Annotated in this window: 52 protein-coding genes (1 of these 52 running past the window's edge); 47 read left to right on the plus strand and 5 right to left on the minus strand. The window is 70.7% G+C overall.

What is annotated here, in order from left to right; genetic code table 11:
* From VGB24_RS24055 to VGB24_RS24270, 44 genes are all read left to right on the plus strand, one after another.
* Positions 1–416: adenylyl-sulfate kinase (locus VGB24_RS24055; RefSeq protein WP_331075476.1), on the plus strand; the 416-nt coding region annotated here is incomplete at its 5' end.
* A 157-nt stretch (positions 417–573) separates the two neighbouring features.
* A complete protein-coding gene (gene cysD, locus VGB24_RS24060; RefSeq protein ID WP_349263951.1) occupies positions 574–1,422 on the plus strand; it encodes a sulfate adenylyltransferase subunit CysD in 849 nt (282 codons plus the stop codon).
* Entirely contained in the window at positions 1,419–3,404 is a 1,986-nt protein-coding gene (cysN, locus tag VGB24_RS24065; protein ID WP_331075478.1) for a sulfate adenylyltransferase subunit CysN, read from the plus strand. The genes cysD and cysN overlap by 4 nt, the downstream gene beginning before the upstream one ends.
* Positions 3,405–3,707: 303 nt before the next feature.
* On the plus strand, positions 3,708–4,784 hold the full coding sequence (locus VGB24_RS24070) for an SDR family oxidoreductase (RefSeq protein ID WP_331075479.1): 1,077 nt from the start codon (positions 3,708–3,710) through the stop codon (positions 4,782–4,784).
* A gap of 26 nt (positions 4,785–4,810) precedes the next feature.
* Positions 4,811–5,788 (plus strand): GDP-mannose 4,6-dehydratase, encoded by a 978-nt coding sequence (locus VGB24_RS24075; protein ID WP_331075480.1) that lies wholly within the window; start codon positions 4,811–4,813, stop codon positions 5,786–5,788.
* 16 nt (positions 5,789–5,804) lie between these two features.
* A complete protein-coding gene (locus VGB24_RS24080) occupies positions 5,805–7,673 on the plus strand; it encodes a hypothetical protein (protein ID WP_331075481.1) in 1,869 nt (622 codons plus the stop codon).
* Between the two features lie 82 nt (positions 7,674–7,755).
* Positions 7,756–9,162: an alkaline phosphatase family protein gene (locus VGB24_RS24085; protein ID WP_331075482.1), complete on the plus strand. Its 1,407-nt coding sequence runs from the start codon at positions 7,756–7,758 to the stop codon at positions 9,160–9,162.
* Positions 9,159–10,136 carry a Gfo/Idh/MocA family oxidoreductase gene (locus VGB24_RS24090; RefSeq protein WP_331075483.1) on the plus strand — a complete coding sequence of 326 codons (978 nt, stop codon included), beginning with the start codon at positions 9,159–9,161 and terminating at the stop codon, positions 10,134–10,136. The genes VGB24_RS24085 and VGB24_RS24090 overlap by 4 nt, the downstream gene beginning before the upstream one ends.
* On the plus strand, positions 10,133–11,227 hold the full coding sequence (locus tag VGB24_RS24095; RefSeq protein WP_331075484.1) for an FAD-dependent oxidoreductase: 1,095 nt from the start codon (positions 10,133–10,135) through the stop codon (positions 11,225–11,227). The genes VGB24_RS24090 and VGB24_RS24095 overlap by 4 nt, the downstream gene beginning before the upstream one ends.
* Before the next feature lie 29 nt (positions 11,228–11,256).
* Positions 11,257–12,435 carry a glycosyltransferase family 4 protein gene (locus tag VGB24_RS24100; protein ID WP_331075485.1) on the plus strand — a complete coding sequence of 393 codons (1,179 nt, stop codon included), beginning with the start codon at positions 11,257–11,259 and terminating at the stop codon, positions 12,433–12,435.
* 150 nt (positions 12,436–12,585) lie between these two features.
* Entirely contained in the window at positions 12,586–12,828 is a 243-nt protein-coding gene (locus VGB24_RS24105; protein WP_331075486.1) for a hypothetical protein, read from the plus strand.
* Positions 12,825–14,378 carry a flippase gene (locus VGB24_RS24110; protein WP_331075487.1) on the plus strand — a complete coding sequence of 518 codons (1,554 nt, stop codon included), beginning with the start codon at positions 12,825–12,827 and terminating at the stop codon, positions 14,376–14,378. Before VGB24_RS24105 ends, VGB24_RS24110 begins: the two co-directional genes overlap by 4 nt.
* Positions 14,375–15,910, plus strand: a complete 1,536-nt coding sequence (locus VGB24_RS24115; RefSeq protein ID WP_331075488.1) for an alkaline phosphatase family protein — start codon at positions 14,375–14,377, stop codon at positions 15,908–15,910. Before VGB24_RS24110 ends, VGB24_RS24115 begins: the two co-directional genes overlap by 4 nt.
* A 100-nt stretch (positions 15,911–16,010) precedes the next feature.
* Positions 16,011–16,793, plus strand: a complete 783-nt coding sequence (locus VGB24_RS24120; RefSeq protein WP_331075489.1) for a class I SAM-dependent methyltransferase — start codon at positions 16,011–16,013, stop codon at positions 16,791–16,793.
* Positions 16,777–17,994, plus strand: coding sequence for a glycosyltransferase family 4 protein (locus VGB24_RS24125; RefSeq protein WP_331075490.1), 1,218 nt, complete (start codon positions 16,777–16,779; stop codon positions 17,992–17,994). The genes VGB24_RS24120 and VGB24_RS24125 overlap by 17 nt, the downstream gene beginning before the upstream one ends.
* A gap of 70 nt (positions 17,995–18,064) precedes the next feature.
* Positions 18,065–19,378 carry a glycosyltransferase family 39 protein gene (locus VGB24_RS24130; protein WP_331075491.1) on the plus strand — a complete coding sequence of 438 codons (1,314 nt, stop codon included), beginning with the start codon at positions 18,065–18,067 and terminating at the stop codon, positions 19,376–19,378.
* A 64-nt stretch (positions 19,379–19,442) separates the two neighbouring features.
* Entirely contained in the window at positions 19,443–20,600 is a 1,158-nt protein-coding gene (locus VGB24_RS24135) for a glycosyltransferase family 4 protein (RefSeq protein WP_331075492.1), read from the plus strand.
* A gap of 1 nt (position 20,601) precedes the next feature.
* Positions 20,602–21,687: a methyltransferase domain-containing protein gene (locus tag VGB24_RS24140; protein WP_331075493.1), complete on the plus strand. Its 1,086-nt coding sequence runs from the start codon at positions 20,602–20,604 to the stop codon at positions 21,685–21,687.
* Positions 21,688–23,598: an asparagine synthase (glutamine-hydrolyzing) gene (asnB, locus tag VGB24_RS24145; RefSeq protein ID WP_331075494.1), complete on the plus strand. Its 1,911-nt coding sequence runs from the start codon at positions 21,688–21,690 to the stop codon at positions 23,596–23,598.
* A 10-nt stretch (positions 23,599–23,608) separates the two neighbouring features.
* Entirely contained in the window at positions 23,609–24,730 is a 1,122-nt protein-coding gene (locus VGB24_RS24150; RefSeq protein WP_331075495.1) for a glycosyltransferase family 4 protein, read from the plus strand.
* A 3-nt stretch (positions 24,731–24,733) separates the two neighbouring features.
* On the plus strand, positions 24,734–25,363 hold the full coding sequence (locus VGB24_RS24155) for a class I SAM-dependent methyltransferase (protein WP_331075496.1): 630 nt from the start codon (positions 24,734–24,736) through the stop codon (positions 25,361–25,363).
* 199 nt (positions 25,364–25,562) lie between these two features.
* Complete coding sequence (locus VGB24_RS24160) at positions 25,563–26,216, plus strand: class I SAM-dependent methyltransferase (protein ID WP_331075497.1); 654 nt, start codon at positions 25,563–25,565, stop codon at positions 26,214–26,216.
* A 79-nt stretch (positions 26,217–26,295) separates the two neighbouring features.
* A complete protein-coding gene (locus VGB24_RS24165) occupies positions 26,296–27,084 on the plus strand; it encodes a class I SAM-dependent methyltransferase (RefSeq protein WP_331075498.1) in 789 nt (262 codons plus the stop codon).
* Between the two features lie 46 nt (positions 27,085–27,130).
* On the plus strand, positions 27,131–28,246 hold the full coding sequence (locus tag VGB24_RS24170; protein ID WP_331075552.1) for a glycosyltransferase: 1,116 nt from the start codon (positions 27,131–27,133) through the stop codon (positions 28,244–28,246).
* Complete coding sequence (locus tag VGB24_RS24175; protein ID WP_331075499.1) at positions 28,243–29,082, plus strand: class I SAM-dependent methyltransferase; 840 nt, start codon at positions 28,243–28,245, stop codon at positions 29,080–29,082. Before VGB24_RS24170 ends, VGB24_RS24175 begins: the two co-directional genes overlap by 4 nt.
* Positions 29,079–29,936 carry a DUF3473 domain-containing protein gene (locus tag VGB24_RS24180; RefSeq protein WP_331075500.1) on the plus strand — a complete coding sequence of 286 codons (858 nt, stop codon included), beginning with the start codon at positions 29,079–29,081 and terminating at the stop codon, positions 29,934–29,936. Before VGB24_RS24175 ends, VGB24_RS24180 begins: the two co-directional genes overlap by 4 nt.
* Positions 29,899–30,552, plus strand: a complete 654-nt coding sequence (locus VGB24_RS24185) for a class I SAM-dependent methyltransferase (RefSeq protein ID WP_331075501.1) — start codon at positions 29,899–29,901, stop codon at positions 30,550–30,552. Before VGB24_RS24180 ends, VGB24_RS24185 begins: the two co-directional genes overlap by 38 nt.
* Positions 30,539–31,774, plus strand: coding sequence for a glycosyltransferase family 4 protein (locus VGB24_RS24190; RefSeq protein ID WP_331075502.1), 1,236 nt, complete (start codon positions 30,539–30,541; stop codon positions 31,772–31,774). The genes VGB24_RS24185 and VGB24_RS24190 overlap by 14 nt, the downstream gene beginning before the upstream one ends.
* A 6-nt stretch (positions 31,775–31,780) precedes the next feature.
* Positions 31,781–33,685, plus strand: coding sequence for an asparagine synthase (glutamine-hydrolyzing) (gene asnB, locus VGB24_RS24195; protein WP_331075503.1), 1,905 nt, complete (start codon positions 31,781–31,783; stop codon positions 33,683–33,685).
* Between the two features lie 59 nt (positions 33,686–33,744).
* Positions 33,745–34,566, plus strand: coding sequence for a hypothetical protein (locus VGB24_RS24200; protein WP_331075504.1), 822 nt, complete (start codon positions 33,745–33,747; stop codon positions 34,564–34,566).
* A gap of 265 nt (positions 34,567–34,831) precedes the next feature.
* A complete protein-coding gene (locus VGB24_RS24205; protein WP_331075505.1) occupies positions 34,832–35,467 on the plus strand; it encodes a polysaccharide biosynthesis/export family protein in 636 nt (211 codons plus the stop codon).
* A gap of 35 nt (positions 35,468–35,502) precedes the next feature.
* Positions 35,503–37,956, plus strand: coding sequence for a polysaccharide biosynthesis tyrosine autokinase (locus VGB24_RS24210; RefSeq protein ID WP_331075506.1), 2,454 nt, complete (start codon positions 35,503–35,505; stop codon positions 37,954–37,956).
* A gap of 4 nt (positions 37,957–37,960) precedes the next feature.
* The gene (locus tag VGB24_RS24215; RefSeq protein WP_331075507.1) at positions 37,961–39,103 is read left to right on the plus strand and encodes a nucleotidyltransferase family protein; all 1,143 of its coding nucleotides are present in this window, start codon (positions 37,961–37,963) and stop codon (positions 39,101–39,103) included.
* A gap of 98 nt (positions 39,104–39,201) precedes the next feature.
* The gene (locus VGB24_RS24220) at positions 39,202–39,930 is read left to right on the plus strand and encodes a tetratricopeptide repeat protein (protein WP_331075508.1); all 729 of its coding nucleotides are present in this window, start codon (positions 39,202–39,204) and stop codon (positions 39,928–39,930) included.
* Positions 39,927–40,742 carry an outer membrane protein assembly factor BamD gene (locus VGB24_RS24225; protein ID WP_331075509.1) on the plus strand — a complete coding sequence of 272 codons (816 nt, stop codon included), beginning with the start codon at positions 39,927–39,929 and terminating at the stop codon, positions 40,740–40,742. The genes VGB24_RS24220 and VGB24_RS24225 overlap by 4 nt, the downstream gene beginning before the upstream one ends.
* Before the next feature lie 8 nt (positions 40,743–40,750).
* Positions 40,751–41,332: a nicotinate-nucleotide adenylyltransferase gene (nadD, locus tag VGB24_RS24230; RefSeq protein ID WP_331075510.1), complete on the plus strand. Its 582-nt coding sequence runs from the start codon at positions 40,751–40,753 to the stop codon at positions 41,330–41,332.
* Between the two features lie 19 nt (positions 41,333–41,351).
* Entirely contained in the window at positions 41,352–44,618 is a 3,267-nt protein-coding gene (secA, locus tag VGB24_RS24235; protein ID WP_331075511.1) for a preprotein translocase subunit SecA, read from the plus strand.
* Positions 44,619–44,854: 236 nt separating this feature from the next.
* Complete coding sequence (radC, locus tag VGB24_RS24240) at positions 44,855–45,610, plus strand: RadC family protein (RefSeq protein WP_331075512.1); 756 nt, start codon at positions 44,855–44,857, stop codon at positions 45,608–45,610.
* 141 nt (positions 45,611–45,751) lie between these two features.
* Entirely contained in the window at positions 45,752–47,983 is a 2,232-nt protein-coding gene (locus VGB24_RS24245) for a bifunctional (p)ppGpp synthetase/guanosine-3',5'-bis(diphosphate) 3'-pyrophosphohydrolase (RefSeq protein WP_331075513.1), read from the plus strand.
* A gap of 26 nt (positions 47,984–48,009) precedes the next feature.
* A complete protein-coding gene (gene uvrB, locus VGB24_RS24250; protein ID WP_331075514.1) occupies positions 48,010–50,058 on the plus strand; it encodes an excinuclease ABC subunit UvrB in 2,049 nt (682 codons plus the stop codon).
* Positions 50,055–50,507 (plus strand): tRNA (adenosine(37)-N6)-threonylcarbamoyltransferase complex ATPase subunit type 1 TsaE, encoded by a 453-nt coding sequence (tsaE, locus tag VGB24_RS24255; protein WP_331075515.1) that lies wholly within the window; start codon positions 50,055–50,057, stop codon positions 50,505–50,507. The genes uvrB and tsaE overlap by 4 nt, the downstream gene beginning before the upstream one ends.
* Positions 50,504–51,214: a tRNA (adenosine(37)-N6)-threonylcarbamoyltransferase complex dimerization subunit type 1 TsaB gene (tsaB, locus tag VGB24_RS24260; RefSeq protein WP_331075516.1), complete on the plus strand. Its 711-nt coding sequence runs from the start codon at positions 50,504–50,506 to the stop codon at positions 51,212–51,214. Before tsaE ends, tsaB begins: the two co-directional genes overlap by 4 nt.
* Entirely contained in the window at positions 51,214–51,705 is a 492-nt protein-coding gene (gene rimI, locus VGB24_RS24265; RefSeq protein WP_331075517.1) for a ribosomal protein S18-alanine N-acetyltransferase, read from the plus strand. The genes tsaB and rimI overlap by 1 nt, the downstream gene beginning before the upstream one ends.
* 73 nt (positions 51,706–51,778) lie before the next feature.
* Entirely contained in the window at positions 51,779–52,375 is a 597-nt protein-coding gene (locus VGB24_RS24270) for a single-stranded DNA-binding protein (protein WP_331075518.1), read from the plus strand.
* A gap of 170 nt (positions 52,376–52,545) precedes the next feature.
* Here VGB24_RS24270 and VGB24_RS24275 read toward each other — a convergent pair whose 3' ends face one another.
* From VGB24_RS24275 to VGB24_RS24285, 3 genes are all read right to left on the minus strand, one after another.
* Positions 52,546–52,878: a hypothetical protein gene (locus VGB24_RS24275; RefSeq protein ID WP_331075519.1), complete on the minus strand. Its 333-nt coding sequence runs from the start codon at positions 52,876–52,878 to the stop codon at positions 52,546–52,548.
* 36 nt (positions 52,879–52,914) lie between these two features.
* Positions 52,915–53,592: a hypothetical protein gene (locus VGB24_RS24280; RefSeq protein WP_331075520.1), complete on the minus strand. Its 678-nt coding sequence runs from the start codon at positions 53,590–53,592 to the stop codon at positions 52,915–52,917.
* 217 nt (positions 53,593–53,809) lie between these two features.
* The gene (locus tag VGB24_RS24285) at positions 53,810–54,043 is read right to left on the minus strand and encodes a helix-turn-helix transcriptional regulator (RefSeq protein ID WP_331075521.1); all 234 of its coding nucleotides are present in this window, start codon (positions 54,041–54,043) and stop codon (positions 53,810–53,812) included.
* A gap of 226 nt (positions 54,044–54,269) precedes the next feature.
* Here VGB24_RS24285 and VGB24_RS24290 point away from each other — a divergent pair, with 226 nt between their 5' ends.
* Complete coding sequence (locus tag VGB24_RS24290; protein WP_331075522.1) at positions 54,270–54,509, plus strand: hypothetical protein; 240 nt, start codon at positions 54,270–54,272, stop codon at positions 54,507–54,509.
* A 189-nt stretch (positions 54,510–54,698) separates the two neighbouring features.
* Here the strand turns inward: VGB24_RS24290 and VGB24_RS24295 are convergent, their stop codons facing one another.
* A complete protein-coding gene (locus tag VGB24_RS24295; protein WP_331075523.1) occupies positions 54,699–55,910 on the minus strand; it encodes a DUF5700 domain-containing putative Zn-dependent protease in 1,212 nt (403 codons plus the stop codon).
* 633 nt (positions 55,911–56,543) lie between these two features.
* Between VGB24_RS24295 and VGB24_RS24300 the strand changes: the two genes are divergently transcribed.
* Positions 56,544–57,023, plus strand: a complete 480-nt coding sequence (locus VGB24_RS24300) for a Panacea domain-containing protein (protein WP_331075524.1) — start codon at positions 56,544–56,546, stop codon at positions 57,021–57,023.
* Positions 57,020–57,397 (plus strand): hypothetical protein, encoded by a 378-nt coding sequence (locus VGB24_RS24305; RefSeq protein ID WP_331075525.1) that lies wholly within the window; start codon positions 57,020–57,022, stop codon positions 57,395–57,397. Before VGB24_RS24300 ends, VGB24_RS24305 begins: the two co-directional genes overlap by 4 nt.
* A 101-nt stretch (positions 57,398–57,498) precedes the next feature.
* Here VGB24_RS24305 and VGB24_RS24310 read toward each other — a convergent pair whose 3' ends face one another.
* Positions 57,499–57,671, minus strand: the final stretch of a protein-coding gene (locus VGB24_RS24310) for a hypothetical protein (protein WP_331075526.1). 487 nt of this gene lie beyond the right edge of the window; 173 of the gene's 660 nt are visible here — the last part of the coding sequence; its start codon lies beyond the right edge, outside the window; the stop codon is at positions 57,499–57,501.

Genomic DNA, 57,671 nt, shown 5'->3' on the forward strand with positions numbered 1-57,671 from the left:
CGGCGGATCGGTTATGTTGCCAAGCTCCTGTCGCGCAACGGGGGGGGCGGTGGTGGCCACGTCCATCTCGCCCTTCCGCCAAGCGCGCGAGGGAGGTGCGGCGGATGGCGGGGCGCTTCTTCAAGGTCTTCGTGGACGCGCCGCTGGAGGTGTGCGAGGCGCCGGACACCGACGAGCTGTACCAGCGGGCACGGCTCGGGCTGGCCAACGACGTCGCGGGCATCAGCGACGCGTACGAGCCCCCGCTTCACCCCGAAGCAACCATCCGCGGGAAGTCCGAAACACCCGTGGAAGGCGCGGCGCGCATCCTGGCCCGGCTCGAGGAGCCGGGGTGGGTTCCCGCCGCGCCTGCGCCAGGCCGCGACCCCGATGGGGCCGTGGCCCGGGCGCAGCTCCGCGCGCTCCAGAACCGCTGAATCCCGCTTTTCCAGGCACCGACGACGCAAGGTGATGCCCAGCGCAGTACCCCTTCGGCCGCCTGCCGCCGCGGAGCCCCCGGCGCACGCCGCCCCGCCGCGGCCCACCCACCGCCGCTCGCACCTGGACCAGCTCGAGTCCGAGGCCATCTTCATCATGCGGGAGGTGGCCGCGCAGTTCGAGCGGCCGGTGCTGCTGTTCTCGGGCGGCAAGGACTCCATCGTCATGGTCAAGCTGGCCCAGAAGGCGTTCTGGCCCGGGCGGTTCCCGTTCCCGCTGCTGCACGTGGACACGGGGCACAACTTTCCGGAAACGCTGGAGTGCCGCGACCAGCTGGTGCGCGAAGCGGGGGCGGAGCTGCTGGTGAGGCGCGTGCAGGACTCCATCGACGCGGGCCGCTGCGCCGACGAGTCGGGGCCGCGCGCCAGCCGCAACGGCCTGCAGACCGTCACCCTGCTCGACGCCCTGGCGGAGCTGCGGGTCGACGCGGCGCTGGGCGGCGGGCGGCGCGACGAGGAAAAGGCGCGCGCCAAGGAGCGGTTCTTTTCGCACCGCGACCGGTTCGGGCAGTGGAACCCCAAGGAGCAGCGGCCGGAGCTGTGGAACCTGTTCAACGGGCACAAGTCGCCCGGCGAGCACTTCCGCGTGTTCCCGCTCTCCAACTGGACGGAGCTCGACGTCTGGCAGTACATCGAGCGCGAGGACGTTCCCCTGCCGTCGCTGTACTTCGCCCACCGCCGCGAGGTGTTCCGCCGCGACGACCAGTGGCTGGCCCGCTCGCCCTGGGTGCAGCTGCTGCCCGGCGAAGAATACGAGCAGCGAACGGTGCGCTTCCGCACCGTCGGCGACGCCACCTGCACCGGCGCCATCGACTCGGAAGCGGCCACGGTGCCACAGATCGTCCACGAGATCGCCGCCATGCGCGTCACCGAGCGCGGTACCCGCACCGACGACCAGCGCTCCGAGGCGGCCATGGAAGACCGCAAGCGGCTGGGGTACTTTTGAGCGCGGCCACCACGACGGCGCCGGCCCCCCCGGGCGCGGCGCAGCGCGAGGGCGACCTGCTTCGCGTTTCCACGGCGGGAAGCGTGGACGACGGCAAGAGCACGCTCATCGGCCGGCTGCTCTTCGACACCAAGTCCATCTTCGAAGACCAGCTCCTGGCCCTCGAAGGGGCCAGCCGCCGCCGCGGCGACGACGGGCTGAACCTGGCGCTGCTCACCGACGGCCTGCGCGCCGAACGCGAGCAGAACATCACCATCGACGTGGCGTACCGGTACTTCGCCACGCCCAGGCGCAAGTTCATCGTCGCCGACACGCCGGGGCACGTGCAGTACACCCGCAACATGGTCACGGGGGCGTCCACCGCCGACCTGGCCATCGTGCTGGTCGACGCGCGCCGCGGCGCACAGACGCAGTCGCGGCGGCACGGGTTCATCGCCTCGCTGCTGCGCATTCCGCACGTGGTCGTCGCGGTGAACAAGATGGACATGGTGGGCTACGACCAGGCCGTGTTCGACGAGATCGTGGCCGAATTCCGCGGGTTCGCCGAGAAGCTCGACGTCAAGGACCTGGTGTTCATCCCGCTGTCGGCGCTGCACGGCGACAACGTGGTCGCCAAGAGCGACGCGATGCCCTGGTACCAGGGGGCCACGCTCCTTCACCACCTGGAAAACGTAAACGTCGGAGCCGAGCGCAACCTGGTCGACTTCCGCTTTCCCGTGCAGTACGTGCTGCGCCCCCACCAGGACTTCCGCGGGTTCGCGGGGCGGGTGGCGTCGGGCACGGTGTCGGCCGGCGAAGAGGTGGTGGTCCTTCCGTCGGGGCGCGCCACCCGCGTGCGCTCGGTGGAAACGGCCGACGGGCCCCGGGCCGAGGGCGCGGCGGGCGATTCGGTGATCCTCACCCTCGACGACGACGTCGACGTTTCGCGCGGGGACATGATCGTGCGGCGCAACAACCTGCCCACGTCCGCCTCGCGCATCGACGCCCTGGTCTGCTGGCTTTCCGAAAGCCCGCTCGACCCGTCCACGCCCTACCTGCTGATGCACACCACGCGCACGGTGCGCGCCTTCGTGCAGCGGGTGGCGTACCGCATCGACGTCGACACCCTTCACCGCGAGCCCGCCGCCTCGCTGGGGCTGAACGACATCGGCCGGGTGGAGCTTCAGGCGGCCGCGCACGTGTTCTTCGACCCGTACGCGCTGAACCGCGCCACGGGCAGCTTCATCCTGGTGCATCCGTACACCCACGCCACGGTGGCGGCGGGGATGATCCGGGGCGAGGTGAAGTCGGCCGAAGCGCTGGCCGCCGCGCCCGCGCCCGCCCCGCCGGTCTCGCCGGGGGTGGTGTGGGAAGAGGCGAACATCCCCCGCGAGGCGCGCGAGGCCCGCAACGGCCACGCCGCCGCGGTGGTCTGGCTGACCGGGCTTTCCGGCGCCGGCAAGAGCACCATCGCCCGGGCGCTGGAGCGGCACCTGTTCGCGCGGGGCTGCCAGACCATGCTCCTGGACGGCGACCAGCTGCGCCACGGGCTGTGCGGCGACCTGGGCTTCACGCCGGCCGACCGGGCCGAGAACGTGCGGCGCGCGGGCGAGGCGGCCCGCCTCTTCTTCGAGTCGGGGGCGCTGGTGCTGTGCACCTTTGTTTCGCCCTTCGCCGCCGATCGCGACCGCGCGAGGTCGCTCGTCCCGGAGGGGCGGTTCGTGGAGGTGTTCGTGGACTGTCCGCTCCCCGAGCTGCGCCGGCGCGACACCAAGGGGCTGTACGCCCGCGCCGAACGGGGCGAGCTGCACGACCTGACCGGGGTGACGGCTCCGTACGAGCCGCCCACCGCCGCCGAGCTGGTGGTGCGCTCCGACGCCGAAGGGGTGGACGCGGCCGTGGCGCGCATCGTGGCGCATCTGGAGGGGTCGGGGGTGCTGCGCGGCGCGGCGCCCGGCGGGAGGGAGGGGGGTGAAAGTGGTTCAGGTCCAAAGTTTGCCTAGGGTGCGTGCGTCCTGGCGCGAGGTGACGCGGACTGGCTATCTTCCTCGAAGTGCACGCTCGCTCCGGCCCCTGGGGCCGGCGGGCGGCCGGGCATCCTCGCGGCGGAGAACCCGCCCCGCTCCCGCCGCCCTCCCGCCCACGCAACCAGCCCGGCGTGGGCCCGGCGTCGCTCCGAAACCGTTTTTCCGACCTGAGCGCCACATGAGCAGTCATCACTGGTATTTTCTTTCCGCCGCCGGGTCCGGCGCGGCGGTGGCGGGCGCCGTCGGCCTGGGAGGCGTCCGCTGCGTGGAGCGGGCGCGATGACCGCCGCCAGCCGCTACGCCGAGGTGCAGGACCGGCTCCGCGCCGAGCCACGCACCTGGCTGGTGACGGGCGCGGCGGGGTTCATCGGGTCCAACCTGGTCGAAGCCCTGCTGCGCCTGGGGCAGCGGGTGGTGGGGCTCGACAACTTCGCCACCGGGCACAGGCGGAACCTGGCCGAAGCGATGGACCAGGTTCCGGAGGCGCGCGGCCTCTTTCGCTTCGTCGAGGGCGACATCCGCGACCTGGATACCTGCAAGAAGGCCTGCCAGGGGATCGAGGTGGTCCTTCACCAGGCGGCGATCGGCTCGGTGCCGCGGTCCATCGACGACCCGCTGGAAACGAACTCCGCCAACGTCACCGGCTTCCTGAACATGCTCCAGGCCGCGCGCGAGGCGGGAGTGGGGCGGTTCGTGTACGCCGCCTCCAGCTCCACCTACGGCGACGACCAGACGCTCCCCAAGACGGAGGACCGCATCGGCCGTCCCTTGTCGCCGTACGCCGTTTCCAAGTACGTTAACGAGCTGTACGCCGACGTTTTCCACCGGGTGTACGGAATCGACACGGTGGGGCTGCGCTACTTCAACGTGTTCGGCCCGCGGCAGGACCCCCAGGGGGCCTATGCCGCCGTGATCCCCCTGTGGGTCGCAAGCCTTCTCGAGGGGAAGCCCTGCCGGATCAACGGCGACGGCGAGACCAGCCGCGACTTCTGCTACGTCGCCAACGTGGTCCAGGCCAACCTGCTGGCGGCCTCGGCCACCGACGGCGAGGCGCTGAACCAGGTCTATAACGTCGCCCTCGGGGGGCGCACCACCCTGAACTCGCTGTTCGCGGCCATCCGCGGCGAGCTGGCGCGCGAATATTCCGAACTGGGCGCCGCCGAGCCCGAGTACGCCCCGTTCCGGCCCGGCGACGTCCGGCACTCGCAGGCCGACACCTCCCGCATCCGCCAGCGCCTCGGCTACGAGCCGACGCACACGGTGGAGCGCGGGCTGTCCGAGGCGCTCGACTGGTACGTGCGCGACCTCCAGCGGCGCCCCGGCGCGGCAGGGGCGCAGGCAGCCGCGGCGTCCTGACGCCCTCCATCCAGTAGAACGAAGCTATGAACTATCTCATCACGGGTGGTGCGGGATTCGTGGGAAGCCACCTCGCGGACACGCTGCTCGCGCAGGGCCACCGGGTCACGGTTCTCGACGACCTGTCCACGGGGTCGATGTCGAACATCGCGCACCTGCGGGAGCACCCGCGGTTCCGCTACGTCATCGAGAACATGCTGAACCCGCCGCTCCTGGCCGAGCTCGTGGACGAAGCCGACGCCGTTTTCCACCTCGCCGCGGCGGTCGGGGTGAAGCTGATCGTCGAGAGCCCGGTGAGGACGCTCGAGACCAACATCCGCTGCACGGAGCTCCTGCTGGCCGTCGCCGCCAAGAAGGGGAGAAAGGTGCTCCTTACCTCGACCTCCGAGGTATACGGCAAGAGCACGGCGATCCCGTTCCGCGAAGACGGCGACCTGGTGATGGGGTGCACCACCCGGGGCCGCTGGAGCTACGCCTGTTCCAAGGCCATCGACGAGTTCCTCGCCATCGCCTATTGGCGCGAAAAGCAGCTTCCCACCGTGGTCGTTCGCCTGTTCAACACGGTGGGGCCGCGGCAGACGGGGCGCTACGGCATGGTCATCCCCAACTTCGTCCGGCAGGCGCTGGCGGGCGAGCCCATCACCGTGTACGGCGACGGCCTGCAGAGCCGCTGCTTCACGCACGTGAGCGACTCGGTGCGCGCCCTGGCCGGGCTGATGGAGGCCGAGGCCGCCGTCGGCGAGGTGCACAACATCGGCAGCACGCAGGAGATCAGCATCCTGGGGCTGGCCGAGCGGGTCAGGGAGATGACGGAGTCCAAGTCGGAGATCGTGTACGTGCCGTACGCCGTGGCGTACGAGGAAAACTTCGAGGACATGCCGCGCCGCGTGCCTTGCCTGGACAAGATCCGCCGCACCATCGGCTGGGAGCCGGAGGTGAACCTCGACGAGATCCTCGACTCCGTGATCCAGTTCCGGCAGTCGCGGATGCTGAACCCGGCGTGACCGCCACCGACACACCATGCACAGTGTACCGTTCCTGGTCCCGGCGCTCGCCTTTGCCGTCGCGTTCCTGATCTCGCTGGCGCTCACTCCCGCGGTACGCGCGTGGGCGCGCGCCGTGGGGATCATCGCCAACCCCACCCTCGACCGCTGGCACCAGAAGCCCACGGCGCTGCTGGGCGGGGTGGCCATCTACGGGGCGTTCGTCGGCGGGATGACGATCTCGCTCCTGCTGTCGGGCGGCTCGGGCGAGCGCAGCACCTTCGGTGCCGTGCACCTGGGGGTCCTGGCGTCGTCGAGCCTGATGTTCGTCGTCGGCCTGGTCGACGACCGCCTCAAGCTGCGCCCGGCGAGCAAGCTGATCGCCCAGGGGGTGGCCGCCGCGATCGTGGTGTCGCTCGGCGTGGTGTACCCGCTCACCCCGTGGGCCGTGGTCAACGCGCTCGCGACGGTGTTCTGGTTCCTGGCGCTCACCAATGCGCTGAACCTGCTCGACAACATGGATGGAGTCGCCGTGGGGGTGGCGGGGATCGCCGCCGCCGTCCTGGCGTTTTCGTTCGCGTCGGAAGGCGAGTGGGCGCTGGCGGCCGTGTGCATGGCGCTCGCGGGCGCCGTCGCGGGATTCCTGCCCTTCAACTTCAATCCCGCGTCCATCTTCATGGGCGACTCGGGAAGCCTGTTCATCGGGTCGCTGCTCGCCGGGCTGGGCGCGGCCTACCCCACGACGGCGTCGGGGAGCATCGTTTCGGTGCTCTTCGTCCCGGCCCTGATCGTGGCGATCCCCATCCTCGACACCCTGCTGGTGACGGTCACGCGGACCCTGGCCGGCCGCTCCATCTCCGTGGGCGGGCGCGACCACACCAGCCACCGGCTGGTGGCCATGGGGCTGTCGCAGCGCCAGACGGCGCTCCTGCTCTACACGGTCGCGGGGGTGGGCGGGGGCGCGGCGCTGGTGCTGCGGAACATGGGAGCGGCGATCGCCCTGCCGGTGGGCGCGGTGATCCTGGCGGGGCTGGTGGTGTGCGCCGCCTACCTGGGGGGAATGCACAAGTATGACGACGACGGGCAGCTTCCCCCGCGGGCCACGCTGCTCGTTTCCAACCTGTTCCACAAGCGCCGCGCCGCCGAGGTGCTGCTGGACCTCGTGCTCTTCGCGGTGGCGTACTCGACCGCGTACCTGATCCGGTACGACGGGGCGCCGCCGCCCGACCAGGCGGCCATCCTGTCGGGCACCCTGGCCGTCGCGGTGGTCAGCAAGTCGGTGGCGTTCGGAACCATGGGCGTGTACCGCGGGACGTGGCAGCACCTGAGCGTCAAGGACGTGCACCGCCTAGGCAAGGCCGCGCTCCTCGGCAGCCTGCTCACCACCGCGGCGCTCGTCTTCTTTTTCCGGGGCGACCACTTCGCCCGCGGCATCCTGATCGTCGACGCGCTGCTGGTGGGGCTGCTCACCATCGGGGCGCGGGCGTCGTTCCGGTCGCTCGACTCCGTCCGCCACTCGCTGGACCAGAGCGGCGCGCCGGCACTGATCTACGGGGCGGGGAGGGGCGGCGAACTGGTGCTGCGCCACCTCCGCGCGCGGCCGGAACTGCGCCTGCGCCCCGTGGGCTTTCTCGACGACAACGCCAGCAAGGCGAACTGGCTGATCCACGGGGTCCCGGTGGTCGGCGGCTTCGAGCAGCTGGCCGGGGTGGTGGCCCGCACCCGCACCCGCACCGTCGTGGTCGGCACGGGCAAGCTGCGGCCCGCGCGCATGGAGGAGCTGAGGCAGGCCTGCCGCGCGCTCGACGTGCAGCTGCTCAAGCTCGAGGTGGAGCTCAGGCCCGTCGCCACGGCGAGCACGGCCCCGCCCGAGCGCGCGGTGCGGTCGGTGGCGCAGCGCGCCTGAGGGCGCCCGCCGCGTTTTTCCTTTTTCTTTTGCCTGGTCGCGAATGAACGAATCGGCGGGCCGGACCTCTCGGCGCAGGGTGATGGTGATCGGGCTCGACTGCGCCGATCCGGACCTCGTGTTCCACCGCTGGCTGGAGCACCTCCCCAACCTGCGGCGGGTGCTGCAGGCGGGGGTGCACGGTCCCCTGAGAAGCTCCACGCCCCCCATCACCGTGCCCGCGTGGATGTCGATGGTCACGGGAAAGGACCCTGGGGAGCTCGGCTTCTACGGGTTCCGCAACCGCGCCGACCACGGGTACGAGCGCCTTTCCCTGGTCACCTCGGCCAGCGTGCACGAGCCCACGGTGTGGGACCTGCTCGGCGCGGCCGGAAAACGGTCCGTGGTCATCGGCGTGCCCCCTTCGTACCCGGTGCGGCCCGTGCGGGGAGAGCTGGTTTCCTGCTTCCTGACCCCCGAGGCGGCGCAGCAGTGGACGCATCCCCACGCGCTGAGCGCCGAGATCCGCCGCCTGGTGGGCGACTACATGGTCGACGTCAGGGGGTTCCGCACCGACCGCAAGCGGTGGCTGCTGGAGCAGATCTACGAGATGACCGAGAAGCGGTTCACCGTCGCCCGGCACCTCCTGCGGTCGCGCCAGTGGGACTTCTTCATGATGGTGGAGATGGGCACGGACCGCATCCACCACGGGTTCTGGCAGTACATGGACCCGGACCACGTGCTGTATCCCGGGCCCAACGAGTTCGAGGACGCCATCTTCCAGTACTACAGGCGGGTCGACGAGCTGCTCGGCGGGCTCCTGGAGTTCGCGGACGACGACACCCGGGTGCTGATCGTTTCCGACCACGGCGCCAAGCGGATGGACGGCGGGATCGCCATCAACGAATGGCTGATCCAGCAGGGATACCTGGTGCTCAAGCGCTACCCGGACCGGCCGACCAAGTTCGAGCAGCTGGAGGTGGACTGGCCGCGCACCCGGGCCTGGAGCGAAGGCGGCTACTACGCCCGCCTGTTCCTGAACGTGCGCGGGCGCGAGCCCCAGGGAGCCGTGGACCCCGCGGAGTACGAGTCCGTGCGCCGGCGGATCGGCGAGGAGCTGGAAGCGCTGGGCGACGAGCAGGGGCGCCCGATCGGCACGCGCGTGGTCGTGCCTTCGGAGGAGTACGCGGCCCTGAACAACGTGGCGCCCGACCTGCTGCTCTTCTTCGGCGACCTGTTCTGGCGCTCGGTGGGAACGGTGGGCGGCGGCCGGGTGCATACGCGCGAAAACGACACCGGGCCCGACGGGGCCAACCACGACTGGAACGGCATCTTCCTCATGGCCGAGGGCCGCGACCTGGGCCGTGGCGGGAACGGAGCACGGATCGAGGGGCTGGGCATCGGCGACGTCGCGCCCACGATCCTGGACGCCTTCGGGCTTTCCGGGGCCCACGCACTGCGCGGGCGGGCGGTGCGCCCCGCGGAGCCGGGAATGGCGGCCGCGGGATGACGCAGGTGCCCGCGGCCGCGCCGCGCGTGGGGGTGGTGGGGCTCGGGCCGTGGGGAAGGAACCTCGTGAGGGTGTTCGCCCAGGCGGGCGACCTCGTGGCCTGCGCCAACCGGGGCGATCCGGCGGCGCGCGCCTGGCTCGGCGCGGCCCACCCGGGCGTTCGCCTGGCGGCGAGCGCCGAGGCGCTGATCGGCGACCCGGAGGTGGACGCGGTGGTGATCGCCACCCCGCCCGCCACCCACGCGGAGCTGGCGGCGGCGGCGCTGCGGGCGGGAAAGCACGTCTTCGTCGAAAAGCCGCTCGCGACCGACGCCGAAACCGCCGTGCGGCTGGTAGGCGCCGCGCGGGACGCCGGCCTCCGGCTCTTCGTGGGGCACACGTTCCTGTACCATCCGGCCTTCACGGCGATGGCCCGGGAGCTGGCCGGCGACCCGGTGCGCGAGGTGCGCTTCCACTGGTCCAAGTGGGGCACGTTCGAATCGGCGCTGGTGTGGAACCTGTTCCCCCACCCGGTCTCGCTGGCGCTCGGGCTGTTCGGACGGGCGCCGGACGAGGTGGAGGTCCTGGCCGGGGGGGGCGGGCCGACCCCCCGCGACTACCTGTCGGTGCGGCTGGGCTTCGCCGGCGGGGGGACCGCGGTGCTCACGGTAGACCGCGCCGCGCCCGTGCGCGGCCTTGCGCTGACCGCCGTGGCGGGGTCCGGGCGCGTGCTTGCCTGGCATGGGGAGTTCCTTTATGATTGGCGCCCCGGAGCCGGGGGGGCACCCGCCGCCGTGGCGCTCCCCGGGGGCGAGCCCCTGCTGCGCCAGGCCCGGGCGTTTTTGGACTCGCTGGCGCCCGGGGCTCACGATCCCGGCGCGGACCGCCTGGACGCGGCCATCGTCGCCGTGCTGGCCCGGATCGCCGGCGCGCACGGCGCTCCGCGGCCCGCGCCTCCGGCCGGCCGCGCCTTTTCACTCGGACAGGAAGCATGACGAAACGGATCCGGGTGGCCGTTGTCGGCGGGGGCATATTCGGGGTGACCGCGGCCGTGGAGCTCGCGGGCGCGGGGTTCAGCGTCGAACTCTTCGAGCGCGGCGACGACCTGCTGTCGGGCGCGAGCGGCATCAACCAGTACCGGCTGCACCGGGGGTACCACTACCCGCGCAGCCCGGAAACGGCGCTGTCGTCGCGCGAGTCCGAGGCCAGCTTCCGGCGGGTGTACGGCCCCGCCATGATGGACGGCTACGAGCATTACTACGCCATCGCGGCCAGGGGATCGCTCGTCACGGCCGACGACTACGTGCGCTTCATGGACGCGCTCGGGCTGGAGTACCGGGCCGAGTGGCCCGAGGTGGTGCGCCGCGGCCCCGTGGAGGCCTGCTTCCGCGTCCGCGAAAGCCTGTTCGGCCCGGACCAGCTCCGCGCCCTTTGCCGGACGCGGCTGCGCGAGTCGGGGGTGCGCGTGCATCTGCGCACCGAGGCCACCCTGCGCCTGCTGGACCCGTTCGACATGCGGGTGATCGCCACGTACGCCGCGCTCAACGAGCTGCTGTCGGGGCTGCCGGGCGGGTTCCGGAGCTACCAGTTCGAGGTCTGCGAAAAGCCGGTGGTGCGGCTGCCCGCCCCGTACGCCCGGCGCAGCGTGGTGGTGATGGACGGGCCGTTCATGTGCCTGGACCCGCTGGGCACCAGCGGGCTCCACGTGATGGGCAACGTGGTCCACGCCATCCACCACACCAGCGTGGGCGAGGTTCCCGAGGTTCCCCCGGCGCTGCGCGCGCTGCTGAACCGCGGCGTCGTCGAGGCGCCGGCGGCTTCGCACTTCGCGCGCTTCGTCGAATCCGGCTCCGAGTTCCTGGCAGGGCTGGCGCCCGTGCAGCACGTGGGCTCCATGTTCACCGTGCGCACGGTGCTGCCGCTCATGGACGCCACCGACGCCCGTCCCACCATCGTGCAGCGGGTGGACGACCGCACCGTGGCCCTCTTCTCGGGGAAGGTGGGCACGTGCGTGCTGGCGGCTCGCGAGGTGCTCAGGGTCGTGCGGCTGCAGTCGGCCCCCGTTCCGGCGGCCGGAGCCGCCTGAGGCCCTGCTGAACCCTGTACCGGAGCGACATGCCAGGTCCATTGAAGATCGTGATCACCACCGGGATCTTTCCCCCGGACATCGGCGGGCCGGCAACCTACGTTCCGCTCGTGGCGGCGGGGCTGGCCGGCGAGGGGCACCAGGTGACCGTGGTCACCGCCAGCGACACGCTCGACCATCCCGCCGACGCGGACTACCCGTTCCGGCTGATCCGCATTCCGCGGGGCATGCCCAAGCCCGCGCGCTGGGCCCGCACGGTGAGCACCATCGCCCGCGAGGCGCGCGCCGCCGACGTGGTGCTGGCCAACGGGTTCGCCATGGAGGCCACGCTGGCCACGCGGATGGGGAGCACGCCGCTGGTTCACAAGGTGGTCGGCGACATGGCCTGGGAGCGTTCGACGGTGAACGGCTGGACGAGCGACCCGTACGAGGTGTTCCAGGCCACGCGCTACGGGCCCAGGATCGAGGGGCTCAAGGCGCTGCGCGCCTGGTGGGTGCGGCAGGCCGACCGGGTGATCGCCAACAGCGCGTACACCGCCGGCGGCGTGGAGCGCTGGGGCGTGCCCCGGCACAAGGTGCAGGTGGTGTACAACGCCACCGCCTCGCTTTCCGGCACCGCGCCGGCCCCGGTTCCGCTGGACACCCCCGTGAAGCTGGTGACCGCCGTTCGGCTGGTGCCCTGGAAGCACGTCGACGAGATCATGGAGGCCATGGCCCCGCTGGACGGCGTGGGCTTCGTGGTGGTGGGCGACGGGCCGGAGCGGAGCGCGCTGGAAGCGGCGGCCGCGGCCGCCGGGGTGGCCGGCCGGGTGTACTTCGCCGGGCAGTGCTCCAAGGGGCAGACCGCCGCCCTCATGGCCGCATGCGACGTGTTCGTGCTCAACTCGAGCTGGGAAAGCTTTCCCCACGCCGCGCTCGAGGCGATGAGCCTGGGCCTTCCCGTGGTGGCCACCGACGTGCCCGGCACCGACGAGATCGTGCGCGACGGCGAGAACGGGCGCCTGGTGCCCCCCCGCGACGTGGCGGCGCTGCGCGGCGCCCTGGCCGCCCTGGCGGGGAGCGCGGCCGAGCGCGAGCGGATGCGTCCCGCGGCCCTGGCCACCGCCGAGCGCTTCGGGGTGGAGCGCATGGTGGCCGACACGGCGGCGCTGCTTCGCGCCGTCGCCGAGGGCGGGCGGAGCCCCGCGGCCACCGCTTCGGCCCGCTAGGCGCACCTTCCGGCCGGTTCGCCGATGGCGCGAACGGAGACCGGGGTGCTATATTCGCGGCCGGCGAAAGGGGCGCGTCCCGGGGCACTCCCCGGGCACGAGCCCCCGCCGTCGTATTGTACTCCTTCGCAGCTGGCAAGGACCACGACCATGGATTCTAGCGGCGGCCCGGAGTGGGCCACCCTGCGCATTCCCGCCGACCTGTTCGGGCGGGTGCAGTCGCACGCCGGAGAGGCCGGCTTCGCCTCGGCCGACGAGTACGTCCGGTTCGTGCTCGAGGAAGTCACCGGTGGCGATGAAGAGCCGGGGGAGGCGGGCGCCGCCGCCGGGCTGACGGCAGAAGAAGAAGGCGACCTGGTGGACCGCCTTCGCGGCCTCGGCTACATCGAGTGACGGAGGCGTCCAACGCCGGGGAGCGCGCCCGAACCGCCGCGCACCTGGCGCGCGGCACCGGACTGGTGATCGTGGGGGCGATGATCGCGCGGGGATTCGGGATGTTCGGCCGGGTTCTCGTGGCGCGCGAATACACCCCCCACGAATTCGGGCTCCTCACGCTGGGGCTCAGCGTCGTCGCGGTGGGCCAGTCGGTCGCGGCCTTCGGGCTGACCAACAGCGTGTCGCGCTTCATCGGGCGGTATCGCGGGCAGGAGAACCGCGACGGGCTCAGGTCCGTGCTCTTCGCCGGGGTGGCCGTCGCCGCGCTGCTCGGGGTGGCGGTCGCGCTGCTCCTGGTCGCCGGCGCCGGCCTGGTGGCCGGCGCGCTCTCGGCGCCCGACCTGCGGCCGCACGTGCGGGTGCTCGCGCTGTCGATCCCCTTCGTGGCCGTCAACACGGTGCTGTTGAACTCGTTCCGCGGCTTCGACCGGGTCCGCGAGTTCATCGTCTTCGACGCCCTGTTCGGGAACCTGCTCAAGTTCGGGGTGATCGCGATCGCGGTGGGCGCCGGGCTTCCCTTCCTGTGGGTGGCGGCGGCGTACACCCTGGCCGCCGCCGGCGAGTTCGTTGCCCTGGCGGCCTACGGGTGGAAGGAGCTCGCGCCGGTGCTGTCGGGCGGCCGCTTCCGCCGGGAGCTCGCCGGGGAGATGCTGCGCTTCTCGGGCACCCTGGCCAGCGGCGACATCGTCCGGATGGCGGCGGCACAGGGGGTGACGCTCCTGTTGGGGCTCTTCCTGATCCCGGCGCAGGTGGGCGTGTACGGCGCCGCCGTGCTCCTGGTGGGGATCGTGGGCACGCTCTACTCGTGCATGCGCTACCTCTTCCTTCCCCTCAGCTCGCGCCTGCACGCGTCGACCAGTTCCGACGAGCTGCGGGTGCTCTTCACGTCGGTCACGCGCTGGCTCACGGGGCTTTCCTTTCCCCTGGCGGCCGTGCTCATCGTGCTGGCGGGGCCCCTGCTGATCCTGGTGTTCGGCCCGGAGTACGCCTACGGGGCGATCGCCCTGCAGATCCTGGCCGCGTCGCAGTTCATGGGCGTCTGGGTGGGCCCGGGAGGCACCACGCTGCTCGCCACCGGCCACCCGCGCAGCGTGCTCTGGGCCACGGTCGTGTCGAACGGCGTGGCCCTCGCGCTGATCCCCGTCCTGGTTCCGCGCTGGGGGCTGGCCGGCGCGGCCGCGGCGTCGGCGGTCTCGACGCTCGCGGCCAACCTCCTGGTCACCGTGTCGCTGATCCGCACCTCGGGGATCCACGCGTTCTCGCCCGGTTTCCTGAAGGCCAGCGCCTGCATGGGCCTGGCCGTCGCGGCCGTCGCGGCCGGCGCCGAGACCTGGGCGGGGCTGCCCGTGCTTCCCGCCGCGCTGGCGCTGTTCACCGCCTTCCTCATGGTTTCGTTCGGCAGCATCTGGGCGTTCGAGGGCATCCTCGAAACCGATCGCGCCGTTTTCCGGATCCTTCATCATCGGGCGATGGCGGCGCTCGGCACGACTACCCCTACGCCTCCATGAACGATTCTTTGCCGCCGGCGGGCCCCACGCCACCGGCCAGGCGCCTGCTCGTGATCGGGCTGGACGGCGCCACGCCTGAGTTCGTCTTCCCGTGGATCGAGGAGGGCCGCCTGCCGAACCTGGGCGGGCTGATGCAAAAGGGCGCGTGGGGCCCCATCGAGTCCACCACGCCCCCCTTCACCTCGATGGCGTGGCCCGTGTTCTACAGCGGCTGCAACCCGGGGAAAACGGGGATCCTCAGCTACTTCGACGACTACCACGCCGCGGTGAGGAAGCCCGCGACGGCCGCGTCCATGCGCGCCAAGCCGATCTGGCGCATCATGAACGAGCACGGCCGGCGGAGCATCGTCGTCGCGGCACCCATCACCTACCCGCCGGAGCCGCTGGACGGCGTGATGGTTTCCGGGATGGACGCCCCGAGCGAGTCGTCGGCGTTCACCCACCCGGCCGCCCTGCGGGAGGAGCTGCTGGAGCGGGGATACCGGATCTTCATCGACCGCGACCTGCTGTACTCGGGCGACACCGAGAAGATCTACCACGAGGGCGTGAGGGTGAGCCGGGCCAAGACCGACGCGTTCACCCGGCTGCTGCGCGCCGAGCCCTGGGATTTCGCCATGGTGGTCCTGAACGAGATCGACGTGATCTCGCACTTCATGACCGGCGACCGCGTGCGCGACATGTACGAGGAAACCGACCTGCTCGTGGGCCGGATGCTCGAGGCGGCGGGGGACGACACCCTGGTGCTGGTGATCTCGGACCACGGCGTGAAGCCGCTGAAGGGCCGGGTGTTCCTGAACGCGATCCTCAAGGACCTGGGCCTGCTCCACCTGAAGCCCGAAAGCGCCGCCGCGGGGGCGCTGGGGCGCGCCGGCTTCAGCCGCGAGCGGGTGAAGGGCGTGCTCCAGTCGCTGGGCCTCCTGAACCGCCTGCGGGGGCTGGTTCCCAGGCGGCTGTGGAACCTGCAGACGGCGCTTCCGGCCGCCGAGCGCCGGCTCGTCGACGTCGACATGAGCCGGACGAAGCTGTACTTCGACGGGGGGTACTGGGTCCGCCACGGCGGCGGGGGCGAGCCGACGGCGGCGGAGCTCGCCGCGCTCGAGGAGGCGCTTGCGCGGTTCGGGGGAAAGCTGTATCGTGGCGCCGACCTGTACCATGGGCCGTATGCACACAAGGCGCCCCCGTACATCGCCTACATCCCCGACCACTACATCGCGAGCGCGATCGGGGCGGGGGGGTGGCTGGGCGGCACCACCGTGCGTCCGGGAGACCACAGCATGCAGGCCACCGCCATCCTGGCGGGGCCCGGGGGGCTGGTGCGGGCCGGCGAGATTTCGGGGCGGCTCGTGGACTGGGCCCCCACGCTCCTGTACCTGATGGGGCTGCCCGTTCCGCCCGAGATGGACGGCGAGGTCCTGGCCCAGGCGGTGGACCCCCGGGTGCTCGCCGCGCGGCCGGTGACCCGCGAGCAGCCCTCCAAGCGGCAGCAGGCCCTCGACCGCATCAAACTCCTGAAAACGCAGGGGCGCATCTGACCCGAGTGCTCCCAGCGCGTCGGCCGGGCTTCCGGCCGGCGCGCCCGGGAGCATTCGCGCGCCACCCTCCACCTCTCTGGCCCGGAAGGCGAAGCACACAATGAGCAGGTCGCACGACCGCGGTACACGGAATGGAGAGCAGGACGCCCGGGTGATCGAGATCCTGCGCGCGATGAAGGACGACGTGAAGCTGGTGGCGCCCAGCCTGGCGACCTGGTGGCTCCACCACCTGAAGCACAGCGAGGGCCGGTACCTCGACATCCTGTCTTTCTTCCGCCCGTCGGAGCGGGGGGGCGACATCCTGGAGGTGGGGGCCGTTCCCGGCCAGTTCACGGTGCTGCTCAAGGAGCTCGGGTACCGGGTGCGCGGCGTGGACCTGGACCCGGATCGCGTGGGAGGGCTGTGGAGCAAGTACGGCCTGGAGGTGGACCGGGTCGACATCGAGCAGGAGCCGCTTCCGTTCGCGTCGGGCTCGTTCGACCTGGTGCTCTTCACGGAAACGCTGGAGCACCTCCGGCTGAACCCCCTGCTCGCGCTGCGGGAGATTCACCGCGTGCTGCGCCCGGGCGGGCGCATGATCCTGAGCACGAACCACATCACCCCCGTGCACCGGCTGAAGTTCTTCCTGGGCCGCCCGTATCACGCGAACGCGCTCGACGAGTTCAGGAAGCTCGAGGAGCTGGGCCACATGGGGCACTTCCGCATCTACCAGTGGGACGAAGTCAGGAGCTTCTGCGAGTTCGTGGGCTTCGACATCTCGCAGCGCGCGTACCGCGGACCCGTGCTGCTGGGCCGCAAGGCCGGCGCCGTCCTGTCGCTCCTTCCGGGAAGCGTGCGGGACAACTTCCGCCACTCGGTGTACGCCATTGCCGAGAAATCCTGATGGGCCGGCGCCGGGTGCGGAGGGGGGCTCCGGGCGCCTGCTCCTGTACTCGGTCGAGCTCCCCCCCGGCCCCGGCGGCATCGGAACGCAGACCCACCAGATGGCCCTCCACCTGACCCGCCTGGGCTGGCGGGTCAGGGTGGTGGCGCCCTACGGGCTCGCCCGGACGGAAGCGGCCGCGGCCTTCGACCGCGCCCAGCCCTACTCCGTCGTCCGGCAGCGGTCGTGGCGGTGGACGTCGGTGCGCATGGCGGGCCAGTTCGCCTCGGCGCTCCGGGCGGCGGTGGCCTGGCGCCCCGACGTGCTGGTCGCGGCCGGCTACTCGGCCGTGTGGCAGGGCGCGGCCCTCGCGAAGATCCTTCGCCGCCCCTGGATGGCCATGGGATACGGCACCGAGTTCCTGCAGGGCGGAACCCGGGGCGGCGACATGACCCGCGCCGCCTTTGGCCAGGCCGATGCCGTCGTGCTGTGCAGCCGGTACACCGAGCGCCTGATGAACGACATGGGCATTCACCCCGCGCGGAGCGTGGTGGTGCATTGCGGCGCCGACGACGACGTCTTCGCCCCCGGCCGCGGCGGCGGCGAGCTTCGCCGCCGCCTGGGCCTGTTGCCGGGCCCCGTGCTGCTGACGGTGGGGAGCGTGAAGGAGCGGAAGGGCCAGGACGTGGTCATTCGTGCCCTGCCGCAGCTGCTGCGGGAGTTCCCGGACCTGGTGTACGTGGTCGCGGGCCGGCCGCACCCCCATCCGGAGTTCGTGGAGCTCGCCCGGTCGCTGGGCGTGTCGGACCACGTGCGCTTCCTTGGCGAGGTGCGCGCGGAGGACCTCCCGGGATTGTACGACCTGGCCGACGTGTTCGTGCTGGTGAGCCGGCAGACGGCCCGGGGCGACATCGAGGGCTACGGCATCGCGGTGATCGAGGCCGCGCTGTCGGGGAAGCCGGCCGTCGTGGCCCGGGGATCGGGCACCGAGGAAACGATCGTCGATGGGGAAACCGGCGTCCTGGCGGAGCCGGGAGACCCGGCCGACACCGCCCGCGCGCTGGGGGCGCTGCTGCGCGATCCGGCCTTGCGGCTGCGGATGGGCGCCGCCGCCCGTCGGCGCGCGTCCACCGAAGGGACGTGGGCGTACTCCGTCGAGCAGTGCGATTCCGTGCTCCGCTCGGTGGCCCGGCTACCCTCCACGGCCGCGGGCCCGCGATGACCCCCTCCGTTCGTCCGGCCGTGCACCGGGCCTTCCCGCGCCGGTCCGCGGACGCGGGCCCGGTGATCCGGTGCTGATCACCGTTTTCGTGCTCGTCCTGGCCGGGGCCGGGGTCGCCCTTTCCCGCGCCCTGGGCGGCCGGCACGACCGGGGGTTCCTCGTCTTTCTGTTCGTCGCGGCCTTCGGCCTGCGCATCTCGTTCGCGCTGTTCCTCACCCAGATCCTTCCCGACTGGGTCGTCGACCATCCGAACCTTTCGCTGGGCTTCCTGGGCGACGACGGGCGGCTGTACCACCAGCTGGCGATCCGGTCGGTCGAAGCGTGGGGCGCGGACCGGAGCGCCCTCCCCGAGTTCGTGGCCTGGCAGGGGGCGTCCGGCTACATCCTGCTGCATGCGCTGATCTTCCGCGTGTTCGGCCCCGACCTGCTCGCGATGGGCGCGTTCAACGCCTTTTTGGGCGCGCTCGTCCCCGTGTTCACCTACGAGATCGCGCGCCGGGCGTTTTCCGAGCCCGCCGCCCGGCTTTCCGCCCTGATGGTCGCGCTGTACCCGGAGCAGATCGTGTACTCGGGGAGCAACCTCAAGGACATTTCCGTCACCGCGGCACTCATGATCGGCGTGTGGGCGGGCACCCGGCTGCAGGAAAGCGGTGAAAAGCGCCACTCGTTCCGGCACGCGGCGGTGCTGGGCCTGCTCGGCGCCTACCTGGCGCTGGCGCGCTTCTACCTGGTGCCGGTGCTCGCGGGTGCGCTCCTGCTGAACCCGGGGGGTGCGCGCAAGGGCGGGGTGGGGGGCACGGTGCGCCGCGTGCTGGCGGTCAGCGTCCTGCTCGCGCTCGCGTCCGTTCTGCTCGCGCAGATCTTCCCGCGCTCCATCGTCATGTTCCAGGACCCCGTGTCGGAGATGTCGGGCTTCTACGGACGGATGGTGCGTCCCCGGGCCGGGTCCATCTACGCGCTCATGGAGCCGCCGCTCAGCTTCATCTTTCTGCCTTTCGGCATTCTCCTGGTGATGGTCACCCCGCTTCCCCTGTGGGCCGTCCTTTCGCCCGAGCCCACGCTGTACGTGCTCCTGCCGGGGATGGTCGCCTGGTATCTCGTGCTCCCGTTCGTGGCGTACGGCATGTGGGTGAGCCGGGGGCGCGAAGGGTCGGCGCGGATGCTCCTGTTCCTCGTCGTGGGGGTGCTGGTGCTGCTCGCCGCCAGCGGGAGCGGACTGGTGACCACCGGGCGAACCCGGCTCCCCATCCAGCCGCTGCTCCTGATGTTCGCCGCGGCGGGGATCCGCGAGTGGCTGGCCGGCCGGCGGATGGCGGGTGTATGGGCCGCGGGATACACGGTGGCCATCAGCGCCACCATGATGGTGTACGTGTGGCTGCGGTGAGGCCGCTCGGGAACGGGTGGCCCGATGTCTGCCCCGCGGCGGCCCCCTCCGGGGCTCGCGGGCGATGAACGCGCTCCTGCTCGGGATGGGCGAACCCGTCGGAGACACCCTCCCGCGGCTGGCCGCGTACGCGGAGCGGATGGAAGGACGCATCCACTACGTCACCTACACCTCGCGGGGCAGCCGGCTGGGCCCGCAGGTGTTCGGCGGCCGGGTGCACGTGCATCCGACCCGTTCGCGAAGCCACCTGCACTACTTTCGGGACGCCGCCGCCATCGTGCGCGACGAAGCCCGCCGCTTCACGCCCGACGTGGTGTACGCGCAGGACCCGTTCGGAACGGCGCTGGTGGGGCTGTGGGTACGGCGCCGGTACGGCACGCCGCTGGTGATCGGGAACCACTCCAACTTCCTGGAGAACCCGGGGTGGGTGGGCGAGCGGCCCCTGTACTTCCGGCTCCTGCACCGGGTCGCCGAGTTCGTGCTTCCCCGCGCCGACGCCTGGCGGGTGGTGAACCCGGTACAGCGCGACGTGTACGTGGAGCGCCTGGGGATTCCCCGGGCCAGGGTGACGGTCCTGGGCACCCCCACCGACGTGCGGCGCTTCGCCGAGCCGCAGCCGGAGCGCGCGGCGGCGCTGCGGGAGCAACTGGGAATTCCGGCGGATGCGCCGGTGATGCTGTGGGTGGGGCGGCCGGTGCCCGTGAAGCGCCTGCCCGTGCTGGTCGAGGCGTTCGGCCACGTCGCCGCGCGGCACCCGCGCGCCCGGCTCCTCGTCGTCGGAAAGCGCGCCCCCGACGCGGACGACGTCGGGGCGCTGCAGGCCGCCGCCGCGGACCCGCGCGTGATCTGGCTGCAGGACGGCGTTCCCCACGCGGAGCTGCCCGCCTACTACCAGCTGAGCACGGTGTACACGCACACCTCCGTCTACGAGGGGCTGAGCAAGGTGATGCTCGAGGCCGCGGCGGCCGGGCTGCCCATCGTCACCACGGCGGTTCCCGGACAGGAGATCGTCAGGGACGGCGAAACCGGGTTCGTGACGCCGGTGGACGATCCCCGCGCCCTGGCGGAGCGCGTGATCTCATTGTTCGACGATCCCGAAACCGCCCTGCGCATGGGCGGGAACGGCCAGCGGCGGGTGCTGGAAACGTTCGACCGCGACCGCGGGATCGATGCTTTCATCCAGATGCTGCGCCGCGCGGCGCGGCCCGATCAGGGAGACTGACATGTGGTGGCTGACCGAACTCGATGCGCTTCTCCAGTGCCCCCGCTGTGCCGGTGCCCTGTCGGTGGAGGAGATGACGGACGACGGACAGGGACTGATCCGCTGCGCGAAGGCGGAGTGCGGGCTTAGCTATCCGGTGATCGACGGGATCCCCCGCTTCCTCCTGGGCGAGGAGCGGAAGAGCTTCGTGCAGCTGCACTGGCACCGCCTGACGGCGGGGGCCAAGCGGGCGCTTTCGCTCGAGTACGGCGAAGCCGTGCAGTGGGAGGGGCAGAAGATCACCATGCGGTCGTACGACTTCCAGCACCGCAACCTGTACGAGCTGGCCTACTCCGACCCCAAGGTCGCCGAGAAGACGCTGGCCACGGTGGGCAAGACGTTCCGGCTGCTGTACCCGGCCGGCAACCTGAAGCACCGCAAGCTGGCGCTGGAGGTGGGGGTGGGGATCGGGGGAATGCTCAAGAACCTGTCGCTGCACGCGGGACCGGACACCCGCATCGTCGGGGTCGACCTCACGTCGAGCCTGGACTTCGCCGCGCGGCAGTTCACCCGCGAGGAGCTGGCCACCCGGGTCCTGCTCGTGCAGGCCAGCGTCTTCGACCTTCCCCTGCGTCCGGGCATCGCCGACTTCGTCCTTTCGCACGGGGTCCTGCACCACACCCCCGACCCGCAGCGGGCCTTCGACGAGTGCGCCGCGCGGGTGGCGCCCGGCGGCGAGATCCACGTCTGGGTGTACGGCGACCGGTTCCGGAGCAGCCACCCCACCCTGTATCGCATGAGCTGCGCATTTCGCGACTGGCACTCGCGCCTGTCGCCGGCGCTGCTGTGGAAGCTGTGCGCGGTGTACGCCGTGGGGTCGCGGGCGGTGGCGCCGCTTGCCCGTCCCATCTTCCCGTACCGCTTTCCGGTCCGCAAGCTGAGGCGCTTCTGGATGGACAACCTGCTGAACCCGTACAACCACGTCTACAACCGCGAAGAGCTGCTGCGCTGGAGCCGCCCGGACCTCGCCGGGTTCGACGTGGAAAGCACGGGGGGGGCGTGGACCATCCACGCGACCCGCCCCGCGTCGGCCGCGGAAGCCGCGTAGATGTGCGGAATCGCCGGGCTCGCCGGCGTGGCCGGCGCCGCGGACGACGCGCTGGCGCGCACCCGCGTCATGTGCTCGGCGCTGGTGCACCGCGGCCCCGACGACGAGGGGGTGGCGGCGCTCGGTGCGTGCGTGCTGGGAATGCGGCGGCTCAGCATCATCGACCTGGCCTGCGGCCAGCAGCCGCTCGCCAACGAGGACGGCTCCGTGTCGGTGGTCTGCAACGGCGAGATCTACAACCACGCCGAGCTGCGGCGCGACCTGGAGCGCAGGGGGCACGTCTTCGCGTCGCACTCCGACGTCGCCGTCGTCCCGCACCTGTACGAGGAGTACGGCGACGACTTCGTGACGCACCTGCGCGGCATGTTCGCGCTGGCCCTGTGGGACGGAAAGCGGCAGCGCCTGGTGCTCGCGCGCGACCGCCTGGGGAAGAAGCCCCTCTACTACGCCGAGCACGGCGGGCGGCTGGTGTTCGCCTCCGAGCTCAAGGCCCTGCTCGCCAGCGGCGTGGTGGCGCCGGAGGTGGACTGGACGGCGATCGGCCGGTACCTGGTGTACAACCGGGTGCCCAGCCCGTCGTGCGCGGTCAGGGGCGTGCAGAAGCTGGCGCCCGCCCACTACCTGGTGTACGATCAGGGGGCGGTTCGCACCGTCCGCTACTGGCGCCCGTCGTTCGCCGACAAGTGGCGCGCCACGGAGCGGGAGTACCTGGACGAGGTGGAGCGCGTGCTCGCCGACGCGGTGCGGGTGCGGCTGATGAGCGACGTGCCCCTGGGCGCCTTTCTGAGCGGCGGGGTGGATTCGGGGCTGGTGGTGGCCCTGATGGCCCGCGAGATGAGCGCGCCGGTCAAGACGTTCTCCATCGGGTTCGCCGACCAGCAGTTCTCGGAGCTGCCGTACGCCCGCCGCGTGGCCCGGCACGTGGGGGCCGACCACCACGAGTTCGTCATCGAGCCCGACGAGCCGGAAATCCTGCGCAGCATCGTCTACCACCTCGACGAGCCGTTCGCCGATGCCTCGGCGGTGCCCACCCACTACGTGTCGCGGCTGGCGCGGCAGCACGTGGCGGTGGCGCTCACGGGCGACGGGGGCGACGAGAGCTTCGGGGGATACGAGTGGTACCTGGCGATGAAGGGCGCGCTGGCGTACCAGCGGGTGCCTTCGCTCGTCCGGCGCGCGCTCAGCCGGGCGGCGGCCGGCGTCCCGCACTCCGACAGCCGCGCGCGGCTGCCGCAGGCGGTGCGCAGGGCCAAGAACTTCACGCGCCGCCTGGGCCCGAGCTATTCCCACCCGGCCGACCTGTTCGTGGCGCTTTCCTCGCCGGACGTGGACGGGTGGCGGGCGCTTCTCAGCGACGGGGGGCGCAGGCTGATGCAGCCCGCGCTGGACGGGTCGCGCCGCAGGGAGCTGGTGAACGAGTACGACGGCGACAGCGCGGTGGAGAGCATCATGTACTCGCAGCTGCTGGACATGCTTCCCGACCTGTTCTTCGTGAAGGTCGACCGCATGTCGATGATGAACTCGCTGGAGGCCCGCTCGCCCTTCGCCGACCACCTGCTCGTGGAGCTGGCCGCCCGCATTCCGTTCGAGTTCAAGGTTCGGGGGGGGACCACGAAGTACCTGCTCAAGAAGGTGGCGGAGCGCTACCTGCCCCGCGACGTGATCCACCGGCAGAAGATGGGCTTCAGCATCCCGGTGGGCCGCTGGATGCGCGAGGGACGGTACCGGGAGTTCGTGCACGACGTATTCGCCTCGCGGTCGTTCCGCACGCGGGGGCTTTTCGACCTGGACGTGGTGGATGGCCTGCTGGCCGACCACGTCGCCGGGCGCGCCGACCACTGGCCGCGGCTGTGGAACCTGCTCTGCCTGGAACTGTGGCTCCAGCAGTACGCGTCCGCGCCGCGGGCCTGAAGGAATTCTCATGCACGTTCTGTGGTTCAACATGAAGATGGACGAGGGCGATCCGCTGCTCGCCTTCACCATCGACTGGGTCAACGCCTTCGCGCGGTACGTGGACAGGGTGACGGTGGTCACCATGGTCGCCGGGACGTACCGGGTGCGCGACAACGTGCGCGTGCTCTCCATGGGAAAGGAGCGGGGGTTCAGCGAGCCCAGGCGCGCGCTGGAGTTCTACCGCCTCGTGGGGCGCACGCTCCGCCGCGACCCGGTGGACGCCTGCTTCGCCCACATGGTTCCCCTCTTCGCCGTGATGGCGGCGCCGCTGCTCAAGCTGTACCGCGTTCCGACCGTGCTCTGGTACGCGCACGGCCACGTCCCCCGCATCCTGCGGGTCGCGCACCGGCTGGTGGACCGGGAAATGACCTCCATGCCCAACGCCTTCCGCATTCCGAGCACCAAGCTGCACGTGGTGGGGCAGGGGGTGGACACCGACGTGTTCGTTCCGGCGCCGCGGGGCACGCCGGCGCCCGCGGACGCCTTCACCGTGGTGCACGTGGGCCGGCTGTCGCCCATCAAGGACCTGGGAACGCTGGTGGCGGCCGCCGACGAGCTGGTGAACCGGCGGGGCCGCACGGAGCTGCGCGTGGAGCTGGTGGGCGACGTGTGCATTCCTTCGGACGAGGCCTACCGCGCCGAGCTGGAGGGCATGGTCCGGCGCGCGGGGCTGCAGGAGCACGTGCGGTTCCGCGGCGCCATGGCGTTCCGCGAGGTTCCCTCGTGCTACGTGGACGCCGACGTTGCGTTCAACGGCTGCCCGACGGGCGCCCCCGACAAGGCGGCGCTCGAGGCGCTCGCCTGCGGCGTGCCGCTGGTCGCCAGCAACGAGACCTTCACCGGCATCCTGGGCGGCGATGCCCCCGGCCTGGTGTTCCGCCAGGGCGACGCCGCCGACCTGGCCGACAAGCTGGAGCGCCTCGCGGGCCGCGGGGCCGCCGAGCGCCGGGCCCTGGGAATGCGGCTGCGCGACACCGTGGTGGCGGACCACTCGCTCGACCGGTGGGCCCGGCTGCTGCTGCGCATCATTGGCGAGGTGACCGGCGGCACCCGGGCCGCCCGCGCTTCGCTCGAACCTTCGGACCCCTGAGCCATGCTTTACGGACGGGAACACTTCTATCCCATGTTTCGCGAGCGGGTCGATCTCCTCGCGAAGGCCGACCCCGTGCTCGACCTGGGGACCAACTTCCGGTACCGCAAGGAGCTGAAGCCTTTCGCGAAGAGCTTCGGGCCCCGCTACGTGGCCATGGGATACCATTCCTCCAGCGAGCACGGCGACCGCAACGTGCACGTGGACGGCGACATCCACGCCCTGCCCTTTGCCACCGGGTCCGCCGGCGGTATCTTTTGCCTCGAAGTCCTGGAGCACCTGCACGAGCCGCAGGCGGCCATCGACGAGATGCACCGGGTCCTGCGTCCCGGCGCGCACCTGCTGCTGACCACCCCGTTCATGGCGCCGTTCCACGCCTCGCCGGGAACCAGCGGGTACCACGACTTCTTCCGCTACACCGACGACGGGCTGCGCTTGCTGATGCGCCGCTTCAGCAAGGTGGAGGTGGAGCCGTTCGGCGGCCTGCCCTACCGCCTCCTGTCGGGGCTGGTTCCGCTGCCCGTGCGGCACGCGGTGCTTTCGAGCGGGCTCGCCATGCGGGTGTTCAACGCGCTCGACTCCCGCCTTCCCACGCGGAGCCCGCTGCGCTGGCTGGCGTGGGCGACGCGCTAGAGGCGCGTGGCGTGCATAAGGTGCGTCCGCACCCGCGCGCGCGGCGCGGACAGGATGGAAACCACGTTCGAAGAGCATCCAGGTGGGCCAACGATTCGCGATCGACATCGACGAGGTGCGGGACCGGGTACGTCAATCGTCACCCCTTTCACCGGATAGCACGGCCAGGATCCTGAAGGCGCATTTCACCTCTCCCCGGGTGATCATCCCGTACCTCGGGGCGCGGTACTCCTTCGCGCAGAAGAAGGTTCTCGAGATCGGCAGCTCCTTCGGGATGCACCTGTTCTACTGGGGACCGGGGAGCCAGGGCGTGGAGGCGCGCGAAGACGCGGCCGCGTTCACGACCGCCCTGGGGTTCCAGACACACCGGATGAACGTCGAGGACGAACTCGGCACGCTGCCGGCCGGCTCGTTCGAGGCCATCCACACGAACGCGCTGTTCGAGCACCTGGTGGCGCCGCACCTGTTCCTGGCCCGCTGCTACCGGCTGCTCGCGGCCGACGGGATCCTGGCCATCGGCCACCCGGTGGTGCCCCCCACGCTCACGAAGTGGGCGTGGAGCGCACTGGACCTGGCGGGGTGGAACGCCGTGGAGCACGTGAACTTCTTCACGCCCATGACGGCGCGGCTCACCCTGGAACGAGCCGGGTTCGAGGTGCTGGAGCAGCTTTCGCCGGGTCCCCTGCGCGTGCATCCGTTCGTCGCGCGCACGACCACCGGGATCAGCGCCAGCCTGTACTCCATCTGCCGCAAGCGCCCGAACTACCGGTACGAGAAGAAGCGGATCGCCGCCTTCGATCCGGCGAGCTGCCGCGACGACCTGCACGTGTTCCGGGACGAGGGCCCGGCGTGAGGGGCGAACGCCGCCGGCGCGCCCCCGGGTCTGGCCGCTGCGCGAACCCGGAAATTTCACCCGCAGCAAGAGACGCCAGATGACGAAGCCGTGGCCCGAACTGTACACGGGCGGCTGGACGGTGACGGGAAACGTTGGGAAGGTGAAGGTCCAGCACGAGCTTCGGTCGCTGATCGACCGCCGTCCGGATCTCCGGGTGCTCGACATCGGGTGCATCGGCCCGCAGCCGCTGGATTTCTGGCGGCCCCTGCTCGAGGGCACCTCGTTCCACCTCACCGGGGTCGACGTCGCCGACATCGAGCGGGGAATGGCCGTGGTCCGGGAGCAGGGATGGGGCAGCCGGGTGAGCCTGCACACGGGGAGCGGCTACGGCCTGACCGACCTCTTCTCGCCCGATTCGTTCGACGCGCTCGTCGCCACGCAGGTGCTGGAGCACGTGGCGCGGCTGGACCTGTTCATGAAGCAGGTGGGCACCGTGGTCCGCCCCGGCGGAGACGTGTTCTTCACCCTCGATTCCGCGCACTGGCTTTCGCGGTTCACCCCGTCGGAGCCGGTCCGGCTCGCCAAGAACGTGGTGAAGAAGGCGCTGAGCGTGGTGGGGCGGGAGCGCCACTACGACCTGCCCTGGTTCGACCACGAGGTCGAGGCCGCGTGCCGGCGGGCGGGGCTGGAGGTGGTGAGCTTCGGCTACTACAACATCCCGGAGCTCAAGTACATCTACGGCCAGGTGCTTCCCCCCGCCGAGCGGAACGCCTTCGCCCAGCGCTGGTTCGAACTCGAAGACGCGCTGAATGCGCGCCCCGAGGTTCGGGAGCGCGCGCGGCACTGCTTCCTCGTGCTGTACGTCCATGCCCGCCGGCGCGCCTGAGTCGCCGCCGCGGCGTGCCGCGGCGGCGAGGGGGCCCGGGTTGAAGGTGCTGCACGTGCAGAAGGTGAACGGGATCGCGGGCTCCGAGGGGCACCTGCTGACGCTGCTGCCCCGGTTGCACGACGGCGGGGTCCGGATCACGATGCTGGCCCTGGTGGGCCCGGAAGGCGGGGCCGAGGAGTTCCTGCGGCGCATGCGCGACGCGGGGGTGCCGGCCGACACCATGGAGCTGCGCGGGCACCTGGACGCCACGCTGCCGCTTCGGCTGGCGCGCTACGTCCGGCGCGGCGGGTTCGACGCCGTGCACACCCACCTGCTGCACGCCGACCTGTACGCCCGCCCGGCCGCGCGGCTGGCCGGGCGCCCCGTCGTTTCCACCTACCACTGCGACGACCCGGACCACCTGAGGCCCGGCGTGCGCCAGGCCGACGCGCTCACGGCCCGGCTCTGCGCCGGCGTGGTGTGCATCTCCGAGGCGGTGGCCGAATTCGTCCACCGCGAGATGCGCGTTCCCCGGGGCCGCCTGCACGTGATCCACTACGGGATGCAGGCCGACGACCGGGGCGGGGCCGCCGACCTGCGAGCCCTGATCGGGGCCGCCCCCGTGGACCGGGTGGTGGGGATCGTGGGGCGCCTGGTCGAGCAGAAGGGGCACGTGTACCTGCTGCGCGCCATGCGCCGCGTCATGGACGAGGTGCCGGACACGCGGCTGGTGGTGGTGGGCGAAGGCGGGCTGCGGGGGAGCCTGGAGGCGCTCGCGGCGGAGCTGGGCATCGCCGGCCGGGTCCACTTCCTCGGGTACCGGACCGACGTTCCCCACCTCACCCGCCAGTTCGACGTGGCCGTGATCCCGTCGCTCTTCGAGGGGTTCGGGATGGTGTGCCTGGAGGCCATGGCGGCGGCGCGCCCCGTCGTCGCCAGCCGGGTGAGCGCCATCCCCGAGATCATCGAGGACGGCGAAACCGGCCTCCTGGTCCCCCCGCGCGATCCCGGCGCCCTGGCCGGCGCGGTGCTCCGGGTGCTGGCCGACCCCGAGCAGGGGCGGCGCATGGGCGCGCGGGGGCGTGGGCGGCTGGAGGACGAGTTCACGGTGGACGCGATGGTGCAGAAGACCCTGGATTTCTATCGCTCCGTCCTTGTGACAGGAAGTGCGCGGCTATGAGTGCAGTGGACGTCAAGCGGAAGACCGCCGAAAGCTTCGCGTACGAGTGGGACCGCTTCAGCGCGCCCCCCGAAGAATGGGAAGCGAACTTCCGCGGCTACTTCCGGTTCTTCCCCGACGGGTTCTTCGCCGGCAAGCAGGTCCTCGAAGCGGGAAGCGGGATGGGCCGGCACACCTTCTACCTGGCCAAGCTGGCCCGGCGGGTGGTTTCCATCGACCTGGGCGACGCCATCCGCGTGACGCAGCGCAACACCCGCGGGGTGGAAAACCTGGCGCTCGCGCAGGCCGATATCGACCATCCTCCGTTGCGGGCGGAGTCGTTCGACTTCGTCTGCAGCATCGGGGTGCTTCACCACCTTCCCGACCCCGAGGCCGGCTTTCGGAGCCTGCTGCGGCTGCTGCGCCCCGGCGGGACCATCCACGTGTACCTCTACTGGGCGCTCGAGGATGCCCCGGCCTGGAAGCGCGGGCTGCTGCGCGCGGTCCGCGCGTTCCGGCGGCTGACCGTCCGCATGCCGTACCCCCTGCTCGACAAGGTGGCGTGGGTCACGGCGGCCGGCGGCTACGCCACCTTCGTGCTCCCGTACCGGTACCTGTCGCGCCACCGGGCCACCCGGGGCCTGGTCGCCGAGTTCCCGCTGCAGGTGTACGCGCAGTACCCGTTCAAGGTGTGCTACAACGACCAGTTCGACCGCCTCTCGGCGCCGCTGGAGTTCCGGTACAGCCGCGCCCAGGTAGAGGAGTGGTTTCACCGGGCGGGGCTGGAGGACGTGCGCGTGGAGCCGCACTTCGGCTGGATCGCGTGCGGGCGCAAGCCGGAGTCCGCCGGCGCATGACGGCCGCGCCGGTGCGCCACGCCTTCACCGTCGACGTCGAGGACTGGTACCAGGCCATCCCCATCGCGCCCGGGGCGAAGGCGGCGGCGGAAAAGCGGCTCCCCCACGCGATGGACGTGCTCCTGGAACTGCTCGACCGGCGCGGCGTGCGGGGCACCTTCTACTGGCTGGGCCCCGCCGCCGAAGAGCATCCCGAGGTGCTGAGGCGCACGGTGCGGGCGGGGCACGAGATCGGCTGCCACGGGTGGTCGCACGACCTGGTGTACGAGATGACGCCCGAACGCTTCCGCGACGAGACGCGGCGGGCGTGCGACGCCATCTCCAAGGTCACGGGCGCCCCGGTGGCGGCCTACCGGGCGGCGTACTTCAGCGTCACGCGGCGGTCCCTGTGGGCGCTCGACGTGCTGGCCGAGCTGGGGTTCAGCAACGACTCCAGCATCTTTCCCGTGGTGAACTGGCGGTACGGCATTCCGGACTACGGGCAGGAGCCGCGCGACGTGGCCACCCCGTCGGGCATCATCCGCGAGTACCCCCTGTCGGTGCGCCAGGTGATGGGGCGCGCCATTCCCGTGTCCGGGGGCGCGTACCTGCGCATCTACCCGTACGCGCTCACGCGGGCCAACTTCCGCGCGGCCGAGCGCGACGGGCGGCCGGTAATTTTCTACATTCACCCGTGGGAGCTCGATCCCGGGCACCCGCGGATCCGTTTTCACTGGAAGCCGCGCCTGACCCACTACGCCCGCATCGGGACCACCGTTCCCAAGCTGGAACGGCTGCTGGGAGACTTTTCGTTCACCACTCTGAAGGAGGTCATGGATGGCGGGGAAGCTCGATATCGTTCAGCGGCACTTTGACAAGGACGCCCACCGTTTCGACACCATCTACGAAACGGAGAAACCGCTTCACCACAAGGTGATGGACCGCTTTCGCCAGGTGGTGGTGCAGCGCTTCAACCTGATCCGCAACCTGGCCCCCCAGAACGGGCCGTGGACGGTGCTCGACGCGGGGTGCGGCCCCGGCCGCTACTCCATGACGATGGCCTCCGAGGGCGCGGCCCGGGTGGTGGGCGTCGACGTTTCGGAGGAAATGATCCGCCTGGCGCGCTCGGAGGCCGAGGCGGCCGGACTGGCGGACCGCTGCGAGTTCCACGTGGCCGCGTTCCTGGAGTTCCGCAGCGACGAGAAGTTCGACGTGGCGATCGCCACCGGGTACTTCGACTACCTGGACGAGCCGCTGCCGCACCTGCAGAAGATGAAGGCCATGTGCAAGGGCCGCATCTTCGCCTCGTTCCCCAAGCGGTGGGACTACCGGGTGCCGGTTCGCAAGCTGCGCTTCGTGTACGAACGCGGGTTCGTTCGCTTCTACGCGCACCACGAGGTGCGCGACCTGTTCGACCGGGCGGGCTTTGCGCGCGACCGGGTTTCCCTGATCGACCTTGGCCGTGACTGGATCGCCGTTGCCCGTCCCTGAGTCCGGCGCCCGCCCGGTGCGGGTGCTGCACGTCATCACCCGCATGATCCTGGGGGGCGCGCAGGAGAACACGCTGTTCACGGTCATCGGCCAGCAGCGCACCCCCGGGTTCCAGGTGACGCTGCTCACCGGGGTGGGCGACGGCAAGGAGGGCGACCTTCACGACCGCGCCCGCGCCGCGGGGGTGGACCTGGTGGTCATGCCCTCGCTCATCCGGCCCATCCGGCCCGGCGTGGACGCGCGCGCCCTGTGGGAGCTGTACCGCTTCATCCGCAGGGGCCGCTACGACGTGGTGCACACCCACTCGTCCAAGGCGGGAATCCTGGGGCGCATGGCCGCGCGCATGGCGCGCGTTCCGGTGGTGGTGCACACCCTTCACAGCCTGGTCTTCCACGAGTACCAGAAGGCCTGGCAGAACCGGGTGTACATCGGCCTCAAGCGGCTGTGCGCCCCCATGACCGACGTGCTGATCAGCGTCAACGACCGCACGGCGCAGGGGGCGCTGGCCGCCGGGGTCGGGCGCCCCGAGCAGCACGTCACCATCTTCAGCGGGATGGACCTCGACCCGTTCCTGTCGGTGGGCGGGCGCCTTTCGCCCGACCAGGCGAAGGCGCTCGTGGGCATTCCGCCGGGCGTGCCCGTGATGGGCAAGATCGCCCGGCTGTTCCCGCTCAAGGGGCACGAGCAGTTCTTCGACGCGGCGGCGCGGGTGGCCGCCGCCCGGCCCGACGCCTGGTTCCTGCTGGTGGGCGACGGCGAGCTTCGCGAGTCGCTGCAGGCCCGGGCGCGCGAGCTGGGCATCGCCGGGCGCACCGTGTTCGCCGGGCTGGTGCCCCCGGACGACGTGGCGCGCCACATCCAGGCCATGGACGTGGTGGTGCATACGTCGCTTCGCGAGGGGATCGCGCGGGTCATCCCCCAGGCGCTGGCCGTGGGCAAGCCCGTGGTCGCGTTCAACCTGGACGGAGCGCCGGAGGTGGTGCGCGACGGCCAGTCGGGGTACCTGGTGCCCGCCCTGGACGCCGACGGGCTGGCGGCGCGCGTGGTGGAGCTCTTCGGCGATCCGGCCCGGCGCGACGCCATGGGCCGCGCCGGGCGCGAGTTCGTAGCCGCCCACTTCGGCGTGGACCTGATGGTGGAGCGCATCAACCAGGTGTACTACCGGCTGCTCGGCCCGCGCGCGCCCAGGCCCGCACGGGTGGCCGAAGCCGCCGGGGGCTGACGGCACATGTGCGGCATCTGCGGCTTCTGGGAGTTCGGCGGGCCCCGGCCCGGGCACCGGGCACGGGTCGAGGCCATGAACGGCACGCTGGCCCACCGCGGGCCCGACGAGGCCGGCGCCCTGGTGGCGGGGGGCGCGGCCATCGCCATGTCGCGCCTGGCCATCATCGACCTGGCGTGCGGCCAGCAGCCCCTTTCCGGTGACGGCGGGCGGCTTTCCATCGTCTACAACGGCGAGGCGTACAACTTCGCCGAGCTGCGGCGCGAGCTGCAGGGCAGGGGGCACCGGTTCGCCACCCGCTCGGACACCGAGGTGGTGCTCACGGCGTACCAGGAGTGGGGGCCGGAGGCCGTGAGCCGGCTGCGCGGGATGTTCGCCTTCTGCGTGGCCCACACCGCCGGCGGGGGCGCCGCCACCGAGCGGCTGTTCCTGGCGCGCGACCGCGTGGGCAAGAAGCCGCTCTTCTACTACCACGACGGGGCGCGGTTCGTCTTCGGCTCCGAGATCAAGGCGCTGCTGGCGCACCCGGGCGTGCCGCGGCGGATGGACCGGCGGATGCTTCCGCTGTACCTGGCCCACGGCTACGTGCCCGCGCCGTACACGATGTTCGAGGGGATCCGCGAACTCCCCCCGGGGCATACGCTCGTCGTCGAGGCCGACGGCCGGGTGCAGGTCCAGCGGTACTGGGACGGATGGCTGCCGCCCCCCCGCCCCGCCGCGATAGGCGAGGCCGAGGCCGCGGAGCGCCTGCGCGTGCTGCTGGAAGACGCCGTGCGCGTGCGCATGGTCAGCGACGTGCCCCTGGGCGCGTTCCTGAGCGGCGGGCTGGATTCCACGGCGGTGGTGGCGTACATGGCCCGGCACAGCGGCCGGCCGGTGAAGACCTTCGCGATCGGCTTCGAGGGCGACCCCACCTTCAACGAGCTGGAGCACGCCCGGCGCGCCGCGCGGGCGTTCGGGACCGAGCACCACGAATTCGTGGTGACGCCCGACGCCCTGGACCTGCTGCCGCTGCTGGTGAAGCACCACGACCAGCCGTTCGCCGACTCGTCGGCGCTGCCCACCTACCTGGTGTCGCGCCTGACGCGCGAGCACGTGACGGTGGCGCTCACCGGCGACGGCGGCGACGAGCTGTTCGCCGGGTACGAGCGGTTCGCCGCGGCGCGCATGGCCGAGCGGTACCGCCGGGCTCCCGCGCCGCTGCGGGCGGCGCTCGAGGCCGCGCTCCGGGCCCTGCCCGAGTCCACCGGGTACCGCGGGTTCGTCCGGCGCGCCCGGCGGTTCGTGGAAAGCGCGCCGCTGCCCCTCGCCGAGCGATACCTGGGATGGGTGGGCATCTTCTCGCCCGCCTCCATCCGCGAGATGCTGGCCGGAGAGCCGCAGGGGGCGGCGGACCCGGCCTCGCACTTCGCCGGGTACTTCGCCCCGGCGGCGCACGCGGACCTGATCGGGCAGCTGCTGTACGTGAACGCCCACACGTACCTGCCCGGCGACCTGCTGGTGAAGACGGACCGGATGACGATGGCCGCCTCGCTCGAGGCGCGCAGCCCGTTCCTGGACCACACGCTCATCGAGTTCGCGGCGTCGCTCCCTTCGGCGCTCAAGCTGAAGGGCGGCACCACGAAGCACCTGCTGAAGCGGGCGATGGAGGGGGTGGTGCCGCGCGAGATCATCCACCGGCGCAAGCACGGCTTCGGGGTGCCGCTGGGCCGGTGGTTCCGCGGAGAGCTGGCCGGCTACCTGCGCGAAACGCTGCTTTCGCCCGTGGCGCTGGGCCGCGGGTACTTCCGGCCGGAAATCGTGCGCCGGCTGGTGGACGAGCACCAGGGCGGCCGGCGCGACCACGCGCACCGTCTGTGGGCCCTGCTCACGCTGGAGCTCTGGCACCGGGCGTACCTGGACGGGCGCTAGCGGGTGGTGAAAAATGGCCGCCCGCTCGCCGGGCCGGCAGCTCCGGCCGCGGCGAGGGAGTGCTCGCCGCCGGGTCCGAGCACCTCATCGGCCTTGTTGGGCCCGACATCGGAACGATCCGTTTGAACAGAAAGATTTCGGCGACCGCCGGGCGCCTGGTGGGGCTCGGGATGCGCATCGTCCCCGGCCGTTATCGCCTTGGCGCCGCCGTGCACCTCGCCGGAGTTCTGGCACCCGCGCTGCGGCGAACCTGGGCCTTCGGAAAGCTCCGCTTTCCGTTGAACTCCGAGCGGGACCTGTGCGTGCACCTTCTGATCCGGTGCATGATCGCCAGCGGGACCCCGTTCGATCTCCGGCTGCGGGTCGAGGGTGCCGACCTCCTCGATGCGGCGCTGGCTTCCGGGCGCGGCACCGTCATCGTGGCGCCCCACGCCCTCCTGTCGCTCCTGATCCTGCGGTACCTCCACGACCGGGGGCATTCACCCGTTGCCGTCGCGAACGCCGGGCGGATGGAAGTGGCGGGCACCGGCGCCTTCGCCGACACCGTGCCGCCTTCCCCCAACATCATGCGGGTGGTCGCCCGGCGTCTCCGCGAGGGGGCCATCGTCTGCGCCATGATCGACAGGGTGGCCGCCACCGTGAGGAAGACCACCCGGTTCGAAACCGCCGTCGGAGCCCTGCGGATCTCCGACGCGATCTTCCGGGTCGCGGTGCGGACCGATGCCATGGTGATCTTCACGGCGGCGCGCGTGGATCGAGGCAGGCTCTGCCTGGTGCTCGCCGCTCCGCAGCCGGGTTCGGAGGGCTCGGCGGACGCGATCGCGGGGGAGTTCATCGGGTTCCTGCAGGCGCATGCGGTCGCGGTGGCCGGAGCCTCGTGAAGGCCGCCTGGCCGCCCGGGGTGGATCGTTGCGCGGGGGAGGCGTGTACTCCCTTCCACACGCCGGCCCGCGGGTTCCGACGGGCGCCCGCGAGCCCGCGGAGCGACCGCGGAGCACCCCCCTCGCGTTGCGCGTGCACCGTATCTCGTTGTAGGTTTGCGTGCTGCGTGCCGTGCCGGGTGGCAGCCGGGAAGGGGCGGTGTCTGCTGCCGCGTCCCCGACGTGCCCACGCCGGTTCGCGTGCACCCATTTCTTCGTTCAGGGCATGAGATTGATCAAGATCGCCGCCTGCATGGCCGCCGTGCTGGCCTGCGCGCCCGCCGCGCGCGCGCAGAGCTCCTCCGCCGACAGCACCTCCATGCTCGCCCCCGGCGACATGGTCCGGATCACCGTCTGGCGCAAGGAGGAGCTGAGCGGTGAGTTCGCCGTGGGCCCGGACGGAAGCATCCTCCATCCGCTGTACCGCGACATCCGGGTGGCCGGAGTGCCCCCGGCGCAGGTCGAGGCGCGGCTGATGGAATACCTGCTGCGCCTGGAAACCAATCCGCGGTTCGTGGTGGAGCCGCTGTTCCGCGTGGCCGTGGGGGGCGAGGTGCGCAAGCCGGACCTGTACTCGCTCGCGCCGCCCACCACGCTCGCCCAGGCGGTGGCGGTGGCCGGCGGGCCGAGCGAGCGAGGGCGGCTGGACCGGGTGCGCCTGCTGCGGGCCGGCGCCGAGCAGGTGCTGGACCTTACGCGGGCCGACGCCGGCGGCGGCAACATCACCGTGCGTTCCGGCGACCAGATCCTGGTCCCGCGCCGGATGAGCGTGTTTCGCGACTACATCGCCCCGGCCAGCGGCCTGGCCGCGACGGCGGTTTCGTTGATCGCCCTCATCCTCCAGCAGACCCGGAAAGAATGACCGGGCGCGACTCCCCGAGACTTTCCAGCAGTACGATGCGAGCACCTGATCCAGTGGCCCCGAACCGGCTGCCTTCCGACCCCGAGCCGCGCCCCTCGGCCGGGCCCGCGCCGGTGCACCCGGACCCGTCCTACGGCACGGGGCTCAAGGAGTTCGTGGGGGTGCTCCGGCGGCATTGGCTGCTCATCCTGCTCGTCGTCACGGCGTCGATGGGGATCACGGGCTACGTGGTGTACACCGCCGCGCCCGTGTACCGTGCGACGGCGGTGATCCGGCTCATCGACCAGCGGCGCGCGCTTACGGGCGGGCTGGAGGATGCGGCGCTGGAACGTGTGGCGGGCGTGAGCAACGACCCGCTCCTCTCCGAAATCCAGGTCCTGAAGAGCCGCGCGGTCGTGGGGCGCGTGGTGGACCGCCTGGGCCTGCGCCTGGCCGCGGCCGATCCCGAGTTCCGGTTCGGCTGGCTCGAGGAGGTGCACGTGGGACCGGACGTCGTGGACGGCGACACCGTCCGCCTGGAGTTCGGGGCCGCCGGGGTGCGCCTGCGCACCGCCGGCGAAGACGTCCGTGCCCCCTACGGCCAGCCGGCCGAAGCGGGGGGGGTGCGGGTGGTGGTGCCCCGGCGTCCCCCGGTGGAATCGGCATCCCTGTCCGTCCTCCCGCGCGAGGAGGCCGTGGACCACGTGATCGGCACGCTCCGCGTACGGGCGCGTGAGCGCACCAACGTGCTGGACCTGGAGTACGCAGCGACCGATCCCGTCCTGGCACAGCGGGTGGTGAACGCCGCCGCCGAGGTCTTCAAGGACGCAAACGTGCTGGCGGCGCAGGACAAGTCCAGGCGGCGCCGGGAATTCGTCGAAGAGCAGCTGCGCCGGACCGATTCGATCGTGAGCGACGCCCAGGGCGCCCTCAGTGATTTCCAGTCCCGGGAGCAGGTGTTCAGCTCGAGCGAGAAGTTCGCGAGCGAGCAGCGCGCCACGCTGGACCTGGAGGTTCGCCGGGAAGAGATGGACACGGAGCGCCGCACCCTGGAGTCGCTGCTGGCCACCGTCCAGCGCGGCTCGCCCAGCGGGTCGCAGGCGGCGCTGCGGGCCCTGGTCTCGTCGCCCACGCTGGCCACCAGCCCGGTGATCCAGAACCTGTATTCGCAGCTGGCCCAGTACGAGGCCCGGCGCGATTCGCTGACGGCGGGTTCCGAGGCGAGCACGAGCACCAACCCCGACGTGCAGCGGTACGAATCGCTGATCGCGTCTACCCGCACCCAGGTGGCGTCGGCGGCGCGCAGCCACATCGACCAGCTCGCCGCGCGCATCCGGGTGCTCGACCAGCTGCGGGCGCGCAACGCCGGCAAGCTGGAAGGGCTGCCCCAGGCGCAGGCCGAGGAGGCCAGGCTCGTGCAGAACGTCGAGACCATGCGGGGGGTGTCGGAGCAGCTGCGCGAGGAGTACCAGCGCGCGCGGATCGCCGAGGCGGTGGAAGCCGGGCACGTCGAGATCGTCGACGCGGCGGCCGTGCCGCGTACGCCGGTCAGCACGGGCCGCGGGGCCAAGCTGGCGTTGAGCCTGATGCTGGGGCTGCTCCTGGGGAGCGGCGGGGCGTTCATGATCGAGCACCTCACCACGTCCATCCGCCGCCGCGAAGACATCGAAGCGGTGCTGAACGTGCCCAGCCTGGCGCTCATCCCGCAGATTTCCAACGGCAAGGAGCGCCGCCGCCTGCTGCCGTTCGCGCACGCGAACGGCAACGGCCGGGGCTCCGCGAACGGGGCCGGGCCGAAGGGGCGCCCGCAGGCTGCCGCCACCGACCTGGTGACGCTGGCCGACGGCCGCTCCGCGGGTGCCGAGGCCTACCGCACCCTGCGCACCAACCTCATCTTCTCGCAGTCGCGCGGCCCGCTGCGCACGGTGGTGGTGACCAGCGCCGCCCCGGGCGACGGAAAGACGACCACGGCATCCAACCTGGCGATCGCGTTTGCGCAGCACGGGCTTCGCGCGGTGCTGGTGGACTGCGACCTGCGCCGTCCGCGTGTGGACGGCCTGTTCGCCATTCCCAAGACGCCCGGGCTCACGGAGCTGGTGCTGGGCCACAATACGCTGGGCCAGGTCACTCGCCCCGGCCCGGTGCAGGGCCTGACCGTGATCCCGTCGGGCACACAGCCGCCCAACCCTTCGGAGCTGCTGGGCAGCGACGCCATGCGCGAGGCCGCGGCCGAACTGTCGGCCGCGTTCGACGTGGTCGTGTTCGACACCCCGCCCCTGCTCGCCGCCGCCGACGCCGCCATCGTGGGGTCGTTCGCCGACGGAGTGGTCCTGGTGGTGCGCGCCGGCCGCACGGAGCGGGGCGCCGCACAGCAGGCCAGCCGGCAGCTTGCCGCCGTGGGCGCCAAGCTGCTCGGGGCGGTCCTCAACGACCCCGACGCCAAGATGTCCGGGTCCGGTGAATACGGGTACTACTCCTACTATGGCGGGGGCGAAGGGGCCGACCGGTAACGCCGTGCCGCCGCCACCGCGTCCCTCCGACGCGCTGCGCCTCCGCGCGTGGTCGCTTCCGCTGCTGTCGGGGGCTCCCCCAGGGCCCCCGCCCCCGGTTTCTCCCGACACGTGGGACCTGTTCCTTCGTGGAGAGCGCTGCGCCATCGCCCTTAGGGCGGCGGTCGTGGCGCGCGGCCATTCCGGCGACGTGCCGGCTGCGGCGGCCCGGGTGCTGGAGGCCCGCGCCACCCGCGAACTGCAGCGGGCGCTGGCCGCCCGCGCCGAGATCCTGCGCATCGGCAGCCTGCTGGCGGGGCGGGGCGGCCACGGAATCGTGCTGAAGGGCGGCGCGGCGGCGCTGTCGGGGACGGTTCTCGACGTGCAGGACGTCGACCTCCTGGTGCCCGCCGGGGCCGCGCGCGAGCTGGCCGGGTGTCTGGCCGCGGCGGGGTACCGCGCGGCCGAGGCCGATCCGTGGGAGGGCGCCACCGAGGCGTTTCACCTGGCGCCGCGCGCCGCGCGCGGGGGGCTGGCGGTCGAGGTGCACGTGCGCATCCCCTACGTGGACGAGGTGGAGCCCTGGCGCGATCCCCGGCCCTCGGGTGTTCCCGGCATTGCCCTGCTTCCCCCGGAGGACCACGCCTGGCACGTGCTGGTGCATGCGGTCGAGCACCACGCCGAGCGCCGCGGCTGCCTCCGCGACCTGCTCCTGCTGCGCGCCGCGCTGGCGGCGTGCGGCGCCGGGCAGACGGCGCTGGTGCACGAGCGCGCGTCGCGGCACCCCGCGTCCGCCGCGCTCCTGGCGATGCTGGACATGGCCGGTGCCCTGCTGGCGGGCACGCCCCCCGGCGACCCGTTCCGGGGCCAGGCCGCGCTCCGCTACCTCCTGGCGGCCGGCGGCGCCCCCTTTCAGCCGGGGTCGCCCAGGCGGCTCGCGGCGGTGGCCGCCGCCGCGGTGATGATCGCGGGCGAGTACCGCACCGCCTGGCTCGGCGGCCCCGCCAGCGTGATCACCCGTCCATCCGCCCGCGGCAGCCGCTGGCTGGACCGGCACCTCTCCGTCCTGGGGTGGGTGGGCCGCGCGGTCTGGCGCGGAACCCGGGTGGCCCTCGTTACGCCCGCCGCCGCCCGCCTGGCCAGCGCCGCCCGCCGCGCGGCGGCCTGACCCCCTCCTCCCGCCCCCGCGCGCTTGCTCCCGCTGGCACCCGGGCCTATGTTCTCCCGGTTTTTTCGCGTTCCGGCCGACCCCGAGAGCAAGGACGAATGACGCAGGAGCCCGCAGTCGAGCAGCTGATCGCGCGCGGCAGGGACGCGCTGGCGCGCAGCCAGTACCTGTCCGCGCTGGACGACCTGCAGGCCGCCGCCGCGCGGCGCCCCGGGTTCGCCGACGTGCAGAACATGCTGGGGCTGTGCCTGTCGATGCTGGGGCGCGCCGACGAGGCCCTGGCGGCCTTCGCGCGCGCCACCGAGCTGAACCCGGGGTACGTCGAGGCGCACGTCAACCAGGCGATCACCCTCAACGACCTGGGCCGCGTCGACGAGGCGCGCGAGTCGTTCGGCCGCGCGGCCGCGGCCGACGAGGCCAAGGGCGGGCGCTTTCCCTCGGCCGCTGCGGCGCGCATCGCCAACCTGCATCGCGAGCTGGGCGACGCCTACGAGCAGGCGGGCGCGGTCGAAGAGGCGGTGACGCAGTACCGCGCGGCCGTGGGGATCCGCCCGCAGTTCCTGGACATCCGCACCCGCCTGGGCCGCACCCTCATCGAGATGGGGAGCCTGGACGAGGCCGTGTCGGAGCTGGAGGCCGTGCTCGACCAGAACCCCGGGTTCGCCCAGGCGCGCGCCAACCTGGGGCTGGCCCGCTTTCGCGCGGGCGACCTGGACGCGGCCGAGCGCGAGTGGCGGCGGTGCCTGCAGCAGCAGCCCGCGAACGCGCAGGTTTCCGCCTACCTGGGCATGCTGGAGCGGCGCCGCGGCGAGGCCCGGACCGCGTGACCCGCACCCGAGAGAACCTGCGGACGCTCCGCGGGTACATGCAGCCCATGACTTACCAGACACCCATCCGCCGGGCCCTCGTGGCCCTTGCCGCCGCCGCCGCCCTGGGGGGCTGCGCCATCTTCCGCACCCCGCCGCCGCTGACCCTGGAGTCGGCGTACGCGCAGGGAATGCGGGCCTACGAGGCCGGCCGCTGGCGCCGCGCCGCCGAGCTCCTCACCCAGTTCGTCACCGCGGCCGGGGCCGACGCGCGGCTGAAGCCCGCGCTGATGGCGCTGGGCGGCAGCCACATGCAGGCGCGGGACTACGTGACCGCCGCCTCCGACTACCTGCGGGTGGCCACCGAGTTTCCCTCGGACCCCGAGGCCATCCAGGCGCGGTTCGGGCTGTGCCAGGCGTACCACAGCCTGTCGCCGCGGGCGCAGCTGGACCAGGAGTACACGGTGGCGGCCATCACCTACTGCGACTCGTACGCCTCGCTGTACCCCGCCACCCCCGACGCCGCGCAGGCCCGCGAGTGGATCACGGCCATGCGGCACAAGCTGGCCGACAAGGCGTACCAGAACGGCTTCTTCTACTTCCGCCGCGGCCTGTACGACGCCTCGCTGGTGTACTTCAACGAGGTGATGGACTCGTACTCCGACACCCCGTCGGCCGCCCCTGCGCTGCTGCGGCTGGTGGAGGCGTACGGCCGCATGGGGTACGACGAGGAAGAGGCCGCCGCCCGGGCGCGGCTGCTGCGCGAGTTCCCGCAGAGCGCCGAGGCCCGCATGCTTCCCGCCGCGGCCCCGGCCGACTCGGCCGGGCGCTGACGCGGCCCGTGCGCCTGGGGGTGTACGGCGGCACCTTCGACCCGCCGCACCTGGGGCACCTGGTGGCCGCGTCGGAAACGTGCCAGGCGCTGGAGCTGGACCGGGTGCTGTGGGTGCCCTCGGCCGTCCACCCGCTGAAGGCGGGGCGGGTGCGCACCCCGCCGGAGCTGCGCCTGGAAATGGTGCGGGCCGCCATCGGCGATGACGCGCGCTTCGCCGCCGACGACCTGGAACTGCGCCGCACCGGCCCGTCGTACACCGTCGACACGCTGCGGGAATTGCGCGCGCGCGAGCCCGGCGCCGCGCTGTTCTTCATCACCGGCGCCGACATCCTGGGCGAACTCGGCCGCTGGCGCGAGCCGGACGAGGTGCTTCGCCTGGCGACGCTGGTGGTGGTTTCGCGCGCGGGCGAGGCGCTTTCGCCCTCCGGGGGCATTCCCGCCCGGGCCGTCGAGATCACCCGCGTGGACGTTTCGTCGACGCAGGTCCGCCGCCTGGCCGCGGCGGGCAAGAGCATTCGATACCTGGTTCCCGAGGCCGTGCGCGCCGTGGTCGAGCGCGAGCGGCTGTACCGGGACCTTTCCCATTGATCAGGCTGAAGGAACGCAGATGCTGAAGAGCCTCGTACACGCCGTGTTCGGCACGCGCCACACGCGCGAGCTGAAGCGGCTGCGGCCCGTCGTCGAACAGATCAACGCCCATTTCGAGCGGCTGAAGGACGTCTCCGACGACGAGCTGCGCGGGCAGACGGCGCGCTTCCGCGAGCGGATCGCCGAGGCCACGTCGGAGGTGGAGGCCGAGCTGGGCGACCGTCGCGCCGAGCGGCGCCAGTCGGAAGACGCCGCCGAGCGCGAGTCGCTGTCGCAGGCCATCGGCGACGCCGAAAAGCGGCTGAACGCCGAGCTCGAGGCGGTGCTCGACGACATCCTTCCCGAGGCGTTCGCCACGGTGAAGGCGGCGGCGCACCGGCTGGTGGGCACCGAGGCGCAGGTGACGGGGCGCACCCTGAGCTGGGACATGGTGCACTACGACGTGCAGCTGATCGGCGGCATGGCGCTTCACCACGGGCGCGTGGCCGAGATGGCCACTGGCGAGGGGAAGACGCTCGTGGCCACCCTGCCGCTGTACCTGAACGCGCTGGCCGGCCGCGGCGCGCACCTGGTGACGGTGAACCCGTACCTGGCGCAACGCGACAGCGAGTGGATGGGGCACCTGTACGGGTTCCTGGGGCTTTCGGTGGGGTGCATCGACCTTCACGAGCCCAACACCCCCGAGCGCCGCGCCGCCTACGGCGCCGACATCACCTACGGCACCAACAACGAGTTCGGCTTCGACTACCTGCGCGACAACATGGTGCACGAGGTGGGGCAGCGCGTGCAGCGCGGCCACCACTACGCCATCGTCGACGAGGTCGACTCGGTGCTGATCGACGAGGCGCGCACCCCGCTGATCATCTCCGGCCCGGTGGGCACGGGGACCAACGCGGCGTACGCCCGCTACAACCCGTCGGTCTCGGACCTGCACCGCCGCCAGACGCGGCTGGTGAACGAGCTGATCGCGCAGGCAGAAAAGGACATCGAGGGGGGCGACACCTACGCCGCGGGCGAAAAGCTCTTCCTGGCCCGCCGCGGCTCGCCGCGGAACAAGCGGCTGCAGAAGATGCTGAACGACGACCCCGGCCTGGTGAAGGTGATCGGCAAGGTCGAGCGCGACTACATGATGGACAAGCGCGTCCACGAGCTGGAGGAGAACCTCCTATACTCCATGGACGAAAAGGGCCACACCATCCACCTGACCGACCAGGGGCTCGACGTGCTGGCCCCGGACGACCACGACGCCTTCGTGGTCCCCGACATCTCCGAGGCGGTGCACCGGGTGGAGCTGGACGCCTCGCTTTCGCTGGACGAAAAGCGCGACCGCAAGGACGAGCTGGAGCGCGAGTACGCCGACAAGAGCGAGCGCATCCACATCATCCATCAGCTGCTCAAGGCGTACACGCTCTTCAACAAGGACGAGCAGTACGTCATTCAGAACGGCGAGGTGATGATCGTCGACGAGTTCACCGGCCGCATGATGCCCGGCCGGCGCTGGAGCGACGGGCTGCACCAGGCGGTGGAGGCCAAGGAAGGCGTCGCGGTGAAGGCCGAGACGCAGACGCTGGCCACCATCACCATCCAGAACTACTTCCGGATGTACGACAAGCTCGGCGGCATGACGGGCACCGCCGAGACGGAAGAGGGCGAGTTCCACCAGATCTACGGCCTGGACGTGATGGTGATCCCCACCAACCGTCCCGCCCAGCGCCAGGACCGCCACGACCTGGTGTACAAGACGAAGCGCGAGAAGCTGAACGCCATCGTCGAAGAGGTGCGGCGGCTTCACACCATGGAGCTGCCCGTCCTCGTCGGAACCGTGAGCGTGGACACCTCCGAGACGCTTTCGCGCATGCTGAAGCGCGCGGGGGTGCCGCACGAGGTGCTGAACGCCAAGTACCACCAGCGCGAGGCCGAGATCGTGTCGCTGGCGGGCCAGCCGGGCGCCGTGACCATCGCCACGAACATGGCCGGCCGCGGCACCGACATCAAGCTGGGCGAGGGCGTCACCGCCGCGCGCACCATCGCCTGGCTCAAGGCCCGCAATGCCGACCTCAAGGCGCTCAGCACCTCGCCCGACCCGGCCACGGTGGTAGACCTGACCACGCAGGCCAACGACTTCGAGGTGGAGACGGGCGGGCTGCACATCATCGGCTCCGAGCGGCACGAGTCGCGGCGCATCGACCGGCAGCTGCGCGGCCGCGCGGGGCGCCAGGGCGACCCGGGCGCGTCGCAGTTCTTTTTGTCGCTGGAAGACGACCTGATGCGGCTGTTCGGCTCCGATCGCATCGCCTCGATCATGGACCGGCTGGGCGCGGAGGAGGGCGAGGTGATCACCCATCCGTGGATCACCAACTCCATCAGCGGCGCCCAGAAGCGGGTGGAGATGCAGAACTTCGAGGCGCGCAAGCGGCTGCTGGACTACGACGACGTGATGAACCAGCAGCGCGAGGTCATCTACGACCTTCGCACCTTCGCTCTTGAGGGCGGCGAAGAGCTGAAGGGCGAGGTGTGGGAGATGATCGAGCGGGCGCTCCCGGTGATCGTCGACGAGTACGCCCCCGCCGGCGTGGCCACGGAAGAGTGGAACCTGCCTGCGCTGCGCCAGCGCCTGATGCTGGACTTCATGCTCACGGCCGACCGGCTTCCCACGGGTGAAGGGGACGTGCCGGGCTTCGCCGGGCGCGAGGAGCTGGACGACTACCTGGTGGAGGCGGCGCGGGAGCACTACCACGACAAGCTGGACCGCTTCGGCGAGGCGGCCGACGCGGTGCTGCGCTTCGTGGTGCTCAACACGATCGACGAGAAGTGGAAGGACCACCTGTACGACCTGGACCACCTGAAGGCGTCGATCGGGTTCCGGGGATGGGGGCAGAAGGACCCGCTGCTGGAGTACAAGAAAGAAGCGTACGACATGTTCGAGGACCTGATGACGGACCTCTACCAGTCGGCCGCGCGCTTCGTGTACCGGGCGCAGCTGGCGCCCATGGCGCCGCCCCAGCCGCCGCCGCCGATGACCTTCTCGGGCCCCGCCGCCGACGCGGAGCTGGGCGTGGCCGACGAGGCGCGGGAGCGCGACGAGCCGCCCGCGCCGCCGCCGCCCCGCCGGGCGTCGCTGGGCATCAACCCGTACACCGCGGTTCCCCCGAAGCCGCGGGAGATGCACACCAACCGCGAAGAGCCGGGCGCGCCCAAGCCCGCCCCCACGCCCTCGGTGGGGCGGAACGAGCCCTGCCCGTGCGGAAGCGGCAAGAAGTACAAGAACTGCCACGGCAAGGCGTAGGGGCAGGGAATCGGGTGAAAGCGGGCGGGGCCCGGAGCGGAATGCTCCGGGCCCCTCGCCGTTTCACACTCCCGCACTCCCGCACTCACGCACTCCCGCACTCCCGCACTCACGCACCTGCCCCCAGGCGGGAAAAGTGGCTGGTGTGGAAGGCGGGGGGTGATTAGATTCGGGATGTGTTCGGGTGTCCGCGCGGTGCGGGCGCCCGGCGAAACCCCGGTCCCGGAGCCGCGTGCATGGTCACGATCACGTGTCCCATTCCCCCCGCCTTCGTCAGCATCAAGAAGTGGCCGGAGTCCGAAAAGCCGCGCGAGCGGCTGCGGGCCCAGGGCGCCGAGGCGCTGTCTGCCCGCGAGCTGCTGGCGCTGCTCATCGAAACGGGCGAGCCGCCCCGGCGCGGCCGGCCGCCGCGGTCGGCCATGGACCTGGCGGGCGACCTCCTGAACTGGTTTGCGCCCGAGGGCGGCGACGAATCGCTGCGGCGCATCAGCCAGGCGCCGCTCAGCGCGCTCTGCGAGGTGCCGGGAATCGGGCCGGCCAAGGCCGCCAAGATCCTGGCCGCCCTGGACCTGGGCCGGCGCGCCGCCCGGGAGTCGCTTCCCGTGCGCGTGCAGGTGGCCTCGGCGCGCGACGTGTACGAGCGCATGCGCCTGGCCATGCGCGACCTTCCCCAGGAAGAGTTCCACGTGCTGCTGCTGAACCGCCAGAACGAGGTGCTGCGCGAGGTGGTGGTCACGCGGGGCACCCTGGACCACTCCAACCTCCACGCGCGCGACGTCTTTCGCCCGGCCATGGCGGAGAGCGCGTCGTGCGTGGTAGTGGTGCACAACCACCCCGGCGGCCGGCCCTCGCCCTCGCCCCAGGACAAGGAGCTCACCCGCGAGCTGTGCGTCGCTGGGCGGCTGGTGGGCATTCCCGTGCACGACCACGTGATCGTGGGCGAGCACGGCTACTACTCGTTCGCCGAGGCCGGGCTGCTGGAGCGGCTCTGAAGGCGCGGCAGGGGTGACCACGGCCCGACAATCGCTTACATTTCACGGCATGTGCACCCCGGCCTTCGCACCCGTTCCGCTCCGCCGCGCCGCCCTCCGGGTGACGTGCGTGCACGCGCGCGTGCCGGAGGCGCGCGGCTGATGGCCCAGCAGGCCCCCCTGCTGCAGGGCGCCGACGAGGCGCGCGAGCACGCGCGCGGCATTTTGCCGCCCGACCTGTTCGCGGCGGTGGAGCCGTACGCCGAGCGGCTGGACCTGGACCTGATCACCCGCGCGTACGAGTTCAGCGCGGTCGCCCACCAGGGGCAGAAGCGGCACTCGGGCGAGGACTACATCGTCCACTGCATCGAGGTGGCCAAGGTGCTGGCCGAGCTGCACCTGGACTCGGCCACCATCGCGGGCGGGCTGATCCACGACGTGGTAGAGGACACGCCGGCCACGCTGGAGGACGTGCGCGCGGCGTTCGGGCCCGAGGTGTCGACGGTGGTGGACGGGCTCACCAAGATCGCCAAGGTGCAGTTCCGCACCAGCACCGAGCAGCAGGTGGAGAACTTCCGCAAGCTGCTGCTGAGCATGGCGCAGGACGCCCGCGTGATCCTGATCAAGCTGGCGGACCGGCTGCACAACATGCGCACGCTCGACTGGCTGCGCGAAGACAAGCGCCTGCGCATCGCGCTGGAAACGCGCGAGATCTACGCGCCGCTGGCGCACCGGCTGGGCGTGGCGGCGCTCAAGTGGGAGCTGGAGGACCTGTGCTTCAAGTACCTGGAGCCCGAGCCCTACCGCGACCTGGCGCGCCGCGTTTCGGAGAAGCGCCGCGAGCGCGAGGAGTGGATCGAGAACCTGCGCGTTCCGCTGGAGAGCGAGCTGCGCGCGGCGGGGATCGACTGCGAGGTGACGGGGCGGCCCAAGCACCTGTGGTCCATCTACCGCAAGATGGTGCAGCGCGAAAAGGAGTACGACGAGATCTACGACCTGATGGCCGTGAGGGTGATCGTCGACACCATCGCCGACTGCTACCATGGGCTGGGCGTGATCCACAACCGCTGGACGCCGCTGACGGAGCGGTTCCACGACTACATCGCCACGCCCAAGAGCAACATGTACCAGTCGCTCCACACGACCATCTTTGGTCCGGGGGGGCGGCTGTACGAAATCCAGATTCGCACGCGCGAAATGCACCGCACCGCCGAGTACGGCATCGCGGCGCACTGGAAGTACAAGGAAGGGCCCCGCGGCGACGACGTTGACGAGACGCTGACCTGGTTCCGCCAGGTGCTGGAGTGGCAGCAGGAAACGAAGGAGCCGGAGGAATTCATGGAATTCCTTCGCATCGACCTGTTCCAGGACGAGATCTTCGTGTTCACCCCCATGGGCGACGTCAAGCAGCTGCCCAAGGGCGCCACGCCCATCGACTTCGCGTTCGCGGTGCACACCGAGGTGGGGCTTCACTGCGCCGGCGCGCGGGTGAACGGGCGCTACACGCCCATCACGCGCGAGCTCAAGAACGGCGACCAGGTAGAGATCGTCACCGACGCCAAGCAGCGGCCCTCGCGCGACTGGCTGGCCTTCGTGAAGACGGCCCGGGCGCGCAACAAGATCCGCCAGTGGATCAAGGACGAGGAGTTCGGCGACTCGGTGCGGCTGGGACGCGAGTTCATCGAGCGCGAGATCCGCAAGGCGCGCAGGGAAAAGGTCTCGGAAGACCGCTTCGGCGAGGCGGCGCGCGTGCTGGACCTGCCCGACGCCGCCCACCTGTTCGCGGCCCTGGGGCGTGGCGACCTGGGCCCCTCGAAGGTGATGGCGGCGCTCTGGCCCGAGGCGGTGGACGAGCCGCCGAAGCCGCCGTCCGCCTTCGAGCGGCTGGTTTCGCGGGTGCGGGGTGAGCAGACCAACGCGCCGGTGAAGATCCAGGGGATGAGCAACCTGATGGTTCGCTACTCCCAGTGCTGCCAGCCGGTGCCGGGCGACAAGGTGGTGGGGTACGTGACGCGCGGCCGCGGGGTGAGCATCCACCGCATCGACTGCCCCAACATCCTGCAGCTGCAGGGGCACCCCGAGCGGCGGGTGGAGATCGACTGGGACGGCGGCGGGGCCGACCGATTCTTCGTGCGGCTGGGGATGGAGGGAAGTGACCGGCGCGGCCTGTTCGCCGACATCGCCAGCGCCATCTCGGCGACGAACACCAACATCAAGAGCGCCGACATCAACGCCGACCAGCACGGCATGCGCGGCGAGTTCGTGGTGGAGGTGGAGAACCTGGCGCACCTGAACCGCGTGCTGAACGCCATCAAGAAGGTGAAGGGCGTGATGCGCGTGGAGCGGCGCGAGCAGACGGACCTTGCCGAGGTGGCGGAAGTGGGCGAGGAATAGTTTTTCGTGTTTACGGGGGTTCCTGAATGCCGTTCGATCTCGTTTCTCCCTTTTCTCCCGCCGGCGACCAGCCGCGCGCCATCGCCGAGCTCACCGAGGGGCTGAAGCGGGGAGACAAGTACCAGACGCTCCTGGGCGCCACCGGCACCGGCAAGACGCTGACGATGGCGCACGTCATCGCCCAGCACGGCCGGCCGGCGCTGGTGATGAGCCACAACAAGACGCTCGCCGCGCAATTGTACGGGGAAATCAAGAACTTCTTCCCCCGCAACGCCGTCGAGTACTTCATCAGCTACTACGACTACTACCAGCCCGAGGCGTACGTACCGAGCACCGACACGTACATCGAAAAGGACTCGTCGATCAACGAGGACATCGAGCGGCTGCGCCTGCGCGCCACCTCGTCGCTGATGGAGCGCGACGACGTGATCATCGTGTCGTCCGTCTCGTGCATCTACGGCCTGGGCGACCCGCAGGAGTACCGGTCGCAGATGCTGGTGCTGGAGGTGGGGCAGGAGATCACGCGGAAGAAGATCCTGGAAGGGCTCGTCGCCATCCAGTACTCGCGCAACGACGCCTCGTTCGTGCGGGGCACCTTTCGCGTCCGCGGCGACACGGTAGAGGTGTATCCCGCGTACGAGGAGCAGGGCGTACGCATCGAGCTGTGGGGCGACGAGATCGAGCGCATCTCGCGGTTCGAGCCGCTGACGGGCGACACCATCGCCACGCTCACCCGCACGGCCATCCTTCCCGCCACGCACTTCGTCACGGCCAAGAGCAAGCTGGAGCGGGCGGTGGACCGCATCCGCCGCGAGCTGGACGAGCGGCTGCGGGAATTATTGGGCGCGGGGCGGCTGCTGGAGGCGCAGCGGCTGGAGAGCCGCACCAACTTCGACATCGAGATGATGCTGGAGATCGGCACCTGCTCCGGCATCGAAAACTATTCACGCCACATCGCGGGGCGGGCGGAGGGCGAGCGGCCGGCGTGCCTGTTCGACTACTTTCCCGAGGACTTCCTGGTGGTGGTGGACGAGAGCCACGTGACCGTCCCGCAGATCGGCGGGATGTTCAACGGCGACCGCGCGCGCAAGCTCACCCTGGTGGACCACGGCTTTCGGCTGCCCTCGGCGCTGGACAACCGGCCGCTGAAGTTCGACGAGTGGGAGCAGCTGGTTCCCAAGGCCGTCTTCGTTTCCGCCACCCCCGGCGAGTACGAGTTCGCGCAGAGCGGCGGCGTGGTGGTGGAGCAGATCATTCGTCCCACGGGGCTGCTGGACCCGGTGGTGGAGATCCGTCCGGTGAAGGGTCAGGTGGACGACCTGCTGCACGAGATCCGCCTGCGCGCCGAGCGCCAGGAGCGGGTGCTGGTGACCACGCTGACCAAGCGCATGTCGGAGGACCTGACGGACTTCCTTCAGCAGAACGGCGTTCGCGTGCGCTACCTGCACTCCGACATCCAGTCGCTGGAGCGGGTGGAGATTTTGCGCGACCTGCGGCTGGGCAAGTTCGACGTGCTGATCGGCATCAACCTGCTGCGCGAGGGGCTGGACCTGCCCGAGGTGTCGCTCGTCGCCATCCTGGACGCCGACAAGGAGGGCTTCCTGCGCTCCAGCAGCTCGCTGATCCAGACGGTGGGCCGCGCGGCGCGCAACTCCCAGGGCACGGCCATCCTGTACGCCGACCGCATCACCGGGTCGATGAAGCGGATGATCGAGGAGACCGACCGCCGGCGGACCATCCAGGTGGAGTACAACGAGAAGCACAACATCATCCCGCAGACCATCTTCAAGTCGGTGGGGGAGATCGAGAGCAGCACCCGCGTGGCCGATGCGCGCACGCCCAAGGTGGACGCCAAGGCCGAGGCCGCAAAGTCGGCGGAACGCAAGGCCGTGCTGGAGGGCAAGAAGAGCCCGGCGGAGCTGATGGCGCAGCTGGAGCAGGAGATGCGCGACGCGGCGTCGCAGCTGGACTTCGAGCGGGCCGCGCTGCTCCGCGACCAGTTGCTGGAGCTGAAGGCCGAGGTGGATGGCGCCCGGCCGGCGCAGCGCCGTTCGGTGGCGTCGTTGCGGGGATGAGGGACGTGCTCGGCGAGGAGGCGCTGCAGGCGTGGGGGCGGCGGATCGGGCGCGAGGCGCGCATGCCGCTGGTGCTGTGCCTGCGCGGCGACCTGGGGGCTGGGAAGAGCACGTTGGCCCGGGCCATCGCGCACGGTGCGGGGGTGGAGGGCGACGTTCCCTCGCCCACCTTCAACCTGGTCTTTCGCTACGATACGCCGCGCGCGCGGGTGTGGCACCTGGACCTGTACCGTCTGGAGCGCGACGACGAGGTGTGGGAGCTGGGGTGGGGCGACCTGGGCGCGGACGGCGACCTGGTGATGATCGAGTGGCCGGAGCGGGCCGAGGCGCTGCTTCCGCCCGTGCGCTGGGAGATCGAGCTGCTGGAGCACGAGCCGGATTCGCGCGAGGTGACCGCATCCCCCGTGGGCGAGCCGCCGCCGCTGCCGGCGATGCGGGAGGCGGCGTGAGCGGGCTTCCGCGCGGGCCCCTGCTGGCGCTGGACAGCTCCGGCCGTTCCGCGTACGTCGCCGTGGAGGTGGACGGGCGCGTGGTGGCGGAGGAGATCGTTTCGGCGCAGGCCAACGCGTCGTCGGCGCTGCTGCCCGCCGTCGATCGCGCGGTGGCGGCCGCCGGGCTGCGGCCCGCGGACGTGGCGGCCGTGGTGTGCGGCGGAGGGCCGGGCTCGTTCACCGGGCTGCGGATCGCCGCGGCGACGGCCAAGGGCATCGTCCGCGCGCTGGGCGTGCCGCTGTACGCCTACTCGGGGTTGATGGCGGCGGCCGCCGCGCACCGGGTGGACGAGCGGCCCGTCTGCGCGCTCTTCGACGCTCGCAACCGCGAGGTGTACGCGGGGTGCTGGTCGTTCGGCGACGATTCCGTGCGCGAGGAGTTGCTTGCCGTGGCCGCGCTGGGGATCGACGAGTTGGTGCAGCGGCTGCGCGGGGTGCCGGTGCGCTTCGTGGGGGACGGTGCGGCGCTGCACCGGGATGCGCTCGTGGCGGAGTTCGGGGGCGATGCGGTGGACGTGGAGGACCGGTCCCTCGCGCGCGGGCTGCTGTGGCTGGCGCGCGCGGCGCCCGAGGCGGGGCGGGTGGCGGACGCGGCGGCGTGGGAGCCGGAGTACGTGCGCGCGGCCGGGGTGGAGCGCATCGCGGCGACCAAGGCGGGCGCGTGATGTCGACGCCGATGGCCAACACGCCGATGGCGCGGGCTGCGTCGTTCCACGTCCGCCACTGCCGCGAGGGCGACATCGCGCGGGTGGTGGAGATCGAGATCGCGAGCTTCACCATGCCTTGGAAGGAGGACACCTTCCGCGGGCTGCTGAAGCGCACCGACAGCGACTTCCTGGTGGCCGAGATGGACGGCGACGTCGTGGGCTACGCCACCGCGTGGACGGTGCTGGACCAGGCGGAGCTGGGCAACGTGGCGGTGGCGCCCGAGGCGCGCGGCGCCGGGGTGGGCGGCGCGCTGGTGGACGCCGTGGTGGACCACGTGCGCGACCGGGGCGCGGCGGAGCTGTTCCTGGAGGTGCGTGTTTCCAACGAGGCGGCCAAGTCAGTCTACCGCCAGCGCGGCTTCACCGGCGTGGGCCGCCGCCGCTCGTACTACTCGCATCCCACCGAGGACGCGCTGGTGATGCGGTTGCGGATCCAATCGTTTGCTTGACACGCATCGGCCGCCCCTTTATCATGGCGCTTTCGCGTCCACTCTGTTCGCTTGAATTCACTGAGGAGGAGCCGTGGCCCGCAGCCTGAACAAGGCCATTCTGATCGGAAACCTGGGGCAGGACCCCGAAATCCGCACCATTCCCAGCGGCGCGCGCGTCGCGCAGTTCTCGGTGGCCACCACGCGCCGGTGGAACGGGCGTGATGGGCAGCAGCAGGAAAAGACCGAGTGGCACCGGATCGTGGTGTGGGAGAAGCTCGTCGATATCGTGGAGAAGTGGGTCAAGAAGGGCGACCGCATCTACGTGGAGGGCGAGATCGAGTACCGGCAGTACGAGGACAAGGACGGTGTCACCAAGTACATGACCGAAATCCGCGCTCGCGAGATCATTCTCCTTGGCGGCGGCCGTGAAGGCGGCGACCGCGAGTCCGGTGGTGGCGGCGGCGGGTACGGTGGTGGGGGAGGCGGCGGAGGTGGTGGGTACGGTGGTGGCGGCGGCCGTTCCGGTGGCGGGGGGGGCGGAGGCGGTGCCCCGCGCGGCGGCGGCGCTGGGGGTGGTGCGGGTGGTGGTGGTGGACGCGGCGGGGCCGGCTCCGGTGGGGCGGGCGGTCGCGACTACGACGATTTCCAGGCTCCGCCCTTCGAGGACGACGACGACCTCCCGTTCTAAGATTATCACGGCGGTTGGCTTTCCCGTCATGCTTCTCGAGCTCTGGTTAGAGAGAACCGCCTCCGGATCCATCCGGGGGCGGTTCTCTTTCCATCTGGATTTTCCGGTGGGTACGGCGGTCTGGCAGCGCTTGCCATTCCTTCTTGGAACGCACACGCACCGGCAGCGTCTCACACCGGCAACTCGCCGTCCTTCAAGGCATAGTAGCACCCCTGCGAGAAGAGGTGCTTCAGGTTGGAATCGGACATCCAGGGATACTGCCGCTTTACTAGCTCAGACCACTGGCGAAACGCCCCGGGCTCGTCACCCGCTTGCCTCCAGCACGCAGGCACTTCAGATGTGCCAAGCTGGAGCGCGGCTCGGCATATCCGCTCGTACTCATCAAGCTCGTCTGCGCTGAGTTCTGGATGCCGCGCTTCCAGCCGACCCTGAATCGGCTTAAGCCAATTCGGGCCGAACTCCATCGCGAGTTCCAGTCCCTCGCTGAGGATGGCGTCCTTCACGACCACACGGGGCACCTCGGAGATTGGCACGCAGACCTATGAGGCCGGCGGGCGTAGGCCACCGAGTGTATATGCGACAGATGCGATAGCTGCAGCCGCCATCACGAGAGCTGTTATGGTCGCCCACAGATGGGCGGGCTTCAGAGAGGCTAGCAGTTCACCAACGCTCATCTCCCCTGGAGTTCTTGGCGCCTGGATCCGCGTTGCCGTCGACGTATGCTCTGTCTTTTTAGTTTGCATCTGTGACTTCCAGTCTGCAACCAAGCCGAGGAGTTCTCGATCAGATAACGCGCTTGGGTCGAGACGAATCCACTTCACGTACCAGTCGTAGCCCTTTTCTAGCAGGCCCTCACTCCGTAAGCCTCTTTCAACAATTACGAGGAGGGGAAGTCCGAGCGCGTAGGCCATCGCAGCCTCAACTTGGTTCCACACTGTTGGTACACGGGTACCCCGAAGTTCCTCCGCGTCAGAACTCCCTCGTTTATCTTCGCCGATTTCAATGTAGACCCGCTCGAACGCCAGGATGACAGCACCCGAGCACTTGCGCATACACTCCTCAATGGAGCGAAGCGGCTGCTGATTCTTCACGTAATTTCGGCCCACCGTCTCCGGCTCTAACCCTTGTACCCGGAGAAAGCTTTCGAAATCCGCTACGAACTGCTCTTGCTCTCGTGTGAAGGTTCTCCCGACGCTCAGGAAGACAGGAATCGCCATGAGACCTCGCGAAGATGAAGGAGAGGAGTTGGATACGTCGGTACGCCTCGGGACCGTCAAAATGTGCGTTCTGAACTCGGTAGAAAACCTACTCCCGACGGGAAGTACGCGTCCGGCGCGCAACCCCGTCGTGGTGAAGCTTGGGCGCCTCGCACCCCCTGCAGCCCCTGCAGCCGATTGTTAGGCGCCCGGCTGTACGGGACCGAACCCCCCCAGGTCACCCTCGCTGTTCGCCCTTGGGATTCTCCCCCGCCGCTTGCCGCAATTCCGTGATGATGGTGTGAAGCCGCTCAGTTCGGCGCTCGAATCCGTCAGCGATGCGCGACAGGTTTTCCGGCGTGGGTGTCCTCCGCCCCATCGCCCAAGCCCGGAGCACGCCATAGCTCAGGCCGGCGTCCTCGGCGAGTTGGCGCATCGAAAATGGACCCTCCCGCAGCACGCGTTGAACCATGCTAAGGATTTCCTGTCGCGCCACTGAGCCCTCGCCTAAGCAGGTTACCAAACTTGTTGACAAGTACCTGCATGTTATCTAAATTGATAACGCAGGGCAGATGAAAAGAGGCTCGCCGCTCTCCCCGCCAAGAAGGAACGGCCAGCCCCCACACGAACGACTCGCCAGCCGTCCGATTCGTAGAGTAGCCCTGCTCGGCGGCGCGGGTCAAGAGAAGGAGGTGAGCATGGAACAGCAGCACCCGCCGTCGCCGATGCGGTTCTTGGAGATCCTGACGGAGCGGTTCGGCGCGCTCGAGGCGGTGGCGAACTCCTCGATCAAGCTGGCCCGCTACGCACCGGAGGACGAACTGGCGATGGACCTGCTCGTCGCCGAGGCAGTGCTGGAGTTCGGCTGCACCCTGCGCGAGGCGGGGGACTGCGCGATGGAGTGGGCGAGGGCGCGCGGAGTGGCACCGCTTGCGTGAGGAGGGCAGCCCGGTGGAGGCGGAGCCCCGGCGGGTAGCGGTGGTGGACGCAGCAGCGCCGGCGGGGGGCAGGCGACGGTCCGATCGGGGGTGATGCGCTGCGGGCGCATCGCCCCCGATTCTGCTACGGGCGCACTTGGAAGTGCACCGCGCCGTGAGAGCGGCGGAACCCGGCGCGCCGTTCTGCCCTCACCGGAGCGACATCAGGTATCGCTCCGTCTCAGGAGCGAAGTGGCCCACGATCTCCGGGTGCTCACGGTACAGGGAGATGTACTGGAGAAAGAACTCGACGGGTCGTTGCTGGAGCAGGCGGCGGATGCGCTCAGGTCCACAGTGGCGCTCGACCGCCTTCGCCATCTGGAAGCCGAGGGCATAGAACCGCGGGTTGCTCATGAAGCCTCGGTCCAGAACCTCCCGCCAGGTGATCTCATTGCGGGCCACCTGCTGAAACGTGGTGTCGAAGAGCGCGAAATTCGCACGCACGCGCGCGGGCTCGGCATCCGTACGGAAGCGCGCGCGCATGCGCGCGATCTCGGGACCACCGCCGCCGAACCTCGCCGGGTCGGACACCAGGTCCGCAGTGCCCTCGCCGACGACCGTCGCCAGCGTCCGTTCGGGCAGGGGCAGGCTCTCCGCCGAGTCGGCCATGGCCGCGAGGCTCGGCACGTGGCGGAACGCCGCCTTCTGCACGAGATGGAAGGTCTCGTGAGTGATGTGGGCCATCACACCCTCCCAGTCTCCGGCCGCGTCTGCAAGGTTGTAGTAGAACACGTCACCCTCCGGCGTGGTGCGGACGAAACCCGTGGACGTGCCCCCCGCCATCAGGTACGCCTTCAGATGGAGCGGACCGGTCTCCGGCGTGTAGGGACCCATGATGGCAAGCATCCGGTCCAGCACGGCCTGCTCATTCTCGCGGAGATGCGCGAGGAGCGTCCGGATTCGCTCCCGCTCGCCATGGGCCTTCGGCAGGTTGAAGTGGAGGTGCTCCTGCGCGACGTCACCCGTCCCCAGGAACCTCTGGAGGGCGGTGCCAAAATCAGCGCGCTCCACACCAGGAACGAGCCGGACGACGTTGTCCACCATCATGCTCACTCCGTGAATATTCAGGAGCGAGTCCACCGCCGCATCGGTGATAGTGTCGCGCTCCAGCGCCGCCACCATGGCCTCGGCGCCGGCGTAGTCGATCTGGAGGCTCACCGCGGCCCGCGGGACGGGCGCGGCGACCTGCCGCGGCACCACGCCACGCTCGCGGCACCCCCAGGTGGCGAGCACGATCAGCAGGGGCGTTGCGACCAGACGGGATCTATGGATGAGGCTGCACATGGTTCCGCCGTCTTCAAGTGACTGGTGCCGGGAGAGTGGAGAGCGCGTCCAGGCGCATGCCGCCGTTCCAGCCGGCACGTCGCCCGCCGATTTGATCGGCGGAATGCCCGGGGCACTGCGCCTCCACTGCCGCTGGACAACTCTATCACCGCCGACGACGCCTAAACAGCTACAGATAAACGAAAAACTCACCTGCACAGAATATGGGCGGAGGATCGGAAGGCGCTGCCAACCGGTCGTGCGCATAGGCTCCGCGACCGCGGCTCTTGGAGATCCGGAAGGACAGGCTGGGCGCGCCAGGGGCGGTGGCGAACTCTTCGATCAAGCGGCCCGATACGCACCGGAGAATGAACTGGCGATGGACCTGCTCGTCGCCGCTACGACGTATCTGGACCGGGCGCAGCTATGGGTCGCGCGCAGATTATCGAAGGCGACTCCAGTGCGCCGCGCGTCCCCGTCCCGGCACCCGAAGAGTAGCCGTGTAGCTCGTGCACTGCGGACGAAAAAAGCCTTCTCTTCGCAAGCGCGGGCCACTATATTTCGCTCTCTCTTCGGTACGCCGCCGGCTTGGCCAACGAAGAGGCCGAACGGAGTAGCGCGCGCTGCTTCTGCCGAAAACCCTTGGGTCAGGATGCTGCGATGAGACCCCGGTTCCGGGAAGACAAGGCGACCCAGGCAGCAGCACTGCTGCTTAACTGGGCCGGGGGCAGCATGAACTACATGAAGCTGATCAAGCTTCTCTACCTCGGAGACAGAACGGCGCTGCTCCGCTGGGGGCGCCCGATCTCCTTCGCGCGCGCAGTGTCGATGAAACATGGCCCCGTGCTCAGCGAGGTCCTGGATCTCATCAACGAAGGCAGCGCTCCAGGTGCGGAGCCGATCTGGAGTCGAACGATTTCTGCGCCCGCGAACTACGAGGTGAGGCTGAACGCGGCGTGTGAGGCCGAGGACCTTTCCGACGCCGAGGAGGCCGTCCTTCGCGAGGTTTACGATGAGTACGGCTCCATCCACCACTGGGACCTCGTGGACCGGCTGCACAAGGAACTTCCGGAGTGGACGGCGACCGTCAGCTCCGTCCCGATCGATCCGCAGGACATCCTTCTCCGCGAAGGGTACACGAAAGCCCAAGCGGATGAGATCGTCGACGAACTAGAGATGCTCGCGATGCTGGATCGGGCGACGGCTGCGTGAAGGTGTACGCAGGCCGCACCTTCCTCATGGTGACGAGGACGGGGGGCAAGGAGCACCTGTGGATCGTCGCCACCGAGCCGTTCGGATCCTCTGGTGACGTCGTCATCGTAAGTCTCACGACGGACCGGCCGGACAAGGAACAGACACTCCGCCTCTCCCCGTCCGATCATCGTTTCATCCGGTGGCCTACGGTCGTCTTCTTTACGGATGCGCAACTGAAGCCCGTTGACGAGATCATCGCCCTGATCCGCCAGGGCGAAGCTACCTTCCACGACGACTGCTCGGAGGAGTTGCTTCAGGCGATCATCGATGGACTGCTTGCCTCCCCGAACACTCCCCGCCGCGTCAAGAATATCGTTCGCGAGCGAACCTGAGACTGCGCTGTTCACACGAAGCTAGTGGATATAAGAAACCGCCTTCGGACGCCGTCCGGGGGCGGTCTCCTTGCACTCCCAAAACGCTCGGTAATCTCCGATCAGCGTTGCGGTTCCAGGCGGGCCAGCATCTGCTGGAAGCCGGAGCCCATCACCTGAGTCACCCCGGCCTCGTCGACCACGAACTCCGTGACCAGCGATGTGTTGCCCACGCGGAACCGGGTCTCCGAGATCGGCGTGAGGACCGCTTCCTGCCCCAGCGATCGGATCAGCG

The sequence above is a fragment of the Longimicrobium sp. genome (assembly GCF_036399935.1).
Classification (GTDB): domain Bacteria; phylum Gemmatimonadota; class Gemmatimonadetes; order Longimicrobiales; family Longimicrobiaceae; genus Longimicrobium.

Excerpts from the sequence above, each read along its gene's own strand:
- cysD (WP_349263951.1), top strand. The coding sequence starts at position 574 with ATGCGGGAGGTGGCCGCGCAGTTCGAGCGGCCGGTGCTGCTGTTCTCG.
- VGB24_RS24070 (WP_331075479.1), top strand. The coding sequence starts at position 3,708 with ATGACCGCCGCCAGCCGCTACGCCGAGGTGCAGGACCGGCTCCGCGCC.
- VGB24_RS24075 (WP_331075480.1), top strand. The coding sequence starts at position 4,811 with ATGAACTATCTCATCACGGGTGGTGCGGGATTCGTGGGAAGCCACCTC.
- VGB24_RS24080 (WP_331075481.1), top strand. The coding sequence starts at position 5,805 with ATGCACAGTGTACCGTTCCTGGTCCCGGCGCTCGCCTTTGCCGTCGCG.
- VGB24_RS24085 (WP_331075482.1), top strand. The coding sequence starts at position 7,756 with ATGGTGATCGGGCTCGACTGCGCCGATCCGGACCTCGTGTTCCACCGC.
- VGB24_RS24090 (WP_331075483.1), top strand. The coding sequence starts at position 9,159 with ATGACGCAGGTGCCCGCGGCCGCGCCGCGCGTGGGGGTGGTGGGGCTC.
- VGB24_RS24095 (WP_331075484.1), top strand. The coding sequence starts at position 10,133 with ATGACGAAACGGATCCGGGTGGCCGTTGTCGGCGGGGGCATATTCGGG.
- VGB24_RS24100 (WP_331075485.1), top strand. The coding sequence starts at position 11,257 with ATGCCAGGTCCATTGAAGATCGTGATCACCACCGGGATCTTTCCCCCG.
- VGB24_RS24105 (WP_331075486.1), top strand. The coding sequence starts at position 12,586 with ATGGATTCTAGCGGCGGCCCGGAGTGGGCCACCCTGCGCATTCCCGCC.
- VGB24_RS24115 (WP_331075488.1), top strand. The coding sequence starts at position 14,375 with ATGAACGATTCTTTGCCGCCGGCGGGCCCCACGCCACCGGCCAGGCGC.
- VGB24_RS24120 (WP_331075489.1), top strand. The coding sequence starts at position 16,011 with ATGAGCAGGTCGCACGACCGCGGTACACGGAATGGAGAGCAGGACGCC.
- VGB24_RS24135 (WP_331075492.1), top strand. The coding sequence starts at position 19,443 with ATGAACGCGCTCCTGCTCGGGATGGGCGAACCCGTCGGAGACACCCTC.
- VGB24_RS24140 (WP_331075493.1), top strand. The coding sequence starts at position 20,602 with ATGTGGTGGCTGACCGAACTCGATGCGCTTCTCCAGTGCCCCCGCTGT.
- asnB (WP_331075494.1), top strand. The coding sequence starts at position 21,688 with ATGTGCGGAATCGCCGGGCTCGCCGGCGTGGCCGGCGCCGCGGACGAC.
- VGB24_RS24150 (WP_331075495.1), top strand. The coding sequence starts at position 23,609 with ATGCACGTTCTGTGGTTCAACATGAAGATGGACGAGGGCGATCCGCTG.
- VGB24_RS24155 (WP_331075496.1), top strand. The coding sequence starts at position 24,734 with ATGCTTTACGGACGGGAACACTTCTATCCCATGTTTCGCGAGCGGGTC.
- VGB24_RS24165 (WP_331075498.1), top strand. The coding sequence starts at position 26,296 with ATGACGAAGCCGTGGCCCGAACTGTACACGGGCGGCTGGACGGTGACG.
- VGB24_RS24175 (WP_331075499.1), top strand. The coding sequence starts at position 28,243 with ATGAGTGCAGTGGACGTCAAGCGGAAGACCGCCGAAAGCTTCGCGTAC.
- VGB24_RS24180 (WP_331075500.1), top strand. The coding sequence starts at position 29,079 with ATGACGGCCGCGCCGGTGCGCCACGCCTTCACCGTCGACGTCGAGGAC.
- VGB24_RS24185 (WP_331075501.1), top strand. The coding sequence starts at position 29,899 with ATGGCGGGGAAGCTCGATATCGTTCAGCGGCACTTTGACAAGGACGCC.
- asnB (WP_331075503.1), top strand. The coding sequence starts at position 31,781 with ATGTGCGGCATCTGCGGCTTCTGGGAGTTCGGCGGGCCCCGGCCCGGG.
- VGB24_RS24205 (WP_331075505.1), top strand. The coding sequence starts at position 34,832 with ATGAGATTGATCAAGATCGCCGCCTGCATGGCCGCCGTGCTGGCCTGC.
- VGB24_RS24210 (WP_331075506.1), top strand. The coding sequence starts at position 35,503 with ATGCGAGCACCTGATCCAGTGGCCCCGAACCGGCTGCCTTCCGACCCC.
- VGB24_RS24220 (WP_331075508.1), top strand. The coding sequence starts at position 39,202 with ATGACGCAGGAGCCCGCAGTCGAGCAGCTGATCGCGCGCGGCAGGGAC.
- secA (WP_331075511.1), top strand. The coding sequence starts at position 41,352 with ATGCTGAAGAGCCTCGTACACGCCGTGTTCGGCACGCGCCACACGCGC.
- radC (WP_331075512.1), top strand. The coding sequence starts at position 44,855 with ATGGTCACGATCACGTGTCCCATTCCCCCCGCCTTCGTCAGCATCAAG.
- VGB24_RS24245 (WP_331075513.1), top strand. The coding sequence starts at position 45,752 with ATGGCCCAGCAGGCCCCCCTGCTGCAGGGCGCCGACGAGGCGCGCGAG.
- uvrB (WP_331075514.1), top strand. The coding sequence starts at position 48,010 with ATGCCGTTCGATCTCGTTTCTCCCTTTTCTCCCGCCGGCGACCAGCCG.
- tsaE (WP_331075515.1), top strand. The coding sequence starts at position 50,055 with ATGAGGGACGTGCTCGGCGAGGAGGCGCTGCAGGCGTGGGGGCGGCGG.
- rimI (WP_331075517.1), top strand. The coding sequence starts at position 51,214 with ATGTCGACGCCGATGGCCAACACGCCGATGGCGCGGGCTGCGTCGTTC.
- VGB24_RS24280 (WP_331075520.1), bottom strand. The coding sequence starts at position 53,592 with ATGGCGATTCCTGTCTTCCTGAGCGTCGGGAGAACCTTCACACGAGAG.
- VGB24_RS24285 (WP_331075521.1), bottom strand. The coding sequence starts at position 54,043 with ATGGTTCAACGCGTGCTGCGGGAGGGTCCATTTTCGATGCGCCAACTC.
- VGB24_RS24290 (WP_331075522.1), top strand. The coding sequence starts at position 54,270 with ATGGAACAGCAGCACCCGCCGTCGCCGATGCGGTTCTTGGAGATCCTG.
- VGB24_RS24300 (WP_331075524.1), top strand. The coding sequence starts at position 56,544 with ATGAACTACATGAAGCTGATCAAGCTTCTCTACCTCGGAGACAGAACG.